This window comes from Selenomonas sp. FOBRC9, from assembly GCF_000287655.1.
Taxonomy (GTDB): Bacteria; Bacillota; Negativicutes; order Selenomonadales; family Selenomonadaceae; genus Centipeda; species Centipeda artemidis.
The window spans coordinates 1-50,092 of record NZ_ALJR01000033.1 but is presented as its reverse complement, the minus strand read 5'-3'; the positions used below and the strand labels follow the sequence as shown (position 1 = coordinate 50,092).

45 protein-coding genes are annotated in these 50,092 nt (G+C 54.9%); 36 read left to right on the top strand and 9 right to left on the bottom strand.

Translation table 11 applies throughout. The features are described 5' to 3' along the window. A partial coding sequence (locus tag HMPREF1147_RS11950; RefSeq protein ID WP_156791313.1) for an IS30 family transposase occupies positions 1–265 on the top strand: 265 nt, incomplete at its 5' end. A 73-nt stretch (positions 266–338) separates the two neighbouring features. Here the strand turns inward: HMPREF1147_RS11950 and HMPREF1147_RS11695 are convergent. Genes HMPREF1147_RS11695 through HMPREF1147_RS08620 form a run of 3 tightly spaced genes read right to left on the bottom strand, consistent with a single transcriptional unit; the run spans position 339 to position 2,201 of the window. Further along, a complete protein-coding gene (locus tag HMPREF1147_RS11695) occupies positions 339–1,166 on the bottom strand; it encodes an energy transducer TonB (protein WP_009658519.1) in 828 nt (275 codons plus the stop codon). A gap of 4 nt (positions 1,167–1,170) precedes the next feature. Next, entirely contained in the window at positions 1,171–1,581 is a 411-nt protein-coding gene (locus HMPREF1147_RS08625; protein WP_009658532.1) for a biopolymer transporter ExbD, read from the bottom strand. Then, positions 1,581–2,201: a MotA/TolQ/ExbB proton channel family protein gene (locus HMPREF1147_RS08620; RefSeq protein WP_009658506.1), complete on the bottom strand. Its 621-nt coding sequence runs from the start codon at positions 2,199–2,201 to the stop codon at positions 1,581–1,583. The genes HMPREF1147_RS08625 and HMPREF1147_RS08620 overlap by 1 nt, the downstream gene beginning before the upstream one ends. A gap of 255 nt (positions 2,202–2,456) precedes the next feature. Here HMPREF1147_RS08620 and HMPREF1147_RS08615 point away from each other — a divergent pair, with 255 nt between their 5' ends. Genes HMPREF1147_RS08615 through HMPREF1147_RS08595 form a run of 5 tightly spaced genes read left to right on the top strand, consistent with a single transcriptional unit; the run spans position 2,457 to position 6,771 of the window. Continuing rightward, positions 2,457–3,611, top strand: coding sequence for a PIN/TRAM domain-containing protein (locus HMPREF1147_RS08615; protein ID WP_009348874.1), 1,155 nt, complete (start codon positions 2,457–2,459; stop codon positions 3,609–3,611). A 23-nt stretch (positions 3,612–3,634) separates the two neighbouring features. Continuing rightward, positions 3,635–4,405 (top strand): 2-C-methyl-D-erythritol 4-phosphate cytidylyltransferase, encoded by a 771-nt coding sequence (ispD, locus tag HMPREF1147_RS08610; protein WP_009658530.1) that lies wholly within the window; start codon positions 3,635–3,637, stop codon positions 4,403–4,405. Further along, on the top strand, positions 4,402–4,878 hold the full coding sequence (gene ispF, locus HMPREF1147_RS08605) for a 2-C-methyl-D-erythritol 2,4-cyclodiphosphate synthase (RefSeq protein WP_009658503.1): 477 nt from the start codon (positions 4,402–4,404) through the stop codon (positions 4,876–4,878). Before ispD ends, ispF begins: the two co-directional genes overlap by 4 nt. Positions 4,879–4,898: 20 nt before the next feature. Next, positions 4,899–5,843, top strand: coding sequence for a nitronate monooxygenase (locus tag HMPREF1147_RS08600; RefSeq protein WP_009658504.1), 945 nt, complete (start codon positions 4,899–4,901; stop codon positions 5,841–5,843). Positions 5,844–5,862: 19 nt separating this feature from the next. Beyond that, positions 5,863–6,771, top strand: a complete 909-nt coding sequence (locus HMPREF1147_RS08595; protein ID WP_009658509.1) for a hypothetical protein — start codon at positions 5,863–5,865, stop codon at positions 6,769–6,771. 73 nt (positions 6,772–6,844) lie between these two features. Here the strand turns inward: HMPREF1147_RS08595 and HMPREF1147_RS08590 are convergent, their stop codons facing one another. Further along, positions 6,845–8,632, bottom strand: coding sequence for a nicotinate-nucleotide--dimethylbenzimidazole phosphoribosyltransferase (locus HMPREF1147_RS08590; RefSeq protein ID WP_009658501.1), 1,788 nt, complete (start codon positions 8,630–8,632; stop codon positions 6,845–6,847). Beyond that, positions 8,629–10,830 (bottom strand): Tex family protein, encoded by a 2,202-nt coding sequence (locus HMPREF1147_RS08585; protein WP_009658533.1) that lies wholly within the window; start codon positions 10,828–10,830, stop codon positions 8,629–8,631. Before HMPREF1147_RS08585 ends, HMPREF1147_RS08590 begins: the two co-directional genes overlap by 4 nt. Before the next feature lie 188 nt (positions 10,831–11,018). Here HMPREF1147_RS08585 and HMPREF1147_RS08580 point away from each other — a divergent pair, with 188 nt between their 5' ends. Continuing rightward, positions 11,019–11,471 carry a Fur family transcriptional regulator gene (locus tag HMPREF1147_RS08580; RefSeq protein ID WP_009348866.1) on the top strand — a complete coding sequence of 151 codons (453 nt, stop codon included), beginning with the start codon at positions 11,019–11,021 and terminating at the stop codon, positions 11,469–11,471. 104 nt (positions 11,472–11,575) lie between these two features. On the opposite strand, the gene speD is transcribed toward HMPREF1147_RS08580, so the two are convergent. Then, positions 11,576–12,034, bottom strand: coding sequence for an S-adenosylmethionine decarboxylase (speD, locus tag HMPREF1147_RS08575; RefSeq protein WP_009658518.1), 459 nt, complete (start codon positions 12,032–12,034; stop codon positions 11,576–11,578). 218 nt (positions 12,035–12,252) lie between these two features. On the opposite strand from speD, the gene mnmA reads away from it, so the two are divergent. From mnmA to HMPREF1147_RS08485, 19 genes are all read left to right on the top strand, one after another. Then, positions 12,253–13,338: a tRNA 2-thiouridine(34) synthase MnmA gene (mnmA, locus tag HMPREF1147_RS08570; RefSeq protein ID WP_175282269.1), complete on the top strand. Its 1,086-nt coding sequence runs from the start codon at positions 12,253–12,255 to the stop codon at positions 13,336–13,338. A 32-nt stretch (positions 13,339–13,370) separates the two neighbouring features. Further along, positions 13,371–14,420: a hypothetical protein gene (locus HMPREF1147_RS08565; protein ID WP_009658514.1), complete on the top strand. Its 1,050-nt coding sequence runs from the start codon at positions 13,371–13,373 to the stop codon at positions 14,418–14,420. 9 nt (positions 14,421–14,429) lie between these two features. Then, entirely contained in the window at positions 14,430–15,347 is a 918-nt protein-coding gene (locus tag HMPREF1147_RS08560; RefSeq protein WP_009658526.1) for an NYN domain-containing protein, read from the top strand. A gap of 12 nt (positions 15,348–15,359) precedes the next feature. After that, positions 15,360–15,758, top strand: a complete 399-nt coding sequence (locus HMPREF1147_RS08555) for a DUF3783 domain-containing protein (protein WP_009658507.1) — start codon at positions 15,360–15,362, stop codon at positions 15,756–15,758. Between the two features lie 19 nt (positions 15,759–15,777). Then, positions 15,778–16,719 carry an ABC transporter substrate-binding protein gene (locus HMPREF1147_RS08550; protein ID WP_009658512.1) on the top strand — a complete coding sequence of 314 codons (942 nt, stop codon included), beginning with the start codon at positions 15,778–15,780 and terminating at the stop codon, positions 16,717–16,719. Then, complete coding sequence (locus tag HMPREF1147_RS08545) at positions 16,719–18,173, top strand: aminotransferase class I/II-fold pyridoxal phosphate-dependent enzyme (RefSeq protein WP_009658529.1); 1,455 nt, start codon at positions 16,719–16,721, stop codon at positions 18,171–18,173. The genes HMPREF1147_RS08550 and HMPREF1147_RS08545 overlap by 1 nt, the downstream gene beginning before the upstream one ends. Positions 18,174–18,176: 3 nt before the next feature. After that, positions 18,177–19,031 (top strand): polyamine aminopropyltransferase, encoded by an 855-nt coding sequence (gene speE / locus HMPREF1147_RS08540; RefSeq protein WP_009658517.1) that lies wholly within the window; start codon positions 18,177–18,179, stop codon positions 19,029–19,031. Then, positions 19,018–19,899: an agmatinase gene (gene speB / locus HMPREF1147_RS08535; RefSeq protein ID WP_009658528.1), complete on the top strand. Its 882-nt coding sequence runs from the start codon at positions 19,018–19,020 to the stop codon at positions 19,897–19,899. Before speE ends, speB begins: the two co-directional genes overlap by 14 nt. Positions 19,900–19,937: 38 nt before the next feature. Continuing rightward, complete coding sequence (locus tag HMPREF1147_RS08530) at positions 19,938–20,891, top strand: zinc-binding dehydrogenase (protein WP_009658521.1); 954 nt, start codon at positions 19,938–19,940, stop codon at positions 20,889–20,891. Positions 20,892–21,011: 120 nt separating this feature from the next. Then, entirely contained in the window at positions 21,012–22,559 is a 1,548-nt protein-coding gene (locus HMPREF1147_RS08525; RefSeq protein WP_009658511.1) for a glycine betaine ABC transporter substrate-binding protein, read from the top strand. A gap of 99 nt (positions 22,560–22,658) precedes the next feature. Beyond that, positions 22,659–22,949, top strand: a complete 291-nt coding sequence (gatC, locus tag HMPREF1147_RS08520; RefSeq protein WP_026762170.1) for an Asp-tRNA(Asn)/Glu-tRNA(Gln) amidotransferase subunit GatC — start codon at positions 22,659–22,661, stop codon at positions 22,947–22,949. Positions 22,950–22,960: 11 nt separating this feature from the next. Then, positions 22,961–24,427 carry an Asp-tRNA(Asn)/Glu-tRNA(Gln) amidotransferase subunit GatA gene (gatA, locus tag HMPREF1147_RS08515; RefSeq protein WP_009658505.1) on the top strand — a complete coding sequence of 489 codons (1,467 nt, stop codon included), beginning with the start codon at positions 22,961–22,963 and terminating at the stop codon, positions 24,425–24,427. Further along, positions 24,424–25,866, top strand: coding sequence for an Asp-tRNA(Asn)/Glu-tRNA(Gln) amidotransferase subunit GatB (gene gatB, locus HMPREF1147_RS08510; RefSeq protein WP_009658527.1), 1,443 nt, complete (start codon positions 24,424–24,426; stop codon positions 25,864–25,866). Before gatA ends, gatB begins: the two co-directional genes overlap by 4 nt. Before the next feature lie 97 nt (positions 25,867–25,963). Next, complete coding sequence (locus HMPREF1147_RS08505; protein WP_009658520.1) at positions 25,964–26,641, top strand: HAD family hydrolase; 678 nt, start codon at positions 25,964–25,966, stop codon at positions 26,639–26,641. Between the two features lie 16 nt (positions 26,642–26,657). Then, positions 26,658–28,031, top strand: a complete 1,374-nt coding sequence (rlmD, locus tag HMPREF1147_RS08500) for a 23S rRNA (uracil(1939)-C(5))-methyltransferase RlmD (RefSeq protein ID WP_009658502.1) — start codon at positions 26,658–26,660, stop codon at positions 28,029–28,031. A gap of 175 nt (positions 28,032–28,206) precedes the next feature. After that, a complete protein-coding gene (locus tag HMPREF1147_RS11690; protein WP_198002990.1) occupies positions 28,207–28,635 on the top strand; it encodes an HNH endonuclease in 429 nt (142 codons plus the stop codon). 327 nt (positions 28,636–28,962) lie between these two features. Beyond that, entirely contained in the window at positions 28,963–30,069 is a 1,107-nt protein-coding gene (locus tag HMPREF1147_RS08495; RefSeq protein WP_009439108.1) for an ABC transporter ATP-binding protein, read from the top strand. Further along, on the top strand, positions 30,062–31,717 hold the full coding sequence (locus HMPREF1147_RS08490) for an iron ABC transporter permease (RefSeq protein WP_009658535.1): 1,656 nt from the start codon (positions 30,062–30,064) through the stop codon (positions 31,715–31,717). The genes HMPREF1147_RS08495 and HMPREF1147_RS08490 overlap by 8 nt, the downstream gene beginning before the upstream one ends. A 64-nt stretch (positions 31,718–31,781) precedes the next feature. After that, on the top strand, positions 31,782–32,822 hold the full coding sequence (locus tag HMPREF1147_RS08485; protein ID WP_009658525.1) for an ABC transporter substrate-binding protein: 1,041 nt from the start codon (positions 31,782–31,784) through the stop codon (positions 32,820–32,822). Positions 32,823–32,966: 144 nt separating this feature from the next. Here HMPREF1147_RS08485 and fba read toward each other — a convergent pair whose 3' ends face one another. After that, positions 32,967–33,962 carry a class II fructose-1,6-bisphosphate aldolase gene (fba, locus tag HMPREF1147_RS08480; RefSeq protein ID WP_009658516.1) on the bottom strand — a complete coding sequence of 332 codons (996 nt, stop codon included), beginning with the start codon at positions 33,960–33,962 and terminating at the stop codon, positions 32,967–32,969. Between the two features lie 140 nt (positions 33,963–34,102). On the opposite strand from fba, the gene smc reads away from it, so the two are divergent. The 10 genes from smc (at position 34,103) to HMPREF1147_RS08435 (ending at position 47,682) form a co-directional block, all read left to right on the top strand. After that, positions 34,103–37,666 (top strand): chromosome segregation protein SMC, encoded by a 3,564-nt coding sequence (gene smc, locus HMPREF1147_RS08475; RefSeq protein WP_009658524.1) that lies wholly within the window; start codon positions 34,103–34,105, stop codon positions 37,664–37,666. Positions 37,667–37,690: 24 nt separating this feature from the next. Further along, positions 37,691–38,629, top strand: a complete 939-nt coding sequence (ftsY, locus tag HMPREF1147_RS08470; protein WP_009658499.1) for a signal recognition particle-docking protein FtsY — start codon at positions 37,691–37,693, stop codon at positions 38,627–38,629. 23 nt (positions 38,630–38,652) lie between these two features. Then, the gene (locus tag HMPREF1147_RS08465; RefSeq protein WP_037351344.1) at positions 38,653–39,201 is read left to right on the top strand and encodes an NUDIX domain-containing protein; all 549 of its coding nucleotides are present in this window, start codon (positions 38,653–38,655) and stop codon (positions 39,199–39,201) included. Positions 39,202–39,213: 12 nt separating this feature from the next. Beyond that, positions 39,214–39,843: a site-2 protease family protein gene (locus HMPREF1147_RS08460; RefSeq protein WP_009658534.1), complete on the top strand. Its 630-nt coding sequence runs from the start codon at positions 39,214–39,216 to the stop codon at positions 39,841–39,843. 8 nt (positions 39,844–39,851) lie between these two features. Next, positions 39,852–40,580, top strand: a complete 729-nt coding sequence (locus HMPREF1147_RS08455) for a ScpA family protein (RefSeq protein WP_009658500.1) — start codon at positions 39,852–39,854, stop codon at positions 40,578–40,580. After that, positions 40,567–41,184: an SMC-Scp complex subunit ScpB gene (gene scpB, locus HMPREF1147_RS08450; RefSeq protein WP_009658523.1), complete on the top strand. Its 618-nt coding sequence runs from the start codon at positions 40,567–40,569 to the stop codon at positions 41,182–41,184. Before HMPREF1147_RS08455 ends, scpB begins: the two co-directional genes overlap by 14 nt. A 51-nt stretch (positions 41,185–41,235) precedes the next feature. After that, positions 41,236–43,728, top strand: a complete 2,493-nt coding sequence (locus tag HMPREF1147_RS08445) for a DUF3656 domain-containing protein (protein ID WP_009658522.1) — start codon at positions 41,236–41,238, stop codon at positions 43,726–43,728. Between the two features lie 14 nt (positions 43,729–43,742). Continuing rightward, on the top strand, positions 43,743–46,100 hold the full coding sequence (locus HMPREF1147_RS08440) for an endonuclease MutS2 (RefSeq protein WP_009658508.1): 2,358 nt from the start codon (positions 43,743–43,745) through the stop codon (positions 46,098–46,100). Positions 46,101–46,156: 56 nt separating this feature from the next. Beyond that, positions 46,157–46,402 (top strand): hypothetical protein, encoded by a 246-nt coding sequence (locus tag HMPREF1147_RS12060; protein ID WP_156791312.1) that lies wholly within the window; start codon positions 46,157–46,159, stop codon positions 46,400–46,402. Positions 46,403–46,584: 182 nt separating this feature from the next. Then, positions 46,585–47,682: a YifB family Mg chelatase-like AAA ATPase gene (locus HMPREF1147_RS08435; RefSeq protein WP_009658513.1), complete on the top strand. Its 1,098-nt coding sequence runs from the start codon at positions 46,585–46,587 to the stop codon at positions 47,680–47,682. A gap of 247 nt (positions 47,683–47,929) precedes the next feature. Here HMPREF1147_RS08435 and HMPREF1147_RS08430 read toward each other — a convergent pair whose 3' ends face one another. Together HMPREF1147_RS08430 and HMPREF1147_RS11685 are read right to left on the bottom strand one after the other, a co-directional pair. Continuing rightward, positions 47,930–48,835, bottom strand: coding sequence for an ORF6N domain-containing protein (locus HMPREF1147_RS08430; RefSeq protein WP_009658515.1), 906 nt, complete (start codon positions 48,833–48,835; stop codon positions 47,930–47,932). 443 nt (positions 48,836–49,278) lie between these two features. Next, positions 49,279–49,992, bottom strand: coding sequence for a pentapeptide repeat-containing protein (locus HMPREF1147_RS11685; protein ID WP_083839958.1), 714 nt, complete (start codon positions 49,990–49,992; stop codon positions 49,279–49,281). Positions 49,993–50,092: the final 100 nt, after the last annotated feature.

The following is a 50,092-nucleotide window of genomic DNA, read 5'->3' as shown; positions in this document are numbered from 1 at the left end:
AGAATTTGCCCGACATGATGAAGTTACGTCAGCACTGCATGTGCCATTCTATTTCCCGGAGCCACATCAACCTTGGCAGAGGGGCACAAATGAGAACACTAACGGTCTGCTGCGGGAATATTTTCCCAAGGGGCAGGATCTTACCGACGTTTCGCAAGAGCACGTCCAAGAGATCTTTGACGAATTAAACATGCGTCCACGTAAATGCCTTGGCTTTCAGACTCCCTATGAAGTTTTCTATAAGAGGTCGTTGCACTTGATTTGACAATTCGCCATACAAAAAGGTCACAGAAGTCTATTCTGTGACCTTTTTGTATAAAGATATGTCATAGTGACTGTTAGTTCAACGTGAAAGATACGGGAACATTAAAAGTAACTGTGTCATTCGTGGGATTTGGATAGGATCCAACGGCATAAACTGCATTTACAGCAGCTTCATCCAGAATACTATGACCGGACGGACTCGATAATGAGACTCCCGCAATCGATCCGGAAGCAGACACTGTCACTGTGACAATGGGGCGACCTTCCAAACGACGTTTAATTGCCATATAGGGATATTGCTTATTTGCATCGACTGCGCGGCGGAACCCCTCATAATCGAAGGGCGCCTTTTGGACACCGCCGCCGTTGCTGCCGCCGCCACCGCCGCCATCATTTCCGCCTCCACCACCACCGTTGCTGCCGCCGCCACCACCGCCGCCGTTACTTCCACCGCCGCCGCCACCGTTGCTGCCGCCATTATTACTGCCGCCGGTGGTATTACTACCGGTATTGGAGCCGGTTTCAGACGATTCGGATGTAGTTGATGACGATCCCTGCGTAGGCAGTGTGACTGCGTCCGGTGTCGGTGTCGTTTGGGGCGTATCGGTTGTTGTGACTGGCGCGGGAACAGTCTGCTGCACCGCTTCAACACGTTTGGCAACCTCTTCAGCCTTTAGTGGCTCGGGGAACAGCGACTCGTTTCCACCACCGCTTTCACCGCCTCCGCCCGCACTGCCGCCGCCTCCTTGGCTAAAATCAGATGCTGCAAGGTCGACGACGTAAACCTGCTGTTCCTGTTGTTTAACAACAACCGTTAGTCCGATTGCCAGGAGCGCAAACAGCACGAGGTGCAGCAGAACGGAGACGATATAGGCCTTTCTCCATGAGAGATTTCGATCCATATATCTATCCCTTCTTTTGTTCTGCGGCAATCGAGAGCCGCTTTACCCCCGCTCCTTTAAGCATATCCATGACAGTGACGACCTGCCCGTGTGCCGTACGTTTGTCCGCCTGCAAAACAACTGCAGCATCCGGATTTGCCTGCATACGGCTCTTCATGATTGCCGCTGATTCCGTGATGCTCACGGGGTTGTTGTCAATAGTGATATGACCTTCTTCGTCGAGTGTCATGATGATTGGGAGCTGTGCGGGCGCAGATGCAGACTGCGCTTGAGGAAGCTGTACGGCAAGCGCTTTCTGCGCGACCGTCTGCAAGCTGTTCATCATGAAGAAGACAAGCAGGAAGAAGATAATATCGATCATCGGAATGATCATAAATTCCGGCTTCTTTTTCAGCCGATGATTGCCAAAATTCATTATGCCTCCCAGCTTTCTTTCTTCGCAGTAACGACTGTAGAGCAAAGGCGCTCCGTATCCGTGACAATGGTGTCGAGTTGATGGCTAAAATAGGTATAGACACAGAATGCAATAATAGCAACACAAAGACCGGATGCCGTTGCAACAAGTGCCTCACCGACGCCGCCTGTAATCGCGCCTGCGCCGCCGCCCTCATCAAGCACGCTGAACGTCTGGATCATACCCGTAACTGTACCGAGTAGCCCGAGCAGCGGGGCAATGGTTACAATTGCACTCAGGTAGTCGAGATAGCGGCGAAAATTGATCGCCTCCATCGACATGCGATCGGAGAACGCGCCCTTCATTGCCGTCTCTGTCCCTGCGTTCATGAGGCCGCTCTCAATGACGCGGCTGATGGCGGATGGGAACTCCTTACAGAGTTTCTCTATGGTATCAAAGTCCTTTTGCACGGCAGCATGATAGACACCATGAAAAAATACGCGCGATCCCTTGCGGTTGATGCGGTAGTAGTAAAAACGCTCCACCGCAATTGCAAAAGTGATCAGGGAGAGCAGGAGCAGCGGATACATAACGAGACCGCCGCTCTTAAAGAGATGCATTGCACTAGAAAAACCTTCCATATGATTTTACTCCTCCATATAACATAGATCGTCCATACTTGGGTCGGATTCACCCCATATTGATAGATACTACCTCAATAGTATCATGAATACGATTATCATTATAGAGACTAAGACAGAGATGTCAATAGAAAATGAATAACTTGATACAATTTTCCTTTTTTGTTGTAAATGTGTCTTTTGACAACATGCAACTTTTTTATTATACTGAGAACGTCAATTGTTCATTTCTATTGGAGGAAAGGAGGTGAATTTTTGTTACTCGAACGCGTATTGCGGTTTTTCATCGTTCTCATCACGGCAATCATCGGCGGGACACTCTTTGAGCTGCTTGTTCCGACGGCAAATGACTACCTGTCGGCGCCGCTGTGGCGGACGGAGCTCGGGGTGTTCGGGCTCTCGCTCGCGGGGCTCGTCTGCATCCTCGTCGGCACCGTGCTCGGCGGCATCGTCGGCTATCCGCTCGCCCCGTTCTTCACGACCCGTCTCCGGCGGTTTTCCGTCTGGGTCGAGGGGCAGCTTGGCAAGATGCCGATCCGCGACGTGATTGCCGGGGCGATAGGGCTGATCATCGGACTCATCATTGCCCGTCTTTTGGGCGACTCGTTTTCTACGATCCCTATCGTCGGCGATTACATCCCCATCGTGTTCAGCATCGTGCTCGGCTATCTCGGCGTTCACATCATGGTGAAAAAACGTCCGGAGATCGCGGAGGTTTTTGATTTCTTCCCACGGTTTCTGCGCGAGATGGCGCGCAGCCGCGAGGCACGCACGCCCGCGCCCGCACAGATGCCGCAGCGGGAGGGCGGCACGGAGCGCGGGTACAAGGTGCTCGATACGAGCGTCATCATCGACGGACGCATCGCGGACATCTGCGAGACGGGCTTTCTTGAGGGCACGCTCCTCATCCCCGTCTTTGTTCTCGAAGAGCTCCAGCACATTGCGGACTCGGCGGACTCGCTGAAACGCGTCCGCGGACGCCGCGGGCTCGACATCCTGCAAAAAATTCGTAAGGAATCTCGTATGAAGGTGGAGATCACCGAGGTCGACTTTGAGGACATCGCCGAGGTGGATTCAAAACTCCTCCAGCTCGCGCAGGAAGTCGGCGGCAAGATCATCACGAACGACTTTAACCTCAACAAGGTCGCACAGCTCCGCGGCGTCCCCGTGCTCAACATCAACGCGCTGTCCAACGCCGTAAAGCCGGTCGCCATACCGGGGGATGTGATGACCGTTCAGATTGTACGCCCGGGCAAAGAGCACGGGCAGGGGCTCGCGTATCTCGACGACGGCACGATGATCGTTGTGGACGGCGGATTCCGCTGCATGAACGAAATCGTCTCGGTCGAGGTCACATCCGCGCTCCAGACGGCGGCGGGACGCATGATCTTCGCCAAGGTGACGCGCTGACTCTAGCGCGGGAAGGAAGAGACATGGTTAGTGTGGTTTTTCCTGCGGCAGGGCAGGCGCATCGGATGCAGGTGGGGCTGAACAAAGTGTTTTTGACGCTCGCCGGCAAGCCGATGCTGCTGCGCACGCTGCTCACGTTTTCCAAAGTGCCGGACGTCGGCGAGCTCATCATTGCCGTCGGCGCGGATGAGGTCGAGCCGGTGACAAGCCTTCTCGGATGTGTCAAGGGGCTCGCCCCGTGGCGCGTCGTCGAGGGCGGCACGGAGCGGCAGTACTCCATCCGCAACGGGCTCGCGCTCGTCTCAGAGGAGGCGGACATCGTGCTCGTGCACGACGCCGCGCGCCCGCTCATCCGCCGCGATACCATCGAAGAGCTGATCCGTATCGTGCGCGCCAAGGGCGCGGCGATCATCGCCGTCCCCGAGAAGAACACGATCAAGATCGCCGCCGAGGACGGCACTGTCGCCGCGACCCCGCCGCGCAGCTCCCTTTGGCAGGTGCAAACTCCGCAGGGATTTCGCAAGGACATCCTGATGGAGGCGAACCGCAAGGCGGACGAGGACGGCTTCCTCGGCACGGACGACGCGAGCCTCGTCGAGCGTCTCGGCGTTCCCGTGCGCATCGTCAGAGGGGAGTACAGCAACATCAAGGTCACAACGCCCGAGGACATGGTGGTCGCCGAGGCGATCCTGCGTAACGATATGGGCGCGGGCGAGCTGATGAAAACGGCAGTCCACGAGGCAAAACGGCTGCTCGGCGGTGTCGTCCGCCGTCGGAAAGGGGAGGAAGAATGACACGGTTCGGCATCGGCTACGATGTACATCAACTCGTCGAGGGGCGGCGTCTCATCATCGGCGGGGTAGACATCCCGCACAATAAGGGACTGCTCGGTCATTCGGATGCCGACGTGCTGCTGCACGCCGTCTCCGACGCACTCCTCGGCGCAGCGGCGCTCGGCGACATCGGGCTGCATTTCCCCGACACGGACGCGCGCTATGCGGGTGCCGACAGCGGCGTATTGCTCGCAGAGGTCGCGCGGATCGTGCGCGGCGCGGGCTTTGCCATCGGCAACGTCGACTCCACCGTCGTCGCACAGGCGCCGAAGCTGCGCCCGTACATCGACGAGATGCGCGGCAATATCGCGCAGCGTCTCGGCATCGCTGTCGAGGACGTCAACGTCAAGGCGACCACGGAGGAACGGCTCGGCTTTACGGGCGCAGGAGAAGGGATGTCCGCTTACGCCATCGCAGGCGTTGAGCGTGTATAAGGAAATATGGAGGTATACATATGGCAAATCGGTTAAAGGAACTGCTCGGCATCGAGGTTCCCATTTTGCAGGGCGGCATGGCATGGATCTCGGAGGCAAATCTCGCCTCCGCCGTCTCGAACGCGGGCGGCGCAGGCATCATCTCGACGGGCGGACGTACCACCGAGTACACGCGCGATGAGATTCGCCGCTGCCGCAGTCTCACGGATCGCCCGTTCGGCGTCAACGTCATGCTCATGGCGCCGAACAAGGACGAGATCGTCGACGTCATCTGCGAGGAAAAACCCGCATTCGTCACCCTCGGCGCGGGCAATCCCGTCCCGTATTTTGAAAAATTCCACGCCGCGGGCGTGAAGGTCATCCCCGTCGTCCCGAGCGTCAAGCTCGCAAAGCGTGTCGAGGAGAAGGGCGCCGACGCCATCGTCGTCGAGGGCATGGAGGCGGGCGGACACATCGGCGTCCTCTCGACCATGCCGCTCATGGAGCAGGTCATCCCCGAGGTTTCGCTCCCCGTCGTCATGGCGGGCGGCTTCGGCGACGGACGCGGACTCGCGGCAGCCCTCCTCATGGGCGCCGCGGGTGTGCAGATGGGCACGCGCTTCCTCATCGCCGAGGAGTGCGTCGTGCATCCGAACGTCAAGGAAAAACTGATCGCATCCGTCGACACCGACACCATCGTCACCGGGAGCACCATCGGCGGCTCTGTGCGCGGCGTGAAGAATAAATTCTCCGAGGACTTCGTCGCGCTCGAATTCTCCGGCAAAGCGACGAAACAGGAACTGCTCGACCGCGCCACCGGCACGAATAAACTCGCCGCCGTCGACGGCGACGTCGTCAACGGCATGGTACAGGCGGGCGAGACGCTTACTCTCCTGCGCGAGATCGAACCGGTGCAGACCATTATCGAACGCATCGTCCGCGAGGCAAAGGCAACCCTCGCAAACGCGCAGAAGATCGAACTCTAACGGCACATAGGGGCGGAGCATGGGAACGGACGAACTCACACCGATGCAGGAACTCGCGCGGCGTGTGATCCTGCTCGAAAAACTGGTACTGCGTCAGCAGAGCCGCATGGACGAGCTCTTTCAGCGGATCGAATCGCTCGAGAGCGGAGAAGTCTGCGCTAAATATACCGCGCAAAAACCGGCGTTCGCGCCCCCTGTCTCCGAAGATGCCGACACGGGCGTCCCGTCCTCCGTCAGCGACCTCCTCGATGAGGAGCTAAAACGCGACCTTGCCCGTGCCTACGGCGCGGAACCACCGTCCGAAAAGACTGCGGAGAGCGTGCAGGACAGCCTCACGAACGCCATGGCGCGCGCCGCCGGCAGCTATGCCCGCGCCACGGGCGGGAAAGAACCCGTGCAGAGCGACCGCGCAAAGCAGAATGAAGCTGTACGGAAAAAGACCGCTGATGCCGCCGCGCTCCCGCAGACACCGCCGCGCGAACTGCGTGAAAAAACACCCGCAGAGCGCACGGCGGACTACATCGCCGGCTACAACGCACTCTACGACGTGCAGGGAACTATGTTCCAAAAGAAAAAAGCGCAGGACGACTTCATCAAACAATATGAAGTGCAGGGAATGAAGTGCACGAACATGCAGCTCCGCCTCAGCCGTCCCGAGCTCGAACCGCGCTTCGTCGCGGTCACGCCGCCGCGCGACGCCGACTACTGGGGAATGCCGCTCGGCAACAATCTGTTCGCCGTCGTGCCGAATCCCTTCCTCGTCTACGGCGAGGAGATGCACATCGCGGGCGGAATGCGCGAAGCGTTCAACTCCAACTACCGCCCCGGCACCGTCTACGGCAGATTCACCGTCAAAGAAACCGCCACCTTCCAATTCGGCACCATCGGCAAAGTCTTTCGCCGCGGACAGCTTGAAGTGGAAGTATAACAATTTCACCATTCAAAAAGGCTATTGTACAGATGCAAAATCATGTGTTTATACAATAGCCTTTTCTATTTTATTAATCACGTACCTGTCTGCCCGCGCCCGCGCCGTCGATGGCGACGGCGACATTCGCTTCGGTGAAGGTTTTCATATCATTCAGTATGTGCAGGGCGGCGCGTATGATGCCGAACGCGAGCGATCCCGCGGTGCCGATGGGAGGATTGGCATCAAGTTTGATCATATCGGAAAAGATATGGAGGATATAGGGGGCGACGGTGCGATACAGTTCGCAGACCCGGCAGGCGCGGTCTTCGGTCGGCTCGTCGGCGGGGATGATGAGACTGCGCGCGTTGGCGGCGGCTGTCATGATCGTCGATGCGATGCGCAGGTCGGGGGAACCGTCCTCTTCCATGCCGATCAAGAGGATGGGGGCATCTTTGGCAATGCGCTCGATGCTCCGATGCAGACGGATGAGTGCGCTCTCCGTTATTTCATCCGGGAGCGGCAGGACATATATGGGGATGCCGGCATATGAGCACATCGCCGCAAGCGCGGTACTCTGCGGCGCAGGCAGCGCGGTGTCGCGGACGGCGAGGATGAGCACAGCCTTTGTATCGACGGGTGGCTGCGGGGTTCCCATTGCACCTGCGAGAACGACAGCGATCCGTTCGAGATAGCCGAGGCTGTGAATGGGCTTTGCGAGGTTGTCCAAACGATATTGACAGGCGTCTATTGCCGCCCCGTCCGGCGAGAGAATTTTGAGCCGTATATTGTCGCTCTCGTCGGCGTTCGCGTCCGATTCGAGCACGGCGGGGTGAATGCCGTCCACACCTGCGGTTTTGCCGTCGAGCGCATCCCACACGCACAGCATTTGTCGGAGATGGTCAAGTGCGATGGACGATCCCGCCGCCTCGCTCAGGCGGATGTCGAGCCGCAGCATGGGCGTGAGTCCGAGCCGGCGCAGCGCGTGCGGCTGAGACAGCTCGGTCAGCGAGCCGTGCGAGGCGAGCAGGTAATATGCGCAGTCGGGGCAAAGTACGTGGGCGACGAGTGCGGCGGAGGTCGTGTTTGCACCGTCAAGGATGACGAGCATACGGCGGGCGGCGGCGCCGAGGATGATGCCCGCAATGCATCCGAGTTCAAATCCGCCGACTTTCCTGAGGACGTCGAGCCCGTCCGCAGGATCGGGCGTATTGACCGCGAGCGCACGACGGACGATCTCGATCTTATGCGCAAGACGCGCGTCCGAGATGTTCGCGCCGCGTCCCGTGACCTCCTCGGGAGAGAGCCCTAGAATCGCGGCGACGATAGCGGCGCTCGACGTTGTGTTGGAGATGCCCATTTCGCCCGGGAGGATGCAGCGATCGCCGCGGTCGGCGCAGATGCCCGCAAGCTCTATGCCCGCCTCGACGGCTTTGATTGCCTGCGCACGCGTCATTGCTGCGCCCTGTGTCATGTTCTGCGTGCCGCGCGCGATGCTGCGGTGCAGTAGCCCGGGGATGTGTGCGGTATCGGCATTGACGCCCAGATCGGCGACGATGAGATTTGCATTTGCATAATTCGCCACCGCGTTCGCAGCGCCGCCGTGTGCGACGAGGTAGTTGCACATCATGTTGAGCGTCGTCTCGGGCGGATAGGCGCTGACGCTCTCCGCGGCAACGCCGTGATCGGCGCAGGAGATGACGACACTCGTCTGCGGCGGTGCGGGATGCCGCTCGCCCGTGATGCGGATATAGCGGACGAGGGCGTCCGTGAGACGTCCAAAATCGATGCCGTGATGGGTGAGGAGGGATTCTTTGATCCCCTCGGAAATCGTCGGATCGGGAACCTTGATGTCCCGAACGGTACGTTCTAAGAGTGTCATGCGCGTTTCTTTTCCTTTTCACGTTGCATTTGCAGTTGTTTGAGCGAAAGTCCGATGCGTCCGCGCGTTTCGTCAATGCTGATGATCATGACGTCGAGCACGTCGCCGACCGAAAGGACGTCAAGCGGATGCCGCACGCGGCGGCGGCTCATTTCGGAGATGTGGAGCAGTCCCGCCTGTTTCAGTCCGATGTCGATGAATGCGCCGAAGTCCGTGATGTTGCGTACGGTTCCGCGCAGGACGGTGCCGACGGCGAGGTCGGAGAGCTTCACGATGTTTTGCCGTGTGAGCGGTGCGGGCAGATCTTCGCGCGGGTCGCGTCCCGGACGGGTGAGTGCCTTGAGGATGTCCGTGACCGTCGGAACGCCTGCGCCGAGCTTCTTTGCAAGGGCGGCGGCGTCCGTTTGCGCAATTTTGAGCGCGAGGGCAGGGAGTGCGGCACGGTCGGTGAGATCGCCTTCCGCGGCGCACAGCTCCCTGAGCAGGGCGCGCGCGAGGTTATAGGACTCGGGGTGTACGGACGTATCGTCGAGCGGCGTTTCGCCCGCGCGGATGCGCAGAAAGCCTGCACACTGGGTAAACGCCGCGTCGCCGAGACGAGAGACCTTGTGCAGGGTGCTGCGGTTCGTGAATTTGCCGTGCTCGTTGCGGTAGGCGACGATGTTCTTTGCGATGGCGGCATTGATGCCCGCGATGCGCCCGAGCAGGGCGGGGGACGCCGTGTTGAGATCGACGCCGACGTGGTTGACGGCATCCTCGACGGTGGCGTCGAGCGTCTCTTTGAGTTCCTTTTGACTGACGTCGTGCTGATACTGACCGACGCCGATCGCCTGCGGATCGATTTTGACCAGCTCCGCCAAGGGATCCTGCACGCGGCGCGCGATGGAGACGGCGCCGCGAATCGTCACGTCGTAGTCCGGCAGCTCCTCTTTTGCGAGCGCCGATGCGGAGTAGACGGATGCGCCCGCTTCGTTCGTGATGAGGTAGTGGACGTTCGCGAGGTTGTTGTCGCGGATGAGGGCTGCGGTGAACTGCTCCGTCTCATAGGAAGCCGTGCCGTTGCCGATGGAGATGAGCGTGACGCCGTGCTCCTTGATGAGACTGAGAAGCTGCTGTGCGGCGGCGCGGCGGGCGGCATCGCTCTGCGTGACCTGCACGACGCCGCTTGCGCGGACATGCCCTGTCGCGTCGACGACGGCGACCTTGCAGCCCGTGCGGTAGCCGGGATCGAGCCCCATGACGACATGTCCTGCGAGCGGCGGTTGGAGGAGCAATTGTTTCAGGTTTTGACCAAAGATTTTGATTGCCTTTTCCTCCGCCTCTTCGGTGAGACGCGCGCGCAGCTCACGCTCCAGCGCGGGGAGGAGCAGGCGTTTATACCCGTCCTCGACGGCGGCGCGCAGCTCCGCGGTAAAGATAGAAGGCTGCCGGAGGATACGGCGAGCAATCGTTTCGATATTTTTCTCGTGTTCGATATTGACGCGTACGGTGAGACAGCTTTTCTTCTCACCGCGGTTGATGGCGAGGATGCGGTGCGACGGCAGCGTGCGCACGGGTTCGCTGTACTTATCGTACATTTGGAATGTCTGCGCGTCTTCCGACGCCGCGTCCAGCGCCGTCTCAAGGACGGCATTTTTCCAAAAATATTCACGCATCTGCGAGCGCAGCGATGCGTCGTCCATGATGGTCTCGGCGAGAATATCGCGCGCACCCGCGAGTGCGTCTGCCGGCGCCCGTACCTCCTGCGCGGGATTTACGAAGGCGGCGGCGTACTCCTCGGGCGTCCCGGTTGTTTCCTTCTGCAGGAGCATGGCGTCTGCGAGCGGTTCCAGTCCGCGCGCCCGTGCGACCGACGCCCGCGTACGCTTCTTTTGCTTGTAGGGGCGATAGAGATCCTCCAGCGTTTGCAGTTTTTCCGCCGCTTCAACGGCGGCGCGCAGCTCGTCCGTGAGTTTGCCCTGCTCCTCGATGCGCGCGAGGACTTCCTCCTGTCGTTTGACGAGACCGCGCAGATAGCTCAGCCGTGTCTCGACACTGCGCAGCGTTTCATCATCGAGTGATCCTGTTGCTTCCTTGCGGTAGCGGGCAATGAAGGGGATCGTGTTCCCGTCGTCTAGGAGCGTGATGACCGCATCGATTTGCTGCGGACGGACGGAAAGCTCTTTTGCGATGACGGCAGGAATATCGGAAATACGCATGAAATCAAACCTTTCTTCATTCGTCAATGTCCTACATTATAGCATGATTTTTGCGGCAAACAAAAGGAACATGCATTTTATAGGACGAATATGACATAGGACTATTGACAGGAATTTTAGGATAGAGTATTATAATACATAAGTAATAATGATTTTAGTTTTGGTATGATTGAAAAGTAGGAACGATTATGCATGCAGATTCGATGCTGACCATGAGTGAAGTCACGGACATTCTCCGTCAAAATAAAAAGAAAGTGACACCGCAGCGCCTCGCCGTCTATGCGGCGCTCGCAGCGACCAAAGAGCATCCAACCGCGGAGACGCTCTACAAGGAGCTGCGCCCGAATTACCCGACAATGAGTCTTGCAACGGTCTATAAGTCGCTCGATGCGTTCTGCGAGATCGGCATTGTACGTGAGCTGAACGTAGGTGAGGAGGCATTCCGTTACGATGCAGACATCTCACCACATCCACATGTGCGCTGCATTGCCTGCGACAAGGTCGCGGACGTGCCCATCACATCGTTGCCTGCACTCGACAAGAACGTTGCGTCAGTGACGGGTTATCGCGTCGTCGCGCAGCAGATGTATTTCTTTGGGTATTGTCCCGAGTGCCAGAAGAAAAAAATCAATCAGAACTGAATATATATCTGCATGATGCCTGCCGTGTTCGGCAGGTTTTCTTTTGCGGGTAGAAAACACCAAAAGAAAAGCACCCGACTGCGAGTGCTTTGTTCGTATCTTACTTATCTGCGCGTACGCCGCGCGAGGATGCGGATGACCTTAGCGCCAGTACTCTTAATCCTGCGAAATGGGGCGACGCGCGTCGTGGTTTTGGGACGGATTTCTGAAGGCGCGCGGAAGTCCCCGCGACGCAGATGAGTGCTCTTTGTTTTGTCGGGCTGGAACGCCCGGCGCATACTGTTTGCAATTGGCTCGAGTGCAGCGTTCTCCGCACAAAGGTAGATGTCGAGAGAGACATGGCGCAGATCCGGGTGCACATGGAGCGCGATGTGACCGTCCGGCAGGAGTGCCATGAGCGATATATGTCCGCCCATCTGCACATCGCTGATCATTTGGAGTGGGACGAGATTCATCTGTGCGAGTGCTTCCGAGACTTTTTCGCGGAGTAATGCCTCATTGCCGCATTTGTCTCCTTTACAATTATAAAAGTCTACCGTCAATAATCTTGATTGAATGGTCATTCGCCTCAGTCTCCTTGCCCAGCACATCATCTGTTCTCATTATAGATGAAAGTGACATGTCCGTCAAGGAATCTAGCTGAATTGTCCTAATGTCGTCGTATCTATGAAGCGACATCTTCGTAGATCCTTTCGAAACAAATACCATATCTTGTATTTTCCCATGGCGAATGATATACTAAACGAAAAATTAGGAGGATATCATATCAGTGGAGCGGATAATGGGGAAAGAGCGTGTTGTCGTCGCGATGAGCGGCGGTGTGGATAGTTCTCTTGCGGCGGCGCTGCTCCTTGCACAGGGCTATGATGTCGTCGGGGTTACGATGCGTCTTTCCAATGAGAACCGCGATGTGGATCCGGAAAACGACCGCAGCTGCTGTTCGCTCAGCAGTGTGGATGATGCGCGACGCGTGGCGGATGTTCTGGGGATTCGGCATTATGTGATGGACTTTACGATGCCGTTCCAAACGTCGGTGATCGACTATTTTTTGGATGAGTATCTGCTCGGACGCACGCCAAATCCGTGTATTGCGTGCAATCGGTATATTAAATTTGAAGGGCTGCTGCATAAGTCGGCGGAGCTGGGCGCGTCCCATGTTGCGACGGGACATTATGCACGTATTGATTTTGACGGAGGGATGTATCGTCTGCGCAAGGGGAAAGATGTAGATAAGGATCAGTCCTATGTGCTCTATCATCTCAATCAGGAGACGTTAGCGCATGTGCTTCTGCCGCTTGGCGACTTTGACAAGGGGACGACGCGCCGCATGGCGGAGGAATACCGTCTGCCCGTTGCGCATAAGCCGGAGAGTCAAGAAATCTGCTTTGTTCCGCGTGACGATTATAAGTCCTATATGAAGGAAAAGCGCCCGGGGCGATCCGTGCCCGGGGATATTGTCGACCGTGCGGGGAATGTGCTGGGGCATCACGACGGGATTTCATTTTATACGATCGGTCAACGACGGGGCTTAGGCATCGCGGCTCCTCAGCCGCTCTATGTGACGGCGCTTGATGCCGTGCACAATCATGTTGTCGTGGGGACGGCGGAGGAGGTTTTTGCGCGGGAACTTACGGCATCGGATCTGAGTTGGACGATGTGGGAGTCGCTTGACGAGGTGTGTATGGCACACGCGAAGATTCGATACGGGAAGCGTGAGGCAGAGGCACGGATAATGCCTCTTGACGGGAACAGACTACGAGTTCGCTTTACAGAACCGCAGCGTGCGGTGACGCCGGGGCAGTCCATTGTGTTCTACGAGGGAGACGTTGTGCTGGGGGGCGGCGTCATTGATGCTGTGCTTGCGTGATACATTCATCCATGGGGAGAGAGGGGATTCAAATGATGAGCCGCAGTGTAAAGATCAAGATTTCCTGCTTCGTACTGCTTGGTGTTGCGGTATTATTTGCGGGGCTCTTTTGGTATTTTCGCATTCATACCAAGACGCCGGAATATGCCATGGGAGCAATCGTGCAGGCGCTTGACCGGCATGATGAAAATCGCTTCCTGCGCTATGTGCGTTTGGATGAGGTTCTTGACCGGGGCTATGATGATTTCATGGCAGGTACGATTGCGGTGGATTTCGGACAGGGGCAAGAAACGCCTGCGGGACTGGATGATTTCACTAAAATGCTCAAACCGGCCTTTACCAAGATGTTGTATGATGCCATAGAGGCGCGACTGACGACTGGGGAGTTTCCTGCGGTAGATCAGACTGCCGACGGTGCGGAGTCTGAGAATATACTATCGCGTATCGGGCTGCGCGATCTGAGTTTCCGTGAGATTACTGTGCTGAACGTCAATGAGGAAAATAGGACGGCTGTCGCGGAGATCCTTGCCCATCAGGGCGAGGCGGATGCAGATTTCACCTTTCAAGTCGCGCTTGCCCCCTCGGACGAGGGCGACTGGCAGGTAACGGGTATTACGAATCTGTATGAATACGCGGTGTTCTTAGGGAAGGCACGTCGCGCGCACGTGGAGGACTATCTTACTGCAACCGGAGCGATCATTGCTCGACATGATCAGAGTGTACGCTTGGCGCAGCTCCGACTTTACAGTTCGCTTGCCGTTGGAACGCTCGGCAATCAAGCGACACGGGATATGGCACGCAGGATCATGGAGCAGGATATTCTCGTCGACTGGAAGCAGCGGAAGGAAGAGCTTTCTGCGGTGTCCGTACCCCGCAGTATGCAGAGTCTCCAGCAGCTCCGTCTGAAGATATGCGATCTGCACATCGCATATGCGGAGGGCTATGCGGCATGGATGACGGATAAGAATGCGGCGACGATCCGCAGCGCAGAGAGCAGCCTGCGTCAGGCGGAGGTGCTGGAGGTCGAGGAGTCCTTCCTCGTGCAGCGTGCGAAGCGATCGTCCGGAGACAAAATGGAGTGAGGGAGATCTATGACGCTTGATTCGAGTAACGATACAGTTGCGATCCTTTACGATATAGAGAATGCACCCATCGAAATGCTTCAATATACGATAGACAAAGCGCAGCGTTATCAGCCCTGTCGCATGATCGTCGTCTCCGATTGGGAGGCGCATCCGGAGCAAAAGCGATGGGATCGCCTCATGCAGTATCCGGATTTCACCTTTCGGCAGATCAGCCGGACATTTTTCGGTAAAAATTCGCTGGATTCCGCGCTCTATGATTCTGCGCAGATTCTCTATCAAGAGGGTGTGCGAAAATACTTTATCATCACAACGGATTCGGACTTCGTGCGGATTGCGGAGTCGCTGAATGCGCAGGATCCATCCTACATCATCGGTGTCGGGACGAAGCAGGCGAGCGAAGACCTGCGAAATGCGTATAATGAGTTCTTCGTCTATCCGCCGGAACGAAAGACCAAGGGGCGCACGGCGAAGAAGAATACAGAAGAAAAAGCGACGGAGGCGGATACAATGGCAAAGAAGAAATCGGATGAAAAGGGGAGCAAGACCGGGCAGAAGCCCGCTGTGGATAAAGCCGCTGTAAAGCAGGAAACAAAGAAACAGCCGGCTCCTGCGAATACCGGAAAGAAGAAGCCGGAGTTGCCTGCGGTGGAAGTAAAACCTGTGAAAGAAGCCGCAAAAGAGATACAAAAATCGGCAGCCAAAACGAAGAAGAAAGCCGCGGCTCACCCCTCTATGCAGTCTCCGGCAATGCTTGTGAGTACGGCGCCCGAACCGGCGGCACAGGCGTCCGCGGTAAACGGATTCCTTACAGTTCGGTTGCCGAAGACGCTGCGCACCTCGCTCGAACAGAAAATGATCGAGGAGGAGGTTTCTCTTGACGAGCTCGTCACATACCTCCTGATGCGCGGTCTTTCTGTAAAATAACGGAGCATTGAGATGGCGAAGAAAGAGGAGCGTGTCCTCCTGTATCAATTCCCGCCGGAGCATTTGCCTGCGGCACAGACGGCGCTGCGGGCGCTCGGGATTCGCGTACAGATTCTTCCTCCCGATGCGTGGCGCGAGAAGGTCGGCTATCTGCTGGGGCTCAAGGGCTATCGTCCGGCACTACCGGCGGACGAGGCGCATTTTGATTTCCCCCATGAGGTGATGCTGCTTGAGCATATCCGTGGAAAGCGATTGACAAAGGTACTCACCGCACTTGCGGAGGCGGGGGTGCCGCGCATTTCCTATAAATCCTCGATTACGCCGTACAATACGCTGTGGACGCTGCGCTATTTGTGCGAGCATATGTCGCACGAACACGGCGCAGCGCTGAAGGATGAATCGCGGGACTAGTGGTAAAGGACGGGATGAAATGAAGAAGATTCTTGCGGTGATCGCCGCTTTGGGGCTGTTTTTGACATTCGGCTGCGGATTGGAACAGGAGCAAAAGACAGAGACGCTGCCAAAGCTCACCGTTGGACTCATGCCGGATACGGATTCAATCCCGTTCATTATTGCGGAACAGCAAGGATACTTCAAGGAAGAGGGCATTGAGGTTGAACTCATGCCCTTTAAGAGTGCGATGGAGCGTGATGCGGCGCTCCAGAGCGGCAATCTCGACGGTGCGGTCTCCGATCTGCTCGCCGTCATCTTTGCGCGTTCCGGCGGCTTTGCCGTACACGCGACGTCCTACACAGACGGCAGCTACAACCTGATCGCGGGTGGTCATACGGATATTTCATCAGTTGACGGTATGCGCGGCAAGGAGATTGCAATCTCGCGCAATACCATCATTGAGTATGTGACGGATGAAATTCTTGCGTCGCATAAGATGAGTGAACAAGATGTCTCAAAGGTCGTGATCCCGCAGATTCCCGTGCGTTTGGAGATGCTGCAAAGCGGCAATCTCGACGCGGCGCTGTTGCCGGAACCGATGGCGAGCGTTGCCGTGGCGTCGGGCGGACGTTATATTACGGGATCGGGCGATCTCGGCATCAATCCGGGCGTTATGGTCTTTACAGATCAATCAATTCAGGGAAAAAAATCCTCCATCCGGGCGATGTACCGCGCTTATGATAAAGCGGTGGAGTATCTGAACAACACGCCGCGCGAAGAGTATATCGACCTCGTGATGGAAAAGAGCGGCTTTCCCGCCCCCGCGCGCGATGCGTTAAAGCTCAATCCCTATCGCTCGGCAGGGCTTCCGACGGAAAAAGACGTCGAAGAGGCGGTCGGCTGGGTGAAGGGGAAAGACCTCGCCGGAGACTATAGCTATAACGACCTCGTCGTCGATCTCCTTTCGGAGGGGAAATAATGCCGTATCTCTCACAGGAAAATGCGCCCATCCAAGAGGCTCTTGAGCGTATGAAGCGCGCGCGCTTGGTTCCGTTTGACGTGCCGGGGCATAAGCGCGGCAGGGGGAATCCGGAGCTCTCGGCATTCCTCGGCGCAGCCTGTCTGGATGTCGATGTGAACTCCATGAAGATGTTGGACAACCTCTGTCATCCCGTCTCGGTGATCAAGGATGCGGAGACCCTTGCGGCAGAGGCGTTTCGTGCTGCGCACGCATTTTTTATGGTCAGCGGCACAACAGGCTCCGTTCAGGCGATGGTGCTGTCTGCGGTCGGGCGCGGGGATAAGATTATCATGCCGCGCAACGTCCATCGCAGCGCGATCAATGCGCTTATTCTGTGCGGCGCGATCCCCATCTATGTCAACCCGGGCATTGACGATACGCTCGGCATTGCGCTCGGGATGCGCCTAGAGGATGTTGCGGCGGCGATTGCGTGTCATCCCGACGCGAAGGCGGTCTTTGTCAACAATCCGACCTACTACGGTATCTGCTCCGATCTGCGCGCGATTACGGAGCTGGCGCACGCGCATGGGATGAAGGTGCTTGCGGATGAGGCGCACGGCACACATCTCTATTTCAGCGATCGCCTGCCCGTGGCGGCGATGGATGCGGGCGCGGATATGGCGGCAATCAGTATGCATAAATCGGGCGGCTCGCTGACACAAAGCTCGATCCTGCTCTGCTCCGATCGGATGCCGCTCGGCTATGTGCATCAGATCATCAATATCACACAGACGACGAGTGCTTCCTACTTATTGCTCTCGAGTCTCGACATCAGCCGCAGAAACCTTGCGCTGCGCGGGCGTGAGGTGATCGATAAGATCATCGACCTCGTTGCCTATGCGCGTGATGAAATCAACGCCATTGGCGATTACTACGCCTATGGGCGAGAACTCGTGGACGGCGGCGCGGTATTTGATTTCGACACGACGAAGCTCTCGATCTTCACACGCCCGACAGGACTTGCGGGCATTGAGGTCTATGATATACTGCGTGACGACTACGATATTCAAACGGAGTTCGGCGATATTGCAAATCTGCTCGCCTATGTGTCCGTCGGCGACCGACCGAAGGATATTGAGCGGCTTGTCGCGGCGCTGGCCGAGATTCGGCGCAACTACCGCAAAGATCCTGCAAAGACGCTGCGCATGGAGTACATGGATCCCGTTGTCGTATGCGGACCGCAGGACGCATTCTACGCGGAGAAAGAATCCCTGCCCATCGAGGAGACGGCAGGACGCATCTGTACGGAGTTCGTCATGTGCTATCCGCCGGGCATCCCGATCCTCGCGCCGGGGGAGCAGATCACGGAGGAGATCCTGACCTATATCCGCTACGCAAAGAAAAAGGGCTGTCAGATTACAGGCCCCGAGGATATGAGCATACGGCGTCTCAACGTCATGACGGAGAGGTGAACGATGGAATTTTGGTATACGGAACAGCATACGCCGGACGTGCGGTTCTCGATTCGCGTGGATCGTCAGCTCTACAGCGGGCAGAGCGAGTTCCAGCGCATCGACGTGTTTGAATCGCCCGAGTTCGGGCGTTTTTTGACGCTCGACGGCTATATGATGCTGACCGAAAAGGACGAGTTTATCTACCATGAGATGATTGCGCATGTGCCTATGTGCGTGCGTCCCGATGCGGAAAATATCCTCGTCATCGGGGGCGGCGACGGCGGGACGGTGCGCGAGCTGCTCCGCTATCCCTCTGTCCGTCATATCGATCTCGTGGAGATCGACGAGCAGGTTGTGGATATCTGCAAAAAATATTTGCCGTTTACCGCGGCGGGGCTTGACGATCCGCGCGTCAGCCTCCACTATGAGGACGGTCTTCGATTTGTACGCAAGCCCGTGAGCGCCTACGATCTCATCATTGTGGACTCGACGGATCCCTTCGGCCCCGGAGAAGGGCTTTTTACAAAGGAATTTTACGGCAACTGCTTCAAGGCGCTGAAAGACGACGGCATCATGGTCAATCAGCATGAAAGCCCTTTTTACGAGCAGGATGCCTATGCCATGCAGCGTATGCACCGGCGCATTGTAACGTCGTTTTCGATCAGCCGCGTATACCAGGCACATATACCGACCTACCCGTCGGGGCATTGGCTCTTCGGCTTTGCGTCAAAGAAATATCATCCCGTTGAGGATGCGGATTTTGCACGCTGGAAAGCCCTCGGCATCAAGACGCGCTATTATAACACGCAGCTGCACGCGGCTTCCTTTGCGCTGCCCAACTATGTGGAGGAGATGCTCGAAGATGTGGAATCGTAATATAGAGACGTTCCTAGGATGTGACGCTGCGTATGAGGAGGGGCACATTGTCCTCTTTGGTGCGCCGTTTGATTCGACGACCTCGTACCGTCCCGGCACGCGCTTTGCATCGCGGACAATGCGCGCTGAATCCTATGGACTGGAGACGTACAGTCCGTATCAGGATCTTGACCTTGAGGATGCGCGCGTGTTCGACGGCGGCGATTTGGAGCTGCCCTTCGGGGATACGGCGCGTGCGCTCGGTATGATTCGAGATTTTACCACGGAAGTCCTGACGGACGGGAAGCTCCCGTTTCTCATCGGTGGGGAACATCTCGTGAGCCTGCCTGCGATCGAGGCGGCTGCCGAAAAATATTCCGACCTCGCCGTGATTCATTTTGATGCGCATACGGATCTGCGCGACGAATATCTCGGCAACCGTCTGTCACATGCGACTGTTATCCGGCGCGTCTGGGATATTTTGGGGGACGGGCGCATCCATCAGTTCGGCATTCGCAGCGGTGAGCGCGCCGAATGGGAGTGGGCGCGCGCGGGACACACGAACCTGCGTCCCTTTACCTTTGCGGGGCTTTCCGATGCCGTCGCTGCGGTGAAGGGGCGTCCCGTGTACCTCACGATCGACCTCGACGTGCTCGACCCGTCGGTGTTCCCCTGGACGGGAACGCCCGAGGCGGGCGGCGTGAACTTCATTGAGCTGATGAAGGCGGCGCTCTCCGTCATTCACGGGTGCAGGATTGTCGCCTGCGATATGGTGGAGCTGTCCCCGCCTCTCGATGCGAGCGGCGCATCTACGGCGACGGCGCTGAAGCTCCTGCGTGAGATGCTGCTCGCGTTCGAGGAGGATTTTATTCGCCCGCAGATCGTATGATATATTTAAGTACCGGTGAAAAGAGAGGTACATTCGCTATGAAGGCGGTTGTCGTTTATGAGGCGGGCGGGGCGCAGCAGCTCGTTTATACGGATGTTCCACGTCCCACAATCAAAGAGGGACGATCTCTCGTCAAGGTGCGCGGATTCGGCATCAATCATTCGGAAATATTCACACGGCAGGGACTGTCTCCTTCGGTAAAAATCCCGCGCATCCTTGGTATCGAGTGCGTCGGCACGGTCGAGGAGACGACGGAGCCGGAGCGACTTCCCGTCGGGCGGCGCGTCGTTTCCATCATGGGAGAGATGGGGCGGGCATTTGACGGAAGTTATGCGGAGTACGTCCTGATTCCGAATGCACAGATTTATCCGGTGGACACTGACCTTCCGTGGGCAGAACTGGCGGCGATTCAGGAGACGTACTATACGGCATTTTGTTCACTGGAGAACCTTCGCATTTCGGCGGAGCACAGCGTCCTCGTTCATGGCGGTGCAAGCGGCGTTGGTGTGGCGGCGCTGCGCCTTTTGCGAGGGAAATATCCGGATATGCGTATCGACGGGATAACGCGGCGTGCGGATATGCGGTCATCATTTCTTGCCGAGGGCTATACCGATATTGTGATAGATCGGGACGGACGCCTTGAGACGGAGCGATCCTATGACCGGATTTTGGAACTCATCGATCCCGCAGTGATAAAGGACAGCATGAAACACCTCTGCCGATTCGGCATTCTATGCAGTACGGGTCAGCTCGGCGGGAAATGGTACTTGGAACAGTTCGACCCCATTATCGATTTGGCAGAGGACAGCTATCTAACCTCGTTCTATTCGGGCAATGTGCGTGAGGGACGCCTCAATGATCTGATTGATTATATCGACCGGTATCGCGTCCGTATTCGCCCCGAAAAAATATTTTCACTTTCGGAAATCATTGATGCACATCGTTATTTGGAAAGCAGAACTGGATTCGGAAAGGTTGTCATCGTCATTTGAATGTTCTGCCCTTGCGTATGTTTTGAACTATGCGCAAGGGCATTTACTGTTGAAAAAACACGGGAGTGATGATATAGTCTTATAGAATTTGTTTTATTACAATTTGAAAAGAGGTGAACGATGGACTTGTTACAGGCGGTCGTTTCGATATTTGCGGAGCGCGGTCAATTTTTTTTGCAGCTGACACTGGAACATCTTTGGATTTCTGCGTCCGCGATTGGGATTGCGCTTGTTGTCGGCGGCGCGGCGGGGATTTTGATCAGCCGCTACGAACGGGCGGTACAGCCGACGCTCGGCGTGGTGAATTTCCTCTATACGGTGCCGTCCATTTCGATGCTGGGCTTTTTGATCCCGTTTTTCGGCGTGGGCAATACGGCGGCGATCATCGCGCTGACCGTTTATGCGCTCCTGCCGATGGTGCGCGCGACACATACGGGGCTCGCGCAGGTCGACCGCTCGCTCATCGAAGCGGCGATCGGCATGGGCGGGACGCCGATCTATGTGCTCGTGCACGTCGAACTGCCGCTTGCACTGCCGATTATCATGTCGGGCATTCGCAATATGGTGACGATGACCGTTGCGCTTGCGGGAATCGCCTCGTTCATCGGTGCGGGCGGGCTCGGCGTTGCGATCTATCGCGGCATTACGACGAACAACCCGGCGCTGACGATCGCGGGCAGTCTCCTTATCGCCGCGCTTGCGCTGGTGCTCGACGCCATCCTCGGCGCATTGGAGCAGGGCGCGAAAAAAGATCTGCATCGGCGCAGGTCGGGTAAATCTCTCGGTATCGCCGCCGGACTTCTTGTGTTCATCGGTCTTGCCGGCGGGGTGCTCTACGGGATGTTTGGAACAAAAGATGTTATCCGCATCGCGACAAAACCCATGACGGAGCAGCTCGTCATGGGAGAGATGCTGAAGCTCCTCATCGAGCAGGACACGAATCTTTCGGTTCGTCTGACGCCGGGCGTCGGCGGCGGAACGTCGAATATTCAGCCCGCTATGGAAAGCGGTGATTTTGACCTCTATCCGGAGTATACGGGCACGGGGTGGAACATGGTGCTGAAGGAAAAACGGACGTATGACGAGCATTTATTTCCGTTACTCACGGCGGCGTATCACGAGCGGTATCATATGCGGTGGATCGGCATGTACGGATTCAACGATACGTTTGGCATTGTGGTGCGGCGGGACATCGCGAAGCAATATGGACTGCGAACGTATTCCGACTTAGTAAATGCTGCGCCGGCACTGACCTTTGGGGCGGAGTATGATTTCTTCGAACGCGAGGACGGATATGCGGCGCTTTGCCGCGCCTATGGGCTGAGTTTTGCGCGGACGATGGATCTCGATATCGGGCTTAAATATAAGGCGCTCGAAAGCGGACAAATCGACGTCATGACGATTTTCACGACGGACGGGCAGCTCGCCGCATCGGATGCCGTCGTTCTTCAAGACGACCGCGGATTTTTTCCCTCCTACCGCTGCGGGAATGTGGTTCGCGAGGAAGTTTTGACCACACATCCGGAGCTTGCGGATACGCTTGAAAAACTGACGGATACGATCACGGATGCCGAAATGGCGCGGATGAATTATGCCGTTGAGAGCGCGGGGCGCGAACCTCGCGCCGTGGCGGAAGAGCATCTCCGCAGCAAGGGACTCCTGCGGTAATTTTCTGCGGGAATATCAGACCGGCGCGGATTTCGATTTGATAGGCGTGCGCCAATTTGTTATAATGTCTAGGATATTGCAATGAAAGACGGTGAAGCTATGAATGTGACGGAAAAGGATCTGGAGACGACCGCGCGTCTCTCGCGTCTCGCCATTCCTGCGGACGAAAGAGCGGATGCGCTCGCGCGTCTCGGGGACTTCCTGACCTATGTGGATAATCTTTCCGGTGTCGATACGGAGGGCGTCCGGCCGACGACGTACGCGCTGCCGATCGAGAATGTGTTTCGTGCCGACGAGGTGCGTCCGTCTCTCCCGAACGAAGCCGCGCTCTCCAATGCGCCGCTCCGGGAGGACGGGTACTTCAAAGTGCCGAAGGTACTGGAAGGATAGGAGGGACTCTTTTGCATCTCTATGAAAAACCGGCGCATGTCCTGCACGATATGCTCTCGCGCCGCGAGATCAGCGCGCGCGAACTCACGGAGGATGCCTTTGCACGGATGGATGCCGCAGAGCCGCAGGTGGGCGCGTATCTCCTCGAGACACGCGAAGCGGCGCGCATGCAGGCGGACGCCGTTGATGCGAAAATTGCGGCGAAGGAAGAGATTCCGTTCCTCGCGGGGATTCCCGGCGCGGTGAAGGATAACATCTGCACGAAGGGCGTGCGGACGACCGCCGCTTCAAAGATTCTCGAAAACTTTGTTCCGCCCTACGACGCGACGGTTGTGACAAAGCTGCACGATGCTGCGGCGGTCGTTCTCGGCAAGACAAATATGGACGAGTTTGCGATGGGCGGCTCGACGGAGAACTCCGCGTACCGGCCGACGCACAATCCGTGGGATACGGCGCGCGTGCCCGGCGGCTCGTCCGGCGGCAGCGCGGCGGCAGTCGCGGCAGGGACGGCAATCTGGGCGCTCGGCTCCGATACGGGCGGCTCCATCCGTCAGCCCGCATCGTTCTGCGGCATCGTCGGACTCAAACCGACCTACGGGCGCGTCTCCCGCTACGGACTCATCGCATACGCCTCTTCGCTCGATCAGATCGGTCCTGTGACGCGCGACGTCACGGATGCCGCACATCTGCTGAACGTCATCGCGGGACACGACGTGATGGATTCGACGGCAAGCAAAAGCCCCGTGCCCGACTATACGAAAGCATTGACGCAGGATGTCAAGGGGCTGAAGATCGGACTGCCGAAGGAATACTTCATCCCAGGCATGGACGCGGAGGTTGAGACTGCCGTCCGCAAGGCGATTCACGATTTTACATCCATGGGCGCCGAGGTGCGGGAAATCTCCCTGCCGCATACGGACTATGCGGTGTCGACCTACTATCTCATCGCGCCCGCGGAGGCGGCGACCAATCTCGAACGCTATGACGGCGTGAGCTACGGCGCGCGCGTTGACGGGGAAGACCTCGTCGATATGATGACGCGCACGCGCACGGAGAAATTCGGCGCGGAGGTGCGCCGCCGCATCCTCATCGGCAACTATGCGCTCTCGGCAGGCTACTACGACGCCTATTATCTGAAGGCACTCAAGGTACGGACACTGATTCGCGAGGACTTTACGCGTGCCTTTGAGACTGTCGACGTGATTATGACGCCGACGGCGCCGACGACCGCGTATCGCATCGGAGAGATGGAAAACCCGCTGCAAATGTATTTGCAGGACATCTCTACCGTACCGGTCAACCTTGCGGGACTACCGGGCATTTCCGTGCCGTGCGGATGCAGTGCGGCGGGACTTCCGATCGGACTGCAAATCATAGGGAAGCCGCTTGCGGAAGAGACGATTCTGCGTGCGGCATTTGCCTATGAACAGGCGCACGACTACCATACGAAATTGGCGCCGATTGGAGGGAACGCATGAAATTCGAAACTGTCATCGGTCTTGAGATTCACTGCGAGCTAAAGACCAACACAAAGATTTTCTGCGGCTGCGCCACAACCTTCGGCGCCGCGCAGAATACGCATGTCTGTCCCGTCTGTCTCGGTCTGCCGGGCGTTCTGCCGGTCGTCAACCGCCGCGTCGTAGAGTTCGCGATCAAGGCTGGGCTTGCGACGAACTGCACAATCAACGAATACAGCAAATTTGACCGCAAGAATTATTACTATCCGGATTTGCCGAAGAATTTTCAGACGTCCCAATACGATCTGCCCATCGCCGAGCACGGCTGGGTGGACATCGATACGGCGGCGGGGAAGAAACGGATTCGCCTGACGCGCATCCACATGGAGGAGGACGCGGGGAAACTCGTGCACTCCGGAACGACGATCAAGGACTCCGCAACGTCGAACGTGGACTACAACCGCACGGGCGTGCCGCTGCTTGAGATCGTCTCGGAGCCGGATATGTCCTCGGCGGAGGAAGCGCGCGCCTACATGGAGAAGATCAAGGCGATCATGGAGTACATCGACGTCTCCAACTGCCGCATGGAGGAGGGCAATCTCCGCGCGGACATCAACGTGTCGCTGTGTCCGGTCGGCTCCGATGTGCTCGGCACGCGCACGGAGATGAAGAACATCAACTCCTTTAAGGCGCTCGAAGACGCCATCAACTACGAAGTGGAACGGCAGACCGAGGTGCTTGAGGACGGCGGACACATCGTTCAGGAGACGCGCACATGGGATCCCGAGCGCGGCATCACGCTCTCCATGCGCAGTAAGGAAGAGGCGCACGACTACCGCTATATGCCGGAACCCGATCTGCCGCCGATCGTCACGAGCGCCGCAGAGATCGAGGCGATTCGCGCTGCGCTGCCGGAGCTGCCCGATGCTCGCCGTGCGCGTCTGATGGACGAGGCGGGGCTTTCCGCCTACGACGCGGGCATCATCACGAGTTCGCGCGCCATGGCGGAGTATTACGATGCCATTACCGCAACGGGAGCGGATGCAAAGCTCGCGGCGAACTGGCTGATGGGCGATCTGTCGAAAAACCTCAACGCCGAGGGACTGACGATCGAGCAGTCTCCCGTCGATGCCAAACGCCTTGGCGAGATGATATTGCTCATCTCGAAGGGAACGATTTCCTCGAAGATCGGCAAAACCGTGTTCAAGGAGATGTGGACATCGCCCGACGCACCGGAGAAAATCGTCAAGGATAAGGGGCTCGTCCAGATCACCGATACCAAGGAGATCGAGGAGATCGTCGAGAACGTCATCGCCGCGAATACAAAGGCGGTCGAGGACTACAAGGGCGGCAACAAGAAGGCCATCGGCGCGCTGGTCGGGCAGGTCATGAAACAGTCCAAGGGCAAGGCAAACCCGCAGATGGTGAACGAACTGCTCGCCAAAAAACTGGACGCCTGATTTTTCGAAAACAAATATCTCGTTGTGAGCGGACATAAAAATCAGCCCTTCCCGTATGGAAAGGGCTGATTGCACTTGCGGAAGGAGGGGCGCGGTCATGCACTGTCAATCCGCCGTATTTGATTTGGATGGAACACTGGTCGATTCGCTGGTGGATCTCGCGGACGCCGCGAACGCCATGCTCGCATCCTATGGATTTCGAACGCATGACATAGACGCATATCGCTATTTCGTCGGCAACGGCTCTTGCAAACTGATCGAGCGCATATTGCCGGAGGAGCGGAGCCGGGATGCGGCATTCGTGGATGAAGCCATGGCGCGCTACAAAGACCGCTACGCGGAGCGTCTACTGCACCGGACGAAGCCCTATGACGGCATCCCGGAGATGCTGGAGGAACTGCGGCGCAGGAATATCCCCATGGCAATCTGCACGAATAAGCATCAGAGCGCGGCGGATGCCATCGTAGAAGCCCTATTTCCTAAAAATATGTTCCAAGAAGTCATCGGCGACAGGCGCGGTCTGCCGCGCAAGCCCGATCCGCAGAAGGTCTTGCACATCGCCCGTCGAATGGGCGTATCGCCTGCATCCACAGCGTATTTTGGCGACACTGCCGTCGACATGGATACCGCGCACAACGCGGGGGCGCTCGCGGTCGGCGTTCTATGGGGCTTTCGCCCGCAGCAGGAACTCACGGCGCACGGCGCGCAGATTCTTTTATCGCATCCGCACGAACTCTTTCAAAAACTGACGTTTTGTGCGCAGGATATAGTATGATACAGAGAGAGGCAGAATGAAGACGGCAATACCCGTACAGCAGGGAAAGAATTACGACATCCGGATAGAACGTCTCGGCACGTCGGGCGAGGGCGTCGGCAGGTACGATAACTTCATCGTATTCGTGCCGAACGCACTGCCGGGCGAGCAGGTTTCCGCGCGCGTCGAAGAAGTAAAAAAGACCTATGCGCGTGCGCGTATCATGGAGATTCGTGTCGCGAGCGCCGACCGCGTACGCCCGCGCTGCGAGATCTACAGCGACTGCGGCGGCTGTCAGTTGCAGCACCTCTCCTACGAAGCACAGCTTACGGCAAAGCGTCTTCAAGTCGTCGACGCCATGACGCATATCGGAAAACTGCCGCATGTCCCGGTCAAGGAAACGTTGGGCGCGGCATCGCCGTGGAACTATCGCAACAAAATGCAGTTCCCCGTCGGCATTCATCAGGGGCAAATTGTCGTCGGATGTTTCGCGCAGGGGAGTCACCGGATCATCGACACCGAGGATTGCCATATCCAGCGGGAGGGGAACAATGCGCTCGCAAACGCCGTGCGTGACATCGTAACGAAGCTCCGGATTCCCGTTTACAACGAGGACACACACCGCGGCATTTTGCGTCACATCGTCGGGCGCGTCGGGCAGGGCGATGAACTCATGGCGGTCATCGTGACCGCTGCGAAGGAACTGCCGCGCAAAAAAGAATTGATCCGCATGATGCGCGAACGCCTGCCGCAGCTTGTCAGCATCCAGCAGAACATCCAGACCTACCGCAACAACGTTGTCATGGGGCGGGACACCGTACTGCTATGGGGGAAGCCGACCATCAAAGACACACTCGGGAAGCTCAGTTTTCACATCTCGCCGCGCTCCTTCTTCCAAGTCAATACCGCACAGGCGGCAGTCCTCTATGAGCAGGCGCTGCAATACGCCGACCTCCACGGCACGGAGACCGTCATCGACGCCTACTGCGGCACGGGGACGATCACACTCTTCCTCGCACAGCAGGCGTGGAACGTCTACGGCATCGAGATCGTCCGTCCCGCCATCCTCGACGCACGGAAAAATGCGTGCGACAACGGCATCAAAAACGCCGAGTTTATTGTCGGTGACGCGACCGCCGTCATGCCGTCGATCTATCGGCAGGGCGTACGCCCCGATGTCGTTGTCGTCGATCCCCCGCGCGCGGGCTGTACGCCGACCGTCCTGAAAACCTTCGCTAATATGAAGCCCCGCCGCATCGTCTATGTCTCCTGCAACCCCGCAACCCTCGCACGCGACCTCGCTATCATGAAAGACCTCGGCTACGAAGCCCGGGAGATACAACCCGTGGATTTATTTCCGCAGACCTCGCATGTCGAGTGCGTGGCATGGATGACGCAGATGGGGCGGTGAAGTCATACAAAGTCTTGCCATATATAAATCCATGTATTTGGAATCAATACACTGATGCTCTTATTTTTAATATTAAAGAGAGGATATTTTTCTGTTATAATGAATGTATTAGTTTTGTTCATATTCAAGAATGTTGATAAGAAAATCAAAAATAATAGGAGAAAGGAAATAAGCAGTGGAATCTCAAAAAGTTAAGCCAATATTTTCTGTTGGAGATGTTGTAACAAATGAAGAATTATATCGTACATTTCGTTGTGGAAATATGGGAGGAATGCGTCGGTCTAAAGCAACAGGTACACTTGTTATCATATCAGATCATACGAAAATGTACGCTGATAAATGGTATGGAAATGAGCTCCATTATACAGGTATGGGGAGAAATGGTGATCAGACAATAGATGGAAATCAAAATAAGACTTTACTTGAATCAGATCATAATGGTGTTGAGATTCATCTATTTGAAGTTTTTGAGCCTACAAAGTATACCTATCAAGGGATAGTAAAGCTTTCGAATAAGCCATATCAAGAAATTCAAAATGGAGAAGATGAACATCCACGTAAGGTATGGATGTTTCCATTAAAAAAAGTGGATAGTGATCATTAAAAAGTATATGAGGCATAATAGAATATTTTTATTAATAATAACAAAAGTCAAATTATCTAGCATGAATTTTATCAGGAGGAAGGATGGGAAAAACTGATAAAAATTATTCAATACAGTTTTTATAGTTTATTTTAAAATAATATCTTAGTTCAGAAATTCAGATATTTTTACAGAATTAAGGATTGTATCGCTATATTTAATTCTGTAAAATATAAGAAGTCGGAAACTTCATAAAAGACGATGGATTCTTTTATGGCGATATTTGTCGTGATTCGCGGAAAATTCTTGACGATGTACGGGACAACTTGATAAAAGGTGGGATACAGAGTGAGTGTAGCGATACAGATCAAAGATGTGGTGAAGCGTTACGGAGATCTGACGATTATCCCGGATCTTTCGCAGGAGATCAAAAACGGTGAGTTTTTCACACTTTTGGGACCGTCGGGCTGCGGCAAGACGACGCTCCTGCGGATGATCGCGGGGTTCAACTCCATCGAGGGCGGCGTGATCCAATTCAATGGGGAGACGATCAACGATTTGCCCGCGCATAAACGCAACATCGGCATGGTATTCCAGAGTTATGCGATCTTTCCGCATCTCACGGTGCGTGAGAATGTGGAATACGGTCTGAAACTCCGAAAGACGGCGAAAGATGAGATGAAACGTCTCGTCGACGACATCCTTGACGCCGTGAAGATCACAGAGTATCAGGATCGCCTGCCCGAGCGGCTTTCCGGTGGTCAGCAGCAGCGCGTTGCGCTTGCGCGCGCCATCGTCATTCATCCGAGCGTACTGCTCATGGACGAACCGCTCTCGAACCTCGACGCGAAGCTGCGTGTGGAGATGCGCTCCGCGATTCGCGAGGTACAGCAGAAAGTCGGCATCACAACGATCTATGTGACACATGATCAGGAGGAAGCGCTCTCGATCTCGGATCGCATCGCGGTCATGGACAAGGGCGTCATCCAGCAGACAGCGGATCCGGAGACGCTCTACGCGCGCCCATATAATGCCTTTGTCTCAACGTTCATTGGACATTCGAACCTGTTCCGTGCGCGCATCGAGGGCGGCAGGAACATCGTCCTCTCGGACGGCTACACGTTCCAAGTAGACGGCATCGAAGGCGCATCGGACGGGCAGGAGGTCGTTCTCTCCGTGCGTCCGGAGGAGTTCTCCCTGCAGGAGGACGGCATGGAATGCCGCATCACGGGCAAGGTGTTCCTTGGCAAATATGTCAATTACTGGCTGGAGTTCCCCGAGGACATGATCTGCATGGGACAGCCGTCAATCGAGTTCTCGCAGGATGTAGGACATGCGGAGCGCATCCTCGAGGTCGGAGAGACGATTCGTCTGCGCCCGAACGCAGCCAAGGTAAATGTGTTCACAGCGGACGGCAGCCGCAACCTCCTGAAGGATGTGGTTCGCTATGAATAAGCAGAAAATAAGGCTCGATTTTTGGACGGGCGTCACCGTCCTCTCCATCGCTATATTTTCGCTTTTTCTCATCTATCCGCTCTTCTCGCTCTTCGTTTCCGCGTTCCAGAATGCAGAGACAGGAGCATTTTCGCTGGAACATTTTGTACATTTCTTTCAACGCAAATATTATTACCAGTCGATGATCAACAGCTTTTCCGTGACGCTCTGCGTAACGGTGCTCGCCATCCTCATCGGCACGACGCTCGCGTACTTCATGACGAAATACAAAATCAAGGGAAAAAACGTTGTGGAGATCTGCATCATCATCTCGCTCCTCTCGCCGCCATTCATCGGTGCGTACTCGTGGATCCTCATTGGCGGGCGCAGCGGGATGCTGACACAGTGGCTTTACAATACGTTTGGCTATGAGTTCCCATCTATCTACGGATTTGCAGGTATCCTGCTCGTCCTTACGCTGAAGCTCTATCCGTTCATCTATCTCTATGCGGCGGGCGCGATGAAAAATATCGACTCCGCGCTCATAGAGGCGGCAGAGAGTCTTGGGTGCAGCGGCGTTCGGAAAGTATTCACCGTTATTGTGCCGCTCATCACACCGACGATTCTCGCGGGTGCACTCATGGTATTCATGAACGCCATGGCGGATTTCGGCACGCCGATGCTCATCGGCGAAGGATTCAACGTCATGCCCGTCATGATATACTCGGAGTTCATCAATGAGGTCGGTGATCAAGCAAACTTCGCGGCGGCAATGGCGGCGATCATGGTCATCATCACATCGACCATATTCCTCCTGCAAAAATTTGTCGTCAATCGCAAGTCTTTCACAATGAGCTCTCTGCGTCCCATGCAGTCCGAACCCATGACCGGCGCGGGCAACATCGTGATGCACGCGATCATCTATCTCTTGGTCGCGCTGTCGATGATACCGCAGCTTGTCGTTGTCTATACGTCGTTCCTCAATACGAGAGGTGCGGTCTTTGTCGAAGGGTATTCGCTGGACAGCTATCGAACCATCTTCGAAACGCTCGGCACGGCGATTACGAATACCTATCTTTACAGTACCTCGGCGATTCTACTGATCGTATTCCTCGGCGCGACCGTTGCGTATCTGACCACACGACGCCGCAGTCCGCTGACCGAGTTCATCGATGTGCTGACCATGTTCCCGTACATCATCCCCGGCTCGGTACTTGGTATCACGCTCCTTCTCGCGTTCAACGACGATCCGATCCTGCTCTCGGGCACGGCGTTCATCATCATCATCTCCCTCGTCATTCGGCGTCTGCCGTACACACTGCGCTCCAGCTCGGCAATCCTCTATCAGATCAGTCCGAGCATCGAAGAGGCATCCATCAGCCTTGGCGCATCACCGCTCAAGACCTTCTTTAAGGTCACCGCGGTCATGATGCTTCCCGGAGTGATGAGCGGCGCGATCCTCTCATGGATTACTGCAATCAACGAGCTGAGTTCCTCGGTCATCCTCTTTACTGGCGCGACCAAAACAATGTCCGTCGCCATCTACACTGAGGTCATCCGCGCCAGCTACGGCACGGCGGCAGCGCTCTCGACGATCCTCACAATAACGACGATTGCGGCGATGGTGATTTTCTTCCGTGTCTCCGGCAGCAAGGATGTTACTCTCTAGGGATTTGATACATTCGCGTTTCTTTGGAACAAATTGTTCCGAAAAATATAAAGGAGGTATTTCCATGAAGTTCAAGAAACTGCTCACCGGATTGGTGGCAGGCGTGTTCCTCGGCGGCGTACTCGCAGGCTGCGGCGGGGGCGCTCAGAAAGAGGAGAAGGCGGCGGCTGATGGCGATAAAACACTCGTCGTCTACTGCCCGCATCCGCTCGCGTTTATCAACCCGCTTGTGCAGGAGTTCGAGAAACAGAGCGGCATCCACGTTGAAGTCATCGCAGCAGGCACCGGCGAGCTGCTCAAGCGCGTTGAGTCGGAGAAAGCGAATCCACTCGGGGACATCTTCTGGGGCGGTTCACTCAACACGATGAAGCCGAAGGCGGGACTATTCGAGAACTACACGTCCGCGAACGAAGACCATGTGCAGCAGGCGTTCAAGAACGTCGAGGGCTCGATGACGCGCTTCACCGACATACCGAGCGTCATCATGGTCAACACGAACCTCATCGGCGACATCAAGGTCAACGGCTATGAGGATCTCCTCAATCCTGCGCTCAAGGGCAAGATCGCGATGAGCGATCCATCCAAGTCCTCCTCGTCCTACGAGCACCTCGTCAACATGCTCTATGCGATGGGCAAAGGCGATCCTGACAAGGGCTGGGATTATGTCGAGAAGTTCTGCCGCAATCTTGACGGCAAGCTCCTCTCCGGCTCCTCCGCCGTCTATAAAGGCGTTGCGGACGGCGAATATGCGGTCGGCTGCACGTTTGAAGAGGGCGGCGCAAAATACGTTGCCGACGGTGCACCCGTAAAGCTCGTCTACATGGAGGAAGGCGTTATCTCCAAGCCGGACGGCATCTACATCATCAAAAATGCAAAGCATATGGAGAATGCAAAGAAGTTCATCGACTTCATCACGAGCAAAGAAGCGCAGAGCATCATTGCCTCACAGCTCCATCGCCGTTCTGTTCGCGACGATGTGGATCCGCCCGTTGGTCTCATCCCGAAGGAACAGATCAACATCATCAACGACGATGAAGCAACGGTCGAAAAGAATAAGAAGGCTTGGCTCGACAAGTTCAAGGATATCTTTACGAGCGTTCAGTAAAAGCTTTTCAGAGGATGACTGAAGTATTTACTCGGGTCGTCTTCTTTAATAAAAAGGCTGCCGCATTACTCATGAATGCAGCAGCCTTTTTTGATGATTTTGATGAAGTCCTTCTATCCGACCGGAGAAAAGGAACAGAGATATTTATTTTTTGTCGAGGAGTGCTTGAATCTCGGCGGCTTTGCCGTCCGATCCGAGGACGTCTTTAATTTTGTGGGCGACCAGCTCTTTGATGTAGCTGCGGCCGTCCGTGAGGTATTGACGCGGGTCGAAGTGGGACGGCTCTTTCTTGAAATGTTCGCGAATGCCCGCCGTCATGGCAAGACGCAGATCTGAGTCAATGTTGATCTTGCAGACGGAGGATTTTGCTGCGCGGCGGAGCTGATCCTCGGGGATTCCTACCGCATCCGGCATATGCCCGCCGTTCTCGTTGATGATTTTCACATATTTTGGAATGACGGAGGAAGCACCGTGGAGCACGATGGGGAAGCCTGGGATGCGTTTTTCGATTTCTTCCAAGATGTCAAAGCGCAGCGGAGGCGGGACGAGCACGCCGTCGGCGTTGCGCGTGCACTGATCCGGCGTGAATTTGAATGCGCCGTGCGATGTGCCGATCGCTATGGCGAGAGAGTCGACGCCGGTCTTTTCTACGAAATCCTGTACTTCTTCCGGTTTTGTATAGGACGCATCTTCTGCGGAGACATTTACATCGTCCTCGATGCCTGCAAGCTGACCGAGCTCCGCTTCAACGACAACGCCGTGCGCATGAGCATACTCGGCAACGCGCTTTGCAAGCGCAACATTTTCATCATAGGGGAGATGGGAGCCGTCAATCATCACGGAGGTAAAACCGCCGTCGATGCAGGACTTGCAGATGTCAAAGTCCGCGCCGTGATCGAGGTGGAGTGCGATGGGGATGTCGTTGATCTCGAGAGCGGCGCGCACAAGATGAACAAGATACTCATGACGTGCGTACTTGCGTGCCCCTGCGGAGACCTGCAAAATCAGAGGGGAACCGAGTTCGCCCGCGGCGTCCGTGATGCCCTGAACGATCTCCATGTTGTTGACGTTGAAAGCGCCGATGGCATAGCCGCCGTCATAGGCTTTCTTAAACATTTCTTTTGTTCCAACGAGTGGCATGTAATTACCCCCTAAAAAGTTAAAACACAGAATCGACACTTGCATTATAGCATAGTTTATCATTCCGAGATACTGCTTTTTGTAATTTCCCTCACGTTCTGCTATAATGGGGGCACTTATTTGTAGAGGAGGGGCGCAGCGTGCAGTTAAAACGCTTGGAAGCGTACGGATTCAAGTCCTTTGCCGACCGCATCGTCGTGGAATTTGACCGCGGCATTACGGCGGTTGTAGGGCCGAACGGCAGCGGCAAAAGCAATATTACGGATGCTGTTCGTTGGGTTCTTGGCGAACAGAATATCCGAATGCTGCGCGGGCTTCGCTCCGAAGATATTATCTTTGCAGGTTCCACCGCGCGGCGTGCACTCAGCGTCGCGGAAGTCGTGCTCGTCTTTGACAATCGGGATAAGACACTCCCCATTGATTATGAGGAAGTTGTCGTCAAACGCCGTCTTTATCGCAGCGGGGAAAGCGAGGTATATCTCAACGACGCGCGCTGCCGTATCAAGGATATTTACCGTCTTTTTGCCGATACCGGTATCGGACATGACGGCATGAGCATCATCGGGCAGAACCGTCTGAACGATATTCTCGACAGCCGCCCAGAGGAACGCCGCGTCTTTTTCGAAGAAACGGCAGGCATTACGAAGTATCGCACGAGGAAACAGGAGGCGCTGCGCAAGCTGAGCGAAAACGACGCCGATCTCATTCGCTTGAGCGACATCATGTATGCGCAGCGCGCCGAGCTAGAGCCGCTGGCGGCACAAGCGGAAAAGACAAGCGCGTATCGTGAGCTCGAGGCGGAGCGGTGTCAATATCGCCTGACGTCGCTCGTGCAGACGCATGAACAGCTCGTCGGCGCGCAGGAAAATCTCATGCTCCTCCTGCATAATGACCGTGATGAAGAGGCGTCTCTTATTGGAGAACGCGCGCAGACGGAGGGAAAAAAACGCAATATAGAGCTTGAGATGGAGCAAATCGACAGCGATCTCGCAGAGATAGAAAAAAGTGATACAGAGCTGCAGAATGCGCTTGACGCGCTCAAGAAGGAATCCGCTATGCTCCTAGGGCGGCAGGATCAATGTGTGCGGCGCAAAGAGGATTTGGAGCGTCTGCGCGAGTCGAGCCGGGCAAAGATTGAAGCGACCGAGCAGGAAATTGTGCAAATTCAAAATATGCTCTCCGGTAAGATTGCCGCACGGGAGGAAAAGGAGAAGGCGCACACAGAGGCGCAGGAACAACTAAAGAACATCCGCACGTATCGTGCGCTGTATGAGGAACAATCGGCACGCGGCAGCCGATCGCTGCGCGCCGTGGAGCGCGTCATGGTAAGGCTGCGCGAGTCGCTTGCCGTTGCCGCCGATCACTCTGAACGCGGAGATGAGGGGCGTTTGCGGCGCAACGAAGAGCTGTCACAAAAGAAATGCCGGATTATAGAGGCGCAAAGCGAATTGAGCCGTATGGAAGCCGCACTGCAAGACCTCGAGCAACAGCGAGATAAATGCGCCGACGATCGCGTACGCCTTTCTCATGCAGTGGAAGAACACCGGGCGAAAGCGCAGGGCATCGAGGAAGAGATGCGCCGCACTGCAGAGGAAATTCAACGTGCGCAGCAACGCTATGACTTTGTTCGAAAACTACAGGAAAGCTATGAGGGATTTGGCAAAGACGTACAAATGGTGCTGCAGGCAAAGGAGGGCTGGCGCAGCGGTGTTTTTGGCACCGTTGCCGATCTGATCAGCATCCCGGAGCGTTATCTGACCGCGATTGAAATTGCACTTGGCGGCAGTGTGCGCAACATTATCACGGATGATGCGCAGACGGCGAAGGCGGCGATCGGCTGCCTCAAGCGGCGAAACGGGGGACGCGTGACCTTTCTTCCGCTTTCCTCCATCGTCGTTCAACGTCCGTATGACGTTGATCTTTGCTGCGTCCGGGGTGCTGTCGGTTGGGCGAATACGCTGGTCTCGGCGGAGGAGCGGTTTCAAAGAGCCGTGGATCATTTGCTCTCCCGGACGCTTGTGATGGAGACGCTGGACGATGCGCTCGCTGCGGCAAAAGAACACGGGTATCGAATCCGCATGGTCACACTGACGGGGGAGCTGCTGAACCCGGGCGGCGCGATCTCGGGCGGCGGGCAGCGACACCGTCAGTCCTTCTTACTGAACCGCCGCCATGAGGCGGAGACCTTGGCAGAGACGCTGCGCACGCAAAAAGAACGGCATATTGCATTCCAAGCCGATTTGGAGGAAAGAAACAGGCTTCTGCATGACGACTGCACACGCCGGGACGCCGCGTCCGCCGAAGAGGCAGAGCTTAACCGCGACCTCCTTGCGGCGCGCAGTCAACGCGATATATACCGCACGCGTCTCGCGGATCAAACGGCTGCGGTAGAGGATTTAGAACGCAAAGAACGTGTGGCGCAGGAAAGCAGTGCGAGAGCCGCGCGCAAAAAAGAGCTGCTCGAGCGTCATCTCGCGCAGTGCGGCGATCATGCACGGCGTTTTTCCAAAGAGACGGAAGAGATTGCGCAGAAAATGACGGCGCTCTCATCCGAGGAGCAATCCTGCGCGCAGGGGATCCATGCGCTCGAGGTAGAATCTGCCGCACTGGACGCGGAGATTCGGACGGGAACCGACCATGTGAAAACGCGTACGCTCGAATGCCGTGAGGCGACCGAGATGTTGGACGGTTTTACGGAGCAAATTGCGAAGCTCAGCGAAGAATTATCTGCCGGAGAACAACGGAATGCTGCATTGGAATCCGCCATCTCGGAAGAAGAGGGGAAGCTGCGCGCCCATAGAGACAATGCGCAGATCCTCAAGGATCGTCGTCTGCGGTATGAGGCAGATATGCGTCTGCTGGACGACGCGATTAAGCGTACGATCGCCTACATGGAGCAGGTGCGTGCGAAGCTCCATGAGAACGACAAGCAGCTCGATCGCATCAATGTGCGTCTTGCCGATTGCAGCGAAAATTTGATTTCAGAATTTGGCATGACGGCGGAAACTGCAGCGCAGCAAATTTCTCCCATTGACGAATCCGTACTGAACGAACGTCTCAATGAGCTGACGAACGCCATCAACGCACTCGGTGCGGTCAACCCCAACGCCGTCGAGGAATACGCGGAAAAGAAAGCGCGCTATGAAGAGGAAGAAGCACAGATTCACGACCTTCAAAAGGCGAAGGAAGATATAGAGCGCATCATCCAAAAGATAGACACGGATATGACGCAGACATTTCGGGAGGCGTTTCAGCAAATTCAGGGATATTTCAACGAGATATTTATGAGGCTCTTTGGCGGCGGCGTTGCGGAATTGCGGCTCACGGATCAAAGCGATATACTCTCGAGTGGTGTGGAGATTCTCGTCACACTACCGCATAAAAAACGGCAGAATCTCTCGGCTCTCTCCGGGGGCGAACGTGCTCTCACCGTGATTGCGCTCCTCTTCTCCTTCCTGAAGTACCGCCCGTCACCGTTCTCTATTTTGGATGAAATTGATGCGCCGCTTGATGAGGCGAATGTTTCTCGATTCGGAGATTTCTTACAAGAATTTGCACACAATACACAGTTCATCATCGTGACACATCGGAAAGGCACAATGCGGGCGGCGGACAGTATGTACGGCGTCACGGTCGAGGATGCGGGCGTGTCGAAGGTTCTCTCGATCCGGCTGAAGGATTACGAAGAGAGTGCGACCGCTTAGGTTTTTAGAAATAAAGGAGCAGGCATGGGATTTTTTGATCGACTCAAAAAAGGGCTCAGCAAAACACGGGAAAATCTCACCCACAATATAGAGCGTCTCATCATCGGCTATGCGGATATTGACGACGATCTCATTGACGAACTCGAAGAGGCGCTGCTCATGGCGGATGTCGGCGTAAAGACGACGGAAACGCTGATTGCCGCTGTACGAAAGGGGATCAAACAAAAAGAGATTCGGAGTCCCGAAGACCTGATTCCGTTCCTGGAGAAAGAGATTGTACGCATCCTGGAAGAGGGCGACGATACGTTCCGAATGGCGGCGCAGGGACCGACAGTGCTGCTCGTAGTCGGAACCAACGGCGTCGGCAAGACAACGACCATCGGCAAATTGAGTGCATATTATAGACGGCAGGGGAAGGCTGTTCTTTTGGCTGCTGCGGACACCTTCCGTGCGGCGGCGAGCGACCAGTTGGAGATTTGGGGGAACCGCACGAACGCGCAGGTGGTCAAACATGCGGAGGGCTCCGACCCCGCTGCGGTCGTATTCGACGCGATGCAGGCGGCGAAGGCGCGCGGCGTCGACATCGTGATCGTAGACACGGCGGGACGTTTGCAAACAAAATCCAACCTTATGCAGGAGCTCGAGAAAATATACCGCGTAATCGGACGCGAGATTCCGGGCGCGCCGCATGAGACGCTGCTCATACTCGATGCGGGGACGGGGCAGAACGCCATCAGTCAGGCGGAGCTGTTTACCAAGGCGGCGCCGGTCTCAGGCGTTGTGTTGACGAAATTGGACGGCACGGCAAAGGGCGGCGTAACCATCGGTATCAAATCACAGCTTTCCATTCCAATAAAGTGGATCGGCGTCGGAGAAGGCGTTGACGATCTGCGTCCGTTCCGCGCGGAGGACTTCGTGAGCGCGCTGTTCCTGAAAAAGGAAGATGAGGACGTATCATCGTAACGCAGATGAAAGGGAACATGATTATGTACGAAGATCTTGTTGAAACGAAACTCGCCTGTGAAAAAATCTTTGACGGCACACTGCTGCATGTCCGGCGCGATACCGTACGGCTCCCGAACGGCAAAGACGCCGTACGGGAGTGGATCATGCATCCGGGGGCTGCTGCCGTACTGCCGATCTTGCCGAACGGCGACGTTATTTTGGTGCGGCAGTACCGCTACCCGATCAGTGCGATGACGCTCGAGGTGCCGGCAGGAAAGCTCGACGCCGACGGTGAGGATCCGCTGCACTGCGCGCGCCGGGAGCTCTCGGAAGAGACCGGATACACAGCAAAGACCTACGAGAAATTGACGACGATTGCGACCACGGTCGGATTCTCCAACGAGTATATTCATCTCTATGCCGCACGGGGGCTCTCCTCCGGCATGCAGCACACGGATGCGGACGAATTTGTCAACGTCGTGCAGATGCCGTTTTTGCGTGCGCTCGAAATGATAAAAAAGGGGGAGATTATCGACTCCAAGACCATCATCTCCTTGATGATGGCGGCAGAGCGATTCGGGACTGATTGATAGGAGATATTTATGTTCGGATTTAATTTTACCGAAATGCTGCTCGGCATTCCGGGACTTATCATAGCCATGACGTTCCATGAGTACGCGCACGCGCGTGCCGCCGTATCCCTAGGTGATTTCACACCGCGGTTAATGGGGCGCTTGACCATTGACCCGAGGGCGCATATCGATCCGATTGGACTGATTATGCTCTTTCTCGTACGATTCGGATGGGCAAAGCCCGTGATGATCAATCCGGTCAATTTTCGCAATCCCAAGAGAGACGACATTATCGTATCGCTCGCGGGTCCCGCGATGAATCTTCTGCTGGGATTTATCGCTTTTTATATGTTGTATTTTATTCGCTATCACAACATAGACGTCTCGGCGATTACCTTCAGCATCATACAGATGATCTTCATCTATAACGTCAACTTCGCTGTGTTTAATATCCTGCCGATCCCGCCGCTCGACGGATCACACATTCTGCGGAACCTCCTGCCGCCGGATCTCGCCTATCGTTATCAGGCGCTGGAGCGGTACAGTATCCTCATTATGATTGTATTTATTGCGACGCCTGTGCTCGGCGTCGTTCTCATGCCGATGTTCCAATTCGTGTATGCCATTTATAAAGCGCTTGCGGGCATACTTGTATTTTAGTGTGGATTATGGCGTCAAATTATCTTGTGAAATTGGAGGCGTTCGAAGGTCCTATGGATCTTTTGATGCATTTGATTGAAAAGAATAAGATCGATCTCTACGATATTCCGATTGCCGATCTGACAAAACAGTACCTTGCATATATTGATGCGGCATATGAATTCGACATCGAATTTGCCAGTGAGTTCTTGGTGATGGCGGCAACGCTGCTGCGGATTAAGTCGCGCATGATGCTTCCCAAAACCGATGCGGAGACGTCGCCGGACGAGGACCCTCGCATGGAGCTCGTGCTTCGCCTGCTCGAGTACAGACGATTCAAGGAGATTACGCCGACGCTGTATGCGATGGTGGAAGGGCAAAACGGCTATGTAGAACGTCCGCCGACATCTCTTCCCGCGCAGCGGTCAGCACCCGAAAATCTATCGGCAGATGTGCTGATGAAGATTTTTTGCACGCTACGGCGTATGCATCGAGAAATTACGATACCGACCGTCGTGATCGCCGCGGAAGAATATCGTGTCCGGGATAAGATGACGGATATACTGGAACTTCTTACAGAGCACCGCGGAAGAATCGCCTTGCGGAACGCCTTTCCTACGGGCACACGCGAAGAGCTCTTGGCGGCTTTTTTAGCACTCTTGGAACTGACGAAAATGCAGACCGTCATTGTGTACCAAGACCGGCTATATGACGACATACAGATTGTGATGAAGGAGGCGGCAGTTGGAGTCTCTTAGCCAAAAAGCGATATTGGAGGCGATTCTCTTTGCCTCAGGGACGCCGCTCTCCATACAGAAACTTGCCGAAATCATCGAAACGCCTGAGTGGATCGTACAAGAACTGCTGACTGCATTGGAGAGTAGCCTGCGTGAACGCGGCAGCGGCATTTCCTTGCGCAGATCCGCCGGTGGGTATCAGCTCGTCACGCATCCGGCGGCATTTTCCGCAGTGCAAAAACTATCGGACGTTGTGCGGCCAACGCTGTCCACCGCTGCGATGGAAACGCTCTCTATCATCGCCTACAAACAGCCCATTACGAAACAGGAAGTGGAGTATATCCGAGGTGTGCGGGCAGAGCGCTCTATTGCGCGCCTCTTAGAGCTGGAGCTGATCTGTGAAACGGGACGGAAGCAGGTCGTCGGACGCCCGATCCTCTACGGCACGACGGAGCTCTTTTTGCGTGCCTTTGGTTTGGAGCGGTTAGAGGATTTGCCTGCGCTTCCGGCGGCAGACGAGCTGAAGGATACACTTGATAACGATCAGCTCCGACTGTTTGAAGAATTGCAGACGACATCGGTCTTCATCGGCGAGAATGATGGGAACGATGCCATTGAAGAATGATATTGTTCGGTCAAATAGATACGGACGCCGTATTTTGGGAGTGTGACACACTTGGTGGAATTACTTGCTCCGGCAGGAAGCAAGGAGTCTTTTTTTGCTGCCGTGGAAAACGGAGCAAACGCGATTTATCTCGCGGGGAAGATGTTTGGCGCGCGTGCTTATGCATCTAATTTTGACAACGACACCCTCGCGGAACTGATCCGATATGCTCATCTCAGGCATGTCAGAGTGCATGTCGCCGTCAATACGATCATCGATAACGAAGAGCTGCCAAAACTCAGGAGCTATTTGCAGTTCCTCTATGAGGCAGGTGCGGACGCCGTTCTCTTGCAGGATCTTGGTGCGGTAAAACTCGCGCGGGATGCCGTTCCGAAACTGCCCCTGCACGCGAGCACACAGATGACAGTGCATCATATTTCCGGTGTGCAGGCGTTAGAGGAGCTGGGATTTTCTCGCGTTGTACTCTCGCGTGAACTTTCTCTCAAAGAAATTCGTTCTATTTGCGCACACAGCCGCATAGAAATCGAATGTTTTGTACACGGCGCGCTCTGCGTATGTTATTCCGGGCAGTGCCTGATGAGCAGTATGATCGGCGGGCGCAGCGGGAATCGCGGCAAGTGCGCGCAGCCCTGCCGGCTTCCATATACGCTCGTGGATCGCCGGGGACATGATGTCCTCGGCGATACAGCGGGAGATTTTTTGCTGTCTCCGCGTGACCTCAATACGATCGACTTGATCCCGCGCTTGATGGACGCCGGTGTTGATTCTCTCAAGATAGAAGGGCGCATGAAGCGTCCCGAATACGTCGCGACGATCGTGCGTGCTTATCGTAAAGCAATCGACAGCCATATTGATATGGAAAAGCCGCCCGTTGACGAGGAGGATCACGACCGATTGGCGCAGGTGTTCAATCGTGATTTTACGACGGCGTATTTGGAGAAACGTCCCGGAAAGTATATGATGAGTGATCGGCGTCCCAACAATCGCGGGCTGCGTATCGGTCGAGTCACTGCGTATGCAAGTAAAACGGGAATGCTAACGGTCAAATTAACAAGACCTCTGTCCGTCGGTGACCAAGTCGATGTGTGGGGGACGAACGGCGAACATATCGGCGCGGATATTTCCTCGCTCTATACGAGTCGAGGGAAGAGCATCGAACATGCCCAAGCAGGAGTAACCGTATCCTTTGAAATCAAGGGAAAGGTTCACATGAGCGACACCGTGTTCAAGGTCTATGACAAGGCTCTAATGGATGAAGCCCGCCGTTCTTATGAGGAGGATGCGCGTCAAAAAATCCCCGTCTGCGCGCGTGTTGAGGCACGGATAGGAAAGCCGCTGCGCCTTGTGCTCACGGACGATAGAGGTAATACCGTTTGGGCAGACACCGCGTATATCGCGGAGCCGGCAAAGAATCGACCGCTCACAGAGGAAACAGTAAAAAAGCAGATCAATCGGCTTGGGACAACAGCCTTCACGATAGTGCACTTGTCATCCGATATAGAAGACGGACTGATGATGCCCGTCAGCGAACTGAACAACGTGCGCAGAGAAGCGATCGCCGCGTTAGCGCAACAGCGCATCGTATCTTTCGAGCGGGCAAGGCGCGGCGCACTGCCCAAAAAAGATTGGCACATGCCGACCGGCAGCCCCGCTCCTGCGCCGAAGCCTGCGCCGCTCATGGCGGCGGTGGATGACATAGAGACGTTAAAGGCGGCTATAGACGCAGGGGCAGATGGTATTCTCTACGGCGGAGAAACCTATGACGGTATTCACCTGCGTGCCGAGGATTATCGAGCGGCGTGGAACTGTGCAAAAGAGCGCGGCGTTCGCATCGACTTCAATACGCCGCGCATTGTCCGTGCGACGGAAGAAGAGGAGATCGTGCGCCTTCTTGAATCGTTCCGTACAGAGCCGCCCGACGCGCTTCACGTGCATCATATTGGCATGGCGTATTTGGCGCGATCATATCTTTCAGTTCCTCTTCATGCAGATTACTCTATGACCTCCTATAATGCGATGACCACGGAGTTTCTGCATTCCTATGGATTTTCCGAGGCGACACTCTCACCGGAGCTGAATGCAAAGCAGATTTCGCGTATGGCAGGGCGCAGCGCACTTCCGCTCACCGTATTGGCGCACGGCAGACTGCCGCTTATGATCTCGGAGTATTGCGCCGTCGGCAGCTTTCTCGGGGGCTTAGACGGCGGTACGTGTTCACATCCCTGCCGCAGGGAAAAGTATTTCCTGCGTGATCGCAAAGGTATTGATTTCCCGATAGAAACCGATCAATTCTGCCGTATGCATATATGCAACGCTAAGACGCTGTCCCTGCTTCCGTATGCCGCACGTTTGATGCACAGCGGCATTTCGTGCATTCGGATTGAGGGGCGCGGCATGACAATCAACGAGCTTCGTAAGACGGTTGCCGCTTACAAAAATGCCCTGCGCATGTTGCTCCCACTCAGCGCGGAGCAAGAGCGTATGCTGCGTATGCAGGAGGGCGGCAATATCACACGCGGGCATTATTCCCGCGGCATTTTATAATTTGAGGTAGGAGCATGGACACTGAGGCATTCAAGGTTTTAGAATACGAAAAAATAAAAGACCGGCTATCATTATTTGCTTCCTCCATGCGAGGGAAAGAAGTGTGCCGCACGATGACGCCCGCATCGGATTTCGATACCGTTCTGCGGCTGCACGCGGAGACTGCGGAAGCTGTGAGCGTCCTGCAAATGCAGGCGCCGCCCTTCGGCGGTATCTATGACCTGCGGCATACGCTGCAAAAAGCCACGCTCGGTTCTACACTAGAAGTCGAAGAGCTGCGAGAGATCATGAGCACGATGCAGGGCATGAGAAACGTCAAGTATTTTTTCCGCGATGCCGATCTGTCTCTTCCACTGCTGAAAGAGAAGGGTGTACGGATTGAAATCCTGGGGATGCTCGAAAAGCATTTGCAGAATACCATTGACGAGCATGGCAATCTCCGCGACGATGCGAGTCCGGAACTTCGACGTGTGACACGAGAGATGCTTTCCGCACAAAATCGTGTGAAAGAGCGGCTTTCCACGATTCTGCACGATGCGGCATATCAAAAATGTTTTCAAGAGGCGATCGTCACCGTCCGTGCCGAACGCTACGTTATCCCCGTCAAACAGGAATACCGCGCGCAATTTCCCGGCGTCATTCATGACCGCTCCGCAAGCGGTGCGACGCTTTTTGTAGAGCCGTTGGCAACCGTGGAACTCAACAACACCGTGCGTCAAATGGAGCTTGCGCGAGAGCAGGAAATACGGCGTATTTTGCAGCAGCTGTCGCAGGAAATTGCACGCGCCGCAGATATTTTATCCGAAAACTGCACGATATTGGCAGAGCTTGATCTCATCTTTGCGCGCGCGGGACTATCGCGCGATATGGAAGCCTATGCGCCGACGTTTAATCGTGCCGGATACGTTCGGCTGCAAAGGGCGCGCCATCCGCTGCTCCCGAAAGACCGCGTCGTCCCCATCGATATTGAACTGGGACGCGGTTTTTCCGTGCTGTTGATTACGGGACCCAATACCGGCGGGAAAACCGTCAGCATGAAAACGCTTGGCATTTTAGCGCTCATGGCGCAGTCCGGCTGCTTTCTCCCAACCGCGTCGGGGGCGGAGCTCCCCGTGTACGGAAGCATCTATGCGGATATCGGGGACGAGCAGAGCATAGAGCAAAGTCTCTCTACGTTTTCGGCACACACGAAAAATATCGTGCGGATTCTGCAAAAGGCGGAGAGCAACGATCTCGTCCTATTAGACGAAGTGGGCGCGGGGACGGATCCCGACGAAGGCGCAGCCCTAGCGCGCAGTATCATCGAGCATCTTTTACAGCGCCGCATCAGTGTGATTGCAACGACGCATTACGCCGCGCTCAAGACATATGCCTATGGCAGACAGGGCGTTATGAATGCCAGCGTCGAATTTGATACGGCGACGCTGCGCCCTACCTACCGTCTCTTGATCGGCACGCCGGGCGCGAGCAACGCGTTTTCGATCAGCCGTCGGCTCGGACTTGCCGACGCTATCGTCGCGCGTGCACAGCGGTATATCGACGAAGATCACGTGCGGTTCGAGACGGTCGTCAACGAGCTTGAGAAGGAAAAGCGCGTGTACGAGACCCGTCAAACCGAACTGCGTACACGCGCACAGAAAATATCCGCCATGGAGGAGCAGCTGCGCACGGAACGAGACAAGTTTATCCGGGCGCATAGGAAGCTCCTGCACAAGGCGCGCGAAGAGGCGAACGGCATTGTACGCGAGGCGAGGCGGAGCGCGGAAGAGACAATTAAAAAGCTCAAGCAGCAGTTTGACGATCACGGCGTGAAAGAGCGCCGCAAGGCGATCCAAGAGGCGCGCGAGCGTCTGACCGAAGCCTATATGCCGCAGCGACATCCCTCCGCCGTGAAAGTCGGGCAAAAGATCCGCGCGGGCGAGATCGAGCCCGGAGATATTGTCCATATCACGCGGTTGGCACAGGAGGGTACCGTCCTCGCCGTGCAGGGGAAGGAGCTCACCGTTCAAATCGGCGCACTGCGTACCGTCGTCAAAACGGATGAATGCACGTTCGTTTCACGAAAAAAGAAAAAACACCGCACCGAAAAAGTCGGCTTCACGGGAGGAATCTCTCAAAAAGCGGCGCGGGTACACTCGCAGATCGATGTGCGCGGCATGACCGTATCCGAAGCGGAACTCACCCTCGGCAAATTTATTGACGATGCGGTTTTTGCAGGACTTTCAAAAATCCTGATCATTCATGGCAAAGGGACGGGCGCCTTGCGCATTGGCATACAGGATTATTTGAAGCGTCACCCGTCTGTTTTATCTGTCGCATTTGCCGATATTTCCGAAGGCGGAAGCGGTGCAAGCGTTGCGGAGCTGAAATGAGCAGTGGCATTGAGTATATGGTTTGTTGATATCTGTGCAGTGAAAGAATTCTTATTATGGAAATAGTATATGAAGTTGTAAAAGATAATATTGATTCGTGGGATCCAATGAGATTTTTTCCATCAGCGCCTCCGGATGAGTATGACTGGGAAATTCAGGAAATATGCAATAAAATTATTCATTCTGACTTGTTGAGTGAGGATAAAGTAATTGAACTTAGCGTATATATTGGAGACTTATGTGACGGAAGCGATAGATTGTATGATTCAACAAAGTATCTAGAGATTACGAAAAAATTTTAAAGGAAATAAAACAAGCAAAACATAAATTCAAAACACAGCAGTAATGAGGAGAAGGAGCAGATAAACCAGCGTGTAAACTTCCGAACTACATGTTAGGATCATATTTTATGGAGGAAAATGAAGATTTATGCTATACTGAAAATCGGAAGATAGAATGAGATATATCAAAGGGAGCGAAGACATTGTTTGCAAAGACCTATGGAGCGACAACGCTTGGCATCGACGGGCGGATCATCGATGTGGAGATTGACGCTTCTTTTGGTTTGCCCGGATTTGAGCTGGTGGGGCTGCCCGATACGTCAGTGAAGGAATCGAAGGAGCGCGTGCGCACTGCGATTCGCAACTCCGGCTTTCAGCTCCGGCAGGAGCGCGTGACGGTGAATCTTGCCCCTGCCGACGTACGCAAGGACAGCTCCGGACTTGACCTGCCGATGGCGGTCGGTCTGCTCGTCGCCTATGGACTGATACCGGCAGAGTCGGTGGAGCATGCGCTTTTTTCGGCGGAGCTTTCGCTCGATGGGAACTGCCGTCCCGTGAGCGGCGTTCTGCCGATGGCGATTACGGCACGGGAGCGAGGGCTGACGGATTTTTACGTTGCGGGCAGGAATGTAGACGAGGCGCTCCTCATCGACGGGCTCCGCGTCTATGCCGTGGAGAATCTCGCGCAGCTCATTCGCCACCTCACAGGGGAGGAGACACTGACGCCCGCCGTTCCCACACAAACGAAGCAGTCGGAAGACCCCATCTTTGCAGACGACTTTGCGGATGTGCAGGGGCAGTATCAGGCAAAGCGCGCCCTCGAGATTGCAGCGGCAGGTGGTCATAACGTCCTCATGGTCGGTGTGCCGGGATCGGGGAAGACGATGCTCGCGCGGCGTATGAGTTCCATTCTGCCGGAGATGACGAAGGAAGAGGCCATCGAGGTCACGAAGATCTACAGCATCTCGGGACTGCTCGGCAAGGACGCGGGGCTTGTCACGCACCGACCGTTCCGCAGTCCGCATCATACCTCGTCAACGGTTGCAATGATTGGCGGCGGGAGTGTGCCGCGTCCAGGCGAGGTGACGCTCGCACATCACGGCGTCCTGTTCCTCGACGAGCTGCCCGAGTTCAGCAAGAAGACGCTCGAGGTGCTGAGAGAACCGATTGAGGACAGAACCATCACCGTGGCGCGTGCGAACGCGACGCTTTCGTTCCCGTCGAGTATCATCCTCATTGTGGCGATGAACGACGTAACGTTGATAACGATACAATGTGGTGATGAGCGAGAGGCAGCTTGATATTCTACAAAATTATACCAATTGGTGGGGGGCACTACAGGAAACTGTAGGGGCGAGTACATAGAAGTTCCTTTACAGATTTTTATTTCTTGGGAAAATTATAGAATAGTTTATGGGCAACAATTTACCCATAGAATTCACACTCAAAAACGGCGCGTAGCTTTTAGCTGCACGCCGTTCGGTTTATCTTCTGATTTTATTCATGGTTTTTGCTGCATAGCCTCCTCATCATGCTGTGAATGCCTTTTCACAAATGTGCCAGAAGTTCCTGTAGGAGAGCCTCATCTTGCAAAAGCGTGATGGCAAAACATTTCTTTCCGGCATCTTTGAGCGATGCGCCGATGTGATATGCCTCTTGGTGGTCAAGAATCAGGAAGCGGTCGTGAAAGGCATTGGTGCGATTGATGGTAAGCGTTGGATATTGACTGTTGAAGGTCGTAACATCTGCTGCCGTCAATCTCGTATTGCTGAATGTGTGAATTTCCACGGAAACATTAGCTTGTTTTTTTGCCAACAGATTGAGCGTTCCTATATCCACATAACCGTCAATAAGAATGATGTCCTTCGTTGCTTTTTGAATTAGACCCGCCAACAAGCTGAAGGCATCGTAAATTTGTCCGTTGAAGAATATCTTTTGGCTGGACTCTGTATGAGTGTGTATGAAATCAAATATCTGCTCGAATTTTTCATCAGCTTCTTTTTGATAGGTGAGCTGCTTTAACTCCACACGCTCTATTCGCTCGAAAAGGTGAGCGTTGCCCGAGATAAAATGCCGCATCTCTACGAAAGCATCCATGATACGGATGCTGACATCAATGGCAACATCGCTGCGGAGAACTGCCGACAACATAGCTATGCCCTGTTCGGTAAAGGCGTAAGGAGGAATGCGCCGTCCGCCATGTGAGGAACTTGACATCACAATTTGTGATGTCAAGTTTTCCGCTTCCTCTTTGGTTAACTGGAAACAGTATCTTTCGGGAAATCTTTTTTGATTCCGCTTCACAGCCTGATTCAGGACTCGTGTCTCTACTTGGTAGAGCATAGCAAGGTCGCTGGCGAGCATTACCTGTTGATTGCGTATGGTGTAAATAAGTCGGCTGATATTTGGAGTGTCCGTGGTCGGCGAGATGGACACAGGCTGAATTTCATTCATATTACTTTATCTCCTCTTGAGATTCCAATTTGGCACCTCAAGTTTTGTTGCTGAAAGGACTAGTCCTTCCGCTCGGCATATTCCTCGAAAATTAGGTCAAGCTCCTGATTGGAGTGGATGGCCTTCACCTTCTTGCGGACGAGGACGTTTGCTACAGCGATTCCACAATCTTTCTTGAAATAACCTCCACATATTTAAAATATAAAAAGCCTATACAACTACCCAAAGGGAAACTATATAGGCTCTGTTTAAGCGAAATGGAGTGACCTCGAGTAATCGAGGTGGGATGTTGCTGTTAAATAACAATTCCAACAAAAATGCCCCAAAAGAAACAAATGTCAAAACAGTACTTACCATAGACATCCCCCCCTTGAATACTAGCTAATGTTATATGTCCCCATTTATACAAATAGCATTCTCCGAGGCAGGACACTGGTATTTTATCATAGTTTCAAATATCTTTCAATATGTAACATATACGAATGAATGGAGTAAAGAAACCTCTTATTCCTTTTTCCTTTTAATGCAACCAGTGCTTTTAAAGAATCATAACCGTAAATATCAATAAAGAATTGAAGTATCCATTTATTTAGCTTGTTTTTATTGACAAATAGAATGCCATAATTGTATAGAGCAGGGATGCTACTGAGTTGAAGCAGAAACTGCTCAGTTCTTGAATCAAGTTGTAATTTGGGATACATACGATAGATATAACATTTTTCATTTTCGTTCAAAACAAGATTCTTGGCGACAGTGGTATTTGTAGTTATAAATACTACCCGCCTAAATTTAACTCCAGTAAAATTTGCATCTTTTAGATTGCAGTTAAAAAACACAACGTCTTCTAAAATGGCGTTTTTGAAAGATGTATTTTTAAGATTTGAGTTCAAAAAGTCCACACCGACACAGTGTGAATCACTAAAAGTACAATAGGTCAAAGATGATGCCTGCCAACGTACATTCTGTATTCTGGCTTGCTTATAGGAAGTTCGATGAATCGTTGCTTTGTATATAAATTTATTAATAAGTCGATGTATTGGTCGAGGACAGCAAATTAGCGTTAGATAGATCGGCTTTCCCATTTTCTTTCGAATTGCTTTGCGCTGTTTAGCTTTTGCTGCGAGTTTTGCTTTGCGAGTCTTTTTTCCGCGTCCCATAATTGTATCACCAGCTCCTAACCCTCATTCTGATATAACCCTTAAGGAATCACTGATAAATAGTGGATAATCACAGCCAGCTGATCCGCAGACACAAATT

Bases quoted from the DNA above. Each gene is read 5' to 3' on its own strand.
- HMPREF1147_RS08565 (WP_009658514.1), top strand. From the start codon at position 13,371: ATGATGAGCCGCAGTGTAAAGATCAAGATTTCCTGCTTCGTACTGCTT.
- speD (WP_009658518.1), bottom strand. From the start codon at position 12,034: ATGACCATTCAATCAAGATTATTGACGGTAGACTTTTATAATTGTAAA.
- HMPREF1147_RS08465 (WP_037351344.1), top strand. From the start codon at position 38,653: ATGTACGAAGATCTTGTTGAAACGAAACTCGCCTGTGAAAAAATCTTT.
- ftsY (WP_009658499.1), top strand. From the start codon at position 37,691: ATGGGATTTTTTGATCGACTCAAAAAAGGGCTCAGCAAAACACGGGAA.
- HMPREF1147_RS08620 (WP_009658506.1), bottom strand. From the start codon at position 2,201: ATGGAAGGTTTTTCTAGTGCAATGCATCTCTTTAAGAGCGGCGGTCTC.
- HMPREF1147_RS08440 (WP_009658508.1), top strand. From the start codon at position 43,743: ATGGACACTGAGGCATTCAAGGTTTTAGAATACGAAAAAATAAAAGAC.
- HMPREF1147_RS12060 (WP_156791312.1), top strand. From the start codon at position 46,157: ATGGAAATAGTATATGAAGTTGTAAAAGATAATATTGATTCGTGGGAT.
- gatC (WP_026762170.1), top strand. From the start codon at position 22,659: ATGAATGTGACGGAAAAGGATCTGGAGACGACCGCGCGTCTCTCGCGT.
- HMPREF1147_RS08525 (WP_009658511.1), top strand. From the start codon at position 21,012: ATGGACTTGTTACAGGCGGTCGTTTCGATATTTGCGGAGCGCGGTCAA.
- HMPREF1147_RS08580 (WP_009348866.1), top strand. From the start codon at position 11,019: ATGCATGCAGATTCGATGCTGACCATGAGTGAAGTCACGGACATTCTC.
- HMPREF1147_RS11695 (WP_009658519.1), bottom strand. From the start codon at position 1,166: ATGGATCGAAATCTCTCATGGAGAAAGGCCTATATCGTCTCCGTTCTG.
- HMPREF1147_RS08505 (WP_009658520.1), top strand. From the start codon at position 25,964: ATGCACTGTCAATCCGCCGTATTTGATTTGGATGGAACACTGGTCGAT.
- fba (WP_009658516.1), bottom strand. From the start codon at position 33,962: ATGCCACTCGTTGGAACAAAAGAAATGTTTAAGAAAGCCTATGACGGC.
- HMPREF1147_RS08455 (WP_009658500.1), top strand. From the start codon at position 39,852: ATGGCGTCAAATTATCTTGTGAAATTGGAGGCGTTCGAAGGTCCTATG.
- HMPREF1147_RS08530 (WP_009658521.1), top strand. From the start codon at position 19,938: ATGAAGGCGGTTGTCGTTTATGAGGCGGGCGGGGCGCAGCAGCTCGTT.
- HMPREF1147_RS08625 (WP_009658532.1), bottom strand. From the start codon at position 1,581: ATGAATTTTGGCAATCATCGGCTGAAAAAGAAGCCGGAATTTATGATC.
- ispF (WP_009658503.1), top strand. From the start codon at position 4,402: ATGACACGGTTCGGCATCGGCTACGATGTACATCAACTCGTCGAGGGG.
- HMPREF1147_RS08585 (WP_009658533.1), bottom strand. From the start codon at position 10,830: ATGCGTATTTCCGATATTCCTGCCGTCATCGCAAAAGAGCTTTCCGTC.
- ispD (WP_009658530.1), top strand. From the start codon at position 3,635: ATGGTTAGTGTGGTTTTTCCTGCGGCAGGGCAGGCGCATCGGATGCAG.
- HMPREF1147_RS08460 (WP_009658534.1), top strand. From the start codon at position 39,214: ATGTTCGGATTTAATTTTACCGAAATGCTGCTCGGCATTCCGGGACTT.
- HMPREF1147_RS11685 (WP_083839958.1), bottom strand. From the start codon at position 49,992: ATGGGACGCGGAAAAAAGACTCGCAAAGCAAAACTCGCAGCAAAAGCT.
- HMPREF1147_RS08590 (WP_009658501.1), bottom strand. From the start codon at position 8,632: ATGACACTCTTAGAACGTACCGTTCGGGACATCAAGGTTCCCGATCCG.
- HMPREF1147_RS08545 (WP_009658529.1), top strand. From the start codon at position 16,719: ATGCCGTATCTCTCACAGGAAAATGCGCCCATCCAAGAGGCTCTTGAG.
- HMPREF1147_RS08595 (WP_009658509.1), top strand. From the start codon at position 5,863: ATGGGAACGGACGAACTCACACCGATGCAGGAACTCGCGCGGCGTGTG.
- rlmD (WP_009658502.1), top strand. From the start codon at position 26,658: ATGAAGACGGCAATACCCGTACAGCAGGGAAAGAATTACGACATCCGG.
- speB (WP_009658528.1), top strand. From the start codon at position 19,018: ATGTGGAATCGTAATATAGAGACGTTCCTAGGATGTGACGCTGCGTAT.
- speE (WP_009658517.1), top strand. From the start codon at position 18,177: ATGGAATTTTGGTATACGGAACAGCATACGCCGGACGTGCGGTTCTCG.
- HMPREF1147_RS08430 (WP_009658515.1), bottom strand. From the start codon at position 48,835: ATGAATGAAATTCAGCCTGTGTCCATCTCGCCGACCACGGACACTCCA.
- HMPREF1147_RS08600 (WP_009658504.1), top strand. From the start codon at position 4,899: ATGGCAAATCGGTTAAAGGAACTGCTCGGCATCGAGGTTCCCATTTTG.
- HMPREF1147_RS08560 (WP_009658526.1), top strand. From the start codon at position 14,430: ATGACGCTTGATTCGAGTAACGATACAGTTGCGATCCTTTACGATATA.
- HMPREF1147_RS08550 (WP_009658512.1), top strand. From the start codon at position 15,778: ATGAAGAAGATTCTTGCGGTGATCGCCGCTTTGGGGCTGTTTTTGACA.
- HMPREF1147_RS08490 (WP_009658535.1), top strand. From the start codon at position 30,062: ATGAATAAGCAGAAAATAAGGCTCGATTTTTGGACGGGCGTCACCGTC.
- mnmA (WP_175282269.1), top strand. From the start codon at position 12,253: ATGGGGAAAGAGCGTGTTGTCGTCGCGATGAGCGGCGGTGTGGATAGT.
- HMPREF1147_RS08485 (WP_009658525.1), top strand. From the start codon at position 31,782: ATGAAGTTCAAGAAACTGCTCACCGGATTGGTGGCAGGCGTGTTCCTC.
- gatB (WP_009658527.1), top strand. From the start codon at position 24,424: ATGAAATTCGAAACTGTCATCGGTCTTGAGATTCACTGCGAGCTAAAG.
- HMPREF1147_RS08555 (WP_009658507.1), top strand. From the start codon at position 15,360: ATGGCGAAGAAAGAGGAGCGTGTCCTCCTGTATCAATTCCCGCCGGAG.